General features: G+C 40.1%; 49 protein-coding genes. 27 read left to right on the top strand and 22 right to left on the bottom strand.

The window, feature by feature from the left end; all coding sequences use genetic code 11:
- Positions 1-143: 143 nt before the first annotated feature.
- The gene (locus tag RMY00_RS15195; protein WP_322648331.1) at positions 144-419 is read right to left on the bottom strand and encodes a hypothetical protein; all 276 of its coding nucleotides are present in this window, start codon (positions 417-419) and stop codon (positions 144-146) included.
- Positions 420-1,427: 1,008 nt separating this feature from the next.
- Between RMY00_RS15195 and RMY00_RS15190 the strand changes: the two genes are divergently transcribed.
- Complete coding sequence (locus RMY00_RS15190) at positions 1,428-2,594, top strand: choice-of-anchor tandem repeat GloVer-containing protein (protein ID WP_322648330.1); 1,167 nt, start codon at positions 1,428-1,430, stop codon at positions 2,592-2,594.
- Between the two features lie 124 nt (positions 2,595-2,718).
- Here the strand turns inward: RMY00_RS15190 and glpK are convergent, their stop codons facing one another.
- A complete protein-coding gene (gene glpK, locus RMY00_RS15185; protein ID WP_322648329.1) occupies positions 2,719-4,233 on the bottom strand; it encodes a glycerol kinase GlpK in 1,515 nt (504 codons plus the stop codon).
- 481 nt (positions 4,234-4,714) lie between these two features.
- Positions 4,715-5,884, bottom strand: a complete 1,170-nt coding sequence (locus tag RMY00_RS15180) for a PAS domain S-box protein (protein ID WP_322648328.1) — start codon at positions 5,882-5,884, stop codon at positions 4,715-4,717.
- Positions 5,885-7,676: 1,792 nt separating this feature from the next.
- Here RMY00_RS15180 and RMY00_RS15175 point away from each other — a divergent pair.
- A complete protein-coding gene (locus tag RMY00_RS15175) occupies positions 7,677-8,009 on the top strand; it encodes a hypothetical protein (RefSeq protein ID WP_322648327.1) in 333 nt (110 codons plus the stop codon).
- Between the two features lie 395 nt (positions 8,010-8,404).
- Here RMY00_RS15175 and egtD read toward each other — a convergent pair whose 3' ends face one another.
- A complete protein-coding gene (egtD, locus tag RMY00_RS15170) occupies positions 8,405-9,439 on the bottom strand; it encodes an L-histidine N(alpha)-methyltransferase (RefSeq protein ID WP_322648326.1) in 1,035 nt (344 codons plus the stop codon).
- 357 nt (positions 9,440-9,796) lie between these two features.
- Here egtD and RMY00_RS15165 point away from each other — a divergent pair, with 357 nt between their 5' ends.
- From RMY00_RS15165 to RMY00_RS15150, 4 genes are all read left to right on the top strand, one after another.
- Positions 9,797-10,012: a hypothetical protein gene (locus tag RMY00_RS15165; protein ID WP_322648325.1), complete on the top strand. Its 216-nt coding sequence runs from the start codon at positions 9,797-9,799 to the stop codon at positions 10,010-10,012.
- Entirely contained in the window at positions 10,012-10,371 is a 360-nt protein-coding gene (locus tag RMY00_RS15160; protein WP_322648324.1) for a PIN domain-containing protein, read from the top strand. Before RMY00_RS15165 ends, RMY00_RS15160 begins: the two co-directional genes overlap by 1 nt.
- A gap of 59 nt (positions 10,372-10,430) precedes the next feature.
- The gene (locus tag RMY00_RS15155; RefSeq protein ID WP_322648323.1) at positions 10,431-13,460 is read left to right on the top strand and encodes a UPF0182 family protein; all 3,030 of its coding nucleotides are present in this window, start codon (positions 10,431-10,433) and stop codon (positions 13,458-13,460) included.
- 622 nt (positions 13,461-14,082) lie between these two features.
- A complete protein-coding gene (locus RMY00_RS15150) occupies positions 14,083-14,259 on the top strand; it encodes a hypothetical protein (protein ID WP_322648322.1) in 177 nt (58 codons plus the stop codon).
- A 57-nt stretch (positions 14,260-14,316) separates the two neighbouring features.
- Here RMY00_RS15150 and RMY00_RS15145 read toward each other — a convergent pair whose 3' ends face one another.
- The 6 genes from RMY00_RS15145 to RMY00_RS15120 form a co-directional block, all read right to left on the bottom strand.
- Positions 14,317-14,784 (bottom strand): hypothetical protein, encoded by a 468-nt coding sequence (locus tag RMY00_RS15145; RefSeq protein WP_322648321.1) that lies wholly within the window; start codon positions 14,782-14,784, stop codon positions 14,317-14,319.
- A gap of 104 nt (positions 14,785-14,888) precedes the next feature.
- Positions 14,889-15,191, bottom strand: a complete 303-nt coding sequence (locus RMY00_RS15140; protein WP_322648320.1) for a hypothetical protein — start codon at positions 15,189-15,191, stop codon at positions 14,889-14,891.
- A 411-nt stretch (positions 15,192-15,602) separates the two neighbouring features.
- Positions 15,603-17,006 (bottom strand): glycoside hydrolase 100 family protein, encoded by a 1,404-nt coding sequence (locus tag RMY00_RS15135; protein WP_322648319.1) that lies wholly within the window; start codon positions 17,004-17,006, stop codon positions 15,603-15,605.
- A 147-nt stretch (positions 17,007-17,153) separates the two neighbouring features.
- Positions 17,154-17,963 carry an SDR family oxidoreductase gene (locus RMY00_RS15130; protein WP_322648318.1) on the bottom strand — a complete coding sequence of 270 codons (810 nt, stop codon included), beginning with the start codon at positions 17,961-17,963 and terminating at the stop codon, positions 17,154-17,156.
- A 172-nt stretch (positions 17,964-18,135) separates the two neighbouring features.
- Positions 18,136-18,378, bottom strand: a complete 243-nt coding sequence (locus tag RMY00_RS15125) for a hypothetical protein (protein ID WP_322648463.1) — start codon at positions 18,376-18,378, stop codon at positions 18,136-18,138.
- Positions 18,379-18,524: 146 nt separating this feature from the next.
- Complete coding sequence (locus RMY00_RS15120; RefSeq protein WP_322648317.1) at positions 18,525-18,953, bottom strand: hypothetical protein; 429 nt, start codon at positions 18,951-18,953, stop codon at positions 18,525-18,527.
- Between the two features lie 1,410 nt (positions 18,954-20,363).
- Between RMY00_RS15120 and RMY00_RS15115 the strand changes: the two genes are divergently transcribed.
- The 3 genes from RMY00_RS15115 (at position 20,364) to RMY00_RS15105 (ending at position 24,210) form a co-directional block, all read left to right on the top strand.
- Complete coding sequence (locus RMY00_RS15115) at positions 20,364-21,005, top strand: hypothetical protein (protein WP_322648316.1); 642 nt, start codon at positions 20,364-20,366, stop codon at positions 21,003-21,005.
- A 245-nt stretch (positions 21,006-21,250) separates the two neighbouring features.
- Positions 21,251-22,615, top strand: coding sequence for a hypothetical protein (locus RMY00_RS15110; RefSeq protein WP_322648315.1), 1,365 nt, complete (start codon positions 21,251-21,253; stop codon positions 22,613-22,615).
- Positions 22,616-23,820: 1,205 nt separating this feature from the next.
- Positions 23,821-24,210: a hypothetical protein gene (locus tag RMY00_RS15105; RefSeq protein ID WP_322648314.1), complete on the top strand. Its 390-nt coding sequence runs from the start codon at positions 23,821-23,823 to the stop codon at positions 24,208-24,210.
- Positions 24,211-24,437: 227 nt separating this feature from the next.
- Here the strand turns inward: RMY00_RS15105 and RMY00_RS15100 are convergent, their stop codons facing one another.
- The 4 genes from RMY00_RS15100 to RMY00_RS15085 form a co-directional block, all read right to left on the bottom strand.
- Positions 24,438-25,004 (bottom strand): 3'-5' exonuclease, encoded by a 567-nt coding sequence (locus tag RMY00_RS15100; protein ID WP_322648313.1) that lies wholly within the window; start codon positions 25,002-25,004, stop codon positions 24,438-24,440.
- 41 nt (positions 25,005-25,045) lie between these two features.
- Entirely contained in the window at positions 25,046-25,480 is a 435-nt protein-coding gene (locus RMY00_RS15095) for a hypothetical protein (RefSeq protein WP_322648456.1), read from the bottom strand.
- Between the two features lie 120 nt (positions 25,481-25,600).
- Positions 25,601-26,863: a response regulator gene (locus RMY00_RS15090; RefSeq protein ID WP_322648312.1), complete on the bottom strand. Its 1,263-nt coding sequence runs from the start codon at positions 26,861-26,863 to the stop codon at positions 25,601-25,603.
- A 263-nt stretch (positions 26,864-27,126) separates the two neighbouring features.
- Positions 27,127-29,016, bottom strand: coding sequence for an ATP-binding protein (locus RMY00_RS15085; protein WP_322648311.1), 1,890 nt, complete (start codon positions 29,014-29,016; stop codon positions 27,127-27,129).
- A 349-nt stretch (positions 29,017-29,365) separates the two neighbouring features.
- Between RMY00_RS15085 and petN the strand changes: the two genes are divergently transcribed.
- From petN to RMY00_RS15055, 6 genes are all read left to right on the top strand, one after another.
- Complete coding sequence (gene petN / locus RMY00_RS15080) at positions 29,366-29,455, top strand: cytochrome b6-f complex subunit PetN (protein WP_012408302.1); 90 nt, start codon at positions 29,366-29,368, stop codon at positions 29,453-29,455.
- Between the two features lie 7 nt (positions 29,456-29,462).
- Complete coding sequence (locus RMY00_RS15075; protein ID WP_322648310.1) at positions 29,463-29,624, top strand: hypothetical protein; 162 nt, start codon at positions 29,463-29,465, stop codon at positions 29,622-29,624.
- 154 nt (positions 29,625-29,778) lie between these two features.
- Positions 29,779-32,907 (top strand): GAF domain-containing protein, encoded by a 3,129-nt coding sequence (locus RMY00_RS15070; RefSeq protein ID WP_322648309.1) that lies wholly within the window; start codon positions 29,779-29,781, stop codon positions 32,905-32,907.
- 183 nt (positions 32,908-33,090) lie between these two features.
- Complete coding sequence (locus RMY00_RS15065; protein ID WP_322648308.1) at positions 33,091-33,546, top strand: DUF29 domain-containing protein; 456 nt, start codon at positions 33,091-33,093, stop codon at positions 33,544-33,546.
- Between the two features lie 215 nt (positions 33,547-33,761).
- A complete protein-coding gene (locus RMY00_RS15060; RefSeq protein WP_322648307.1) occupies positions 33,762-34,034 on the top strand; it encodes a hypothetical protein in 273 nt (90 codons plus the stop codon).
- A complete protein-coding gene (locus tag RMY00_RS15055) occupies positions 34,021-34,374 on the top strand; it encodes a type II toxin-antitoxin system PemK/MazF family toxin (RefSeq protein WP_322648306.1) in 354 nt (117 codons plus the stop codon). The genes RMY00_RS15060 and RMY00_RS15055 overlap by 14 nt, the downstream gene beginning before the upstream one ends.
- On the opposite strand, the gene RMY00_RS15050 is transcribed toward RMY00_RS15055, so the two are convergent.
- Positions 34,348-34,527 (bottom strand): hypothetical protein, encoded by a 180-nt coding sequence (locus RMY00_RS15050; RefSeq protein ID WP_322648305.1) that lies wholly within the window; start codon positions 34,525-34,527, stop codon positions 34,348-34,350. The two genes, RMY00_RS15055 and RMY00_RS15050, sit on opposite strands and share 27 nt — an antisense overlap.
- Positions 34,528-34,649: 122 nt before the next feature.
- On the opposite strand from RMY00_RS15050, the gene RMY00_RS15045 reads away from it, so the two are divergent.
- Positions 34,650-35,786 carry a hypothetical protein gene (locus RMY00_RS15045; RefSeq protein ID WP_322648304.1) on the top strand — a complete coding sequence of 379 codons (1,137 nt, stop codon included), beginning with the start codon at positions 34,650-34,652 and terminating at the stop codon, positions 35,784-35,786.
- Positions 35,783-37,273 carry a WD40 repeat domain-containing protein gene (locus tag RMY00_RS15040; protein ID WP_322648303.1) on the top strand — a complete coding sequence of 497 codons (1,491 nt, stop codon included), beginning with the start codon at positions 35,783-35,785 and terminating at the stop codon, positions 37,271-37,273. The genes RMY00_RS15045 and RMY00_RS15040 overlap by 4 nt, the downstream gene beginning before the upstream one ends.
- A gap of 134 nt (positions 37,274-37,407) precedes the next feature.
- Here the strand turns inward: RMY00_RS15040 and RMY00_RS15035 are convergent, their stop codons facing one another.
- The 3 genes from RMY00_RS15035 to RMY00_RS15025 form a co-directional block, all read right to left on the bottom strand.
- Complete coding sequence (locus RMY00_RS15035) at positions 37,408-38,814, bottom strand: NAD(P)(+) transhydrogenase (Re/Si-specific) subunit beta (RefSeq protein WP_322648302.1); 1,407 nt, start codon at positions 38,812-38,814, stop codon at positions 37,408-37,410.
- Positions 38,811-39,104, bottom strand: coding sequence for an NAD(P) transhydrogenase subunit alpha (locus tag RMY00_RS15030; protein WP_100900811.1), 294 nt, complete (start codon positions 39,102-39,104; stop codon positions 38,811-38,813). Before RMY00_RS15030 ends, RMY00_RS15035 begins: the two co-directional genes overlap by 4 nt.
- 149 nt (positions 39,105-39,253) lie before the next feature.
- A complete protein-coding gene (locus RMY00_RS15025; RefSeq protein ID WP_322648301.1) occupies positions 39,254-40,426 on the bottom strand; it encodes a Re/Si-specific NAD(P)(+) transhydrogenase subunit alpha in 1,173 nt (390 codons plus the stop codon).
- 761 nt (positions 40,427-41,187) lie between these two features.
- Between RMY00_RS15025 and RMY00_RS15020 the strand changes: the two genes are divergently transcribed.
- The 7 genes from RMY00_RS15020 (at position 41,188) to RMY00_RS14990 (ending at position 45,502) form a co-directional block, all read left to right on the top strand.
- Positions 41,188-41,700 carry a DUF2808 domain-containing protein gene (locus RMY00_RS15020; protein ID WP_322648300.1) on the top strand — a complete coding sequence of 171 codons (513 nt, stop codon included), beginning with the start codon at positions 41,188-41,190 and terminating at the stop codon, positions 41,698-41,700.
- A gap of 240 nt (positions 41,701-41,940) precedes the next feature.
- Positions 41,941-42,075, top strand: a complete 135-nt coding sequence (gene rpmH, locus RMY00_RS15015; protein WP_099102484.1) for a 50S ribosomal protein L34 — start codon at positions 41,941-41,943, stop codon at positions 42,073-42,075.
- Positions 42,076-42,101: 26 nt separating this feature from the next.
- Positions 42,102-42,524, top strand: a complete 423-nt coding sequence (rnpA, locus tag RMY00_RS15010; RefSeq protein ID WP_322648299.1) for a ribonuclease P protein component — start codon at positions 42,102-42,104, stop codon at positions 42,522-42,524.
- Positions 42,511-42,903: a PH domain-containing protein gene (locus RMY00_RS15005; protein WP_109009000.1), complete on the top strand. Its 393-nt coding sequence runs from the start codon at positions 42,511-42,513 to the stop codon at positions 42,901-42,903. The genes rnpA and RMY00_RS15005 overlap by 14 nt, the downstream gene beginning before the upstream one ends.
- Before the next feature lie 228 nt (positions 42,904-43,131).
- Positions 43,132-44,283: a membrane protein insertase YidC gene (yidC, locus tag RMY00_RS15000; protein ID WP_322648298.1), complete on the top strand. Its 1,152-nt coding sequence runs from the start codon at positions 43,132-43,134 to the stop codon at positions 44,281-44,283.
- Positions 44,280-44,807, top strand: coding sequence for a protein jag (locus tag RMY00_RS14995; protein WP_322648297.1), 528 nt, complete (start codon positions 44,280-44,282; stop codon positions 44,805-44,807). The genes yidC and RMY00_RS14995 overlap by 4 nt, the downstream gene beginning before the upstream one ends.
- 173 nt (positions 44,808-44,980) lie before the next feature.
- Positions 44,981-45,502 (top strand): DUF177 domain-containing protein, encoded by a 522-nt coding sequence (locus RMY00_RS14990; RefSeq protein WP_322648296.1) that lies wholly within the window; start codon positions 44,981-44,983, stop codon positions 45,500-45,502.
- Positions 45,503-45,580: 78 nt separating this feature from the next.
- On the opposite strand, the gene RMY00_RS14985 is transcribed toward RMY00_RS14990, so the two are convergent.
- Both RMY00_RS14985 and RMY00_RS14980 read right to left on the bottom strand, forming a co-directional pair.
- On the bottom strand, positions 45,581-47,713 hold the full coding sequence (locus tag RMY00_RS14985) for an NACHT domain-containing protein (RefSeq protein WP_322648295.1): 2,133 nt from the start codon (positions 47,711-47,713) through the stop codon (positions 45,581-45,583).
- A 9-nt stretch (positions 47,714-47,722) separates the two neighbouring features.
- Entirely contained in the window at positions 47,723-48,175 is a 453-nt protein-coding gene (locus RMY00_RS14980) for a hypothetical protein (protein WP_322648294.1), read from the bottom strand.
- A gap of 318 nt (positions 48,176-48,493) precedes the next feature.
- On the opposite strand from RMY00_RS14980, the gene RMY00_RS14975 reads away from it, so the two are divergent.
- Both RMY00_RS14975 and RMY00_RS14970 read left to right on the top strand, forming a co-directional pair.
- Positions 48,494-50,005: an AAA family ATPase gene (locus RMY00_RS14975; protein WP_322648293.1), complete on the top strand. Its 1,512-nt coding sequence runs from the start codon at positions 48,494-48,496 to the stop codon at positions 50,003-50,005.
- Positions 50,006-50,117: 112 nt separating this feature from the next.
- Complete coding sequence (locus tag RMY00_RS14970; protein ID WP_322648292.1) at positions 50,118-50,627, top strand: SH3 domain-containing protein; 510 nt, start codon at positions 50,118-50,120, stop codon at positions 50,625-50,627.
- A 116-nt stretch (positions 50,628-50,743) separates the two neighbouring features.
- On the opposite strand, the gene RMY00_RS14965 is transcribed toward RMY00_RS14970, so the two are convergent.
- Positions 50,744-52,507: an MHYT domain-containing protein gene (locus RMY00_RS14965; RefSeq protein WP_322648291.1), complete on the bottom strand. Its 1,764-nt coding sequence runs from the start codon at positions 52,505-52,507 to the stop codon at positions 50,744-50,746.
- Between the two features lie 269 nt (positions 52,508-52,776).
- On the opposite strand from RMY00_RS14965, the gene RMY00_RS14960 reads away from it, so the two are divergent.
- Positions 52,777-54,210, top strand: a complete 1,434-nt coding sequence (locus tag RMY00_RS14960; protein WP_322648290.1) for a peptidoglycan-binding protein — start codon at positions 52,777-52,779, stop codon at positions 54,208-54,210.
- 18 nt (positions 54,211-54,228) lie between these two features.
- On the opposite strand, the gene RMY00_RS14955 is transcribed toward RMY00_RS14960, so the two are convergent.
- Positions 54,229-57,255, bottom strand: a complete 3,027-nt coding sequence (locus tag RMY00_RS14955; protein WP_322648289.1) for an SMC family ATPase — start codon at positions 57,253-57,255, stop codon at positions 54,229-54,231.
- Positions 57,256-57,671 lie beyond the last annotated feature (416 nt).

The raw sequence follows: 57,671 nt of genomic DNA, 5'->3' as shown, positions 1-57,671 counted from the left end.
GTAATTTAGACGTGCTTATCCCGTAACTTGAGTAAAGCATTCCCTCTAATCATATTTGATTAGAAGGAATCATATTCTATGTTACTTCTTTAGCAAGCTTTAAAATGTAAAAAGAAGTATTTGGTTCAAAAGTGAAGAGTAATTTAATTTAAAAGATTTCTGCAATCATCTGGAATACTTATTTTTATTTGGTAAGCTCTTGAAGCTTCCTTAATAGATACAGGTTCTCCAGCCTTCATTCTTCTTATAGCTTCATTTCTCACTGCTTTAAGAGTTTCACAGTTTTTAATAGTCCGTGCTTTAAATTCTTGCTCTTCTTTATACTGTTGATAGTTATGCCATACAAAAGGGAGTATAATCATTGCAGTTATACATCCAATTGCAATTTTATAACTTTCTGTTAATTTACAGTTATCCATACTGTTATACTCATAGTTTAATTAAGTAATTTTTTAAGTTACTTTTTAAAGGTAACTTTTTAGATAATACCATTTTTTTGTGAAGCTGCCCTAAATCTATTAATTCCTTATTTATTTGCGTACTTGGCACTCTTGGAGGTTCGTTCTTTATTTTTTAGACTATAGGCGCATCTTCATACAGAATTGGTATTACCTAACTGCACATCTTGATGCCTAATTAAAATCTCCGTTATAAAATGTAATTGCTCTTTGATCTACGAGACGCCTTGCGAGCGTAGCGGGGCGTAGCAAGAGTGCAAATTACTTTAATAGCAAGGGTTTGAGGTTTAATAATTGAGTTATTTTTTCATCAATATCCTTATGTATACAGCAAGGTTACACAAACTACATGTGTTTATCCTGGCATTCTGCCTTAGTTTTTTCAAAAACCAAATAGAATTCCTATAGCAGAGGTAAAAGTTAAATTTAAATTTTTTGTGTTGCTCACGACATCTAAAAAATAATGAGTATGTTATGTTACTTAACGACATCATTAATTATCTCATTTTCAGCAATTAGTTTAAGTGTGAATACAGCTATTGTGGTATAGCCAGCTAGAGGATTTCAAAATTCTTCCTGGTCAAGACTATACCCAAATTCCTGATGATTTCTCACTAAAAGCTAGTCATGAATAACGAATTTATAGTACTTGATTTCACAACTAATTTATGAAATAAAGTACTACAAAATTTGTTAATTCAAGCCATCCAAGCTTTTTCAATTGTATGGAATAGATATCTCTTAAGGAGTGCAAAGTCTTGCACCCCATAGAAGATTGCATCCATACAAGAATTGTTATACCTAGTCTGAGGTATATCTATAAAAATAAATCTCCAGCCTGATTAAAAGGAATAAATGATTATGCCCACACTGAAATTATGTTCGGTAAAGCAGTTTTTGAACATTAGGCTGGAGATTTATTGCGGGTTAGCGTCTGAGCAAATTTTTGTAGGAGTGTAAGTGAACAAGATGAAACTGTACAAACAACGTCAAAGCAAAAATAGCGCATTAATTTTAACTTCTCTGGCTGTATTGGCGTCTCCATTAGTATTGCCCTTGCAACAAGCCTCTGCACAAACATTAACGACCGTTGTAAATTTCAACGGTACTAATGGAGCCAACCCAAAAGCAGGTGTGTTTGCAGGGAAGGATGGCAATCTTTATGGAACCACTTCCGCAGGTGGTTCGCAAGATAAAGGAACAGCATTCAAATTAACTGGTTCTAATTTTAGTACTCTGACTACACTAGTTAACTTCACTGGAACCAATGGAACTAATCCAATTGCTAGATTATTCCAGGCAAGTGATGACAATCTATATGGTGCAACCTCTACAGGTGGTACAAATAACCTCGGTACGTTGTTTAAGTTGGGAAAAACAACTTTTACAACCTTGACAACTCTTTTAAATTTCAATGGCACTAATGGAGTCAACCCAGCAGGTCGATTGATTTCAGATAGCGATGGCAATTTGGTGGGGATAACTTCTGCCGGTGGGGTCAATAATAAAGGAACTGTATTCAAGATTGCGCCGACTGGTGGTGTCCCCACTGTCGTAGTTAACTTCAACGGTACTAATGGAGCAACTCCATTAGCAAGGTTGCAATTAGCTAGTGACAAAAACTACTATGGCACCGCCTCAGCAGGTGGAGCAAGTAATAAGGGTGTGGCATTCAAGTTAACTCCCGCAGGAGTGATAACTTCATATAGCTTTAGTGGTGCTAATGGGCAAAGTCCTCAGTCTGGATTAATTGAATCTGATAAATTTATCTATGGCACGACTTCTCTGGGTGGAGCCAGTAATAAAGGAGCTATATTCAAGGTTCCCCTCGGTGGCGGTACACCAGTTGTAATTGCCAGTTTTAATGGCACCAATGGGGCCAACCCCACAGCTGCACTCACAAAAGGAAGCGACGGTAACTTCTACGGTACGACTTCTACAGGTGGTGCAAATAATAAAGGAGGCATCTATCGGTTGACATCTGGAGGAACCGTCACTTTGTTATTTAGTTTTAATGGCACGAATGGGGCAACGCCAGAGTCTACCCTAATTCAACTTGCTAATGGTGCATTTTACGGTACTACCTCTACTGGTGGTGTTTCGGGAAAAGGAACCGTGTTTCAATTTACACCATAGCTTCAAACACAATAGACCTTTTGTAAAAGTCTATCCCCTTTTCCACATCCCGTAAAAAGTCAGGTTGATCGCTCACATTTGCTTGTTGAGCGATCGCATTTACTTGTTGTGTTTATAATAAGGGCTACTCCTCCCAAGCAAGAGTGCGTTTCACTGCCTTTTGCCAAGTAGCAAAGTTGGACAATGGGGCATCGCTCCCCGGCTCAAACACACGTTCAATTTGCCGTTGTTCCACCAGTGCTTCATAGCTCTCCCAAAATCCTAAAGCTAAACCTGCTGCAAATGCTGCACCTTGAACAGTCGTATCGCGCATTACCGGACGTTCAACTGGAATACCTAATACATCAGCTTGAAACTGCATTAGAAAATTATTCTCGCAAGCACCACCATCTACGGTTAATCGCCCAACTGGAGTATTGCTAGAAGCATTAATCGCCTCTACTACTTCCAAAACTTGATAAGCGATCGCTTCCAACACGGCGCGAACTAGATGCTCTGGTTGTACACTGGCGGTAATGCCGAAAAAGGCTCCCCTAGCACTCATATCCCAATAAGGTGCGCCTAGCCCACTAAATGCAGGCACAAAGTAGACTCCGCCATTATCTGTTACCTGATTTGCCATCGCTTCACTTTCAGCAGCAGTTTTAATCAGCTTCAGGCAATCGCGTAACCATTGGATACAAGCTCCACTAGTGAACATACTACCTTCTAAGGCATAGCCAACATCTAAAGTTCCCTTCGGATTTACTTGTGTCCATGCCACCGTAGAGATAAGTTTGTGGTGCGAGCGCACAATTTGATCGCCTGTATGAGCAACTAAAAAGCTACCAGTCCCATAAGTACATTTCATCAAACCGGGGCGATCGCAGCCATGACCAAATAGAGCCGCTTGTTGATCCCCCAAAATCGCAGTAATGGGAATCTCAGCACCCAACAAAGTAGCATCAGTGACTCCAAATACTCCTAAACTCGGCTGAATCTGGGGCAAAATATGCGCCGGAATCTGAAATAGTTCAAGTAAGTTTTCATCCCACTCAAAGGTTTTGAGATTCATCAACATTGTCCGACTGGCGTTGCTGTGGTCAGTAGCATGAACTTTGCCACCTGTGAGGTTCCACAGCACCCAGGTATCAATAGTTCCTGCTAAGACATTGTTCAGGTCAATATCTGTAAACTTGTCTAATAGCCACCTGAACTTAGTCGCAGAAAAGTAGGCATCAATGATTAATCCGGTGTGATCGTAAATTTCTTGAGCGTAGCCTTGCTGTTGTAATTGGTGGCAAAGGGGGGCAGTGCGGCGATCTTGCCAGACGATCGCTCTATGGAGTGGTTTACCAGTAGTTTTGTCCCAAATCAAACAGGTTTCACGCTGTACAGTTAGCCCCAAGGCTGCGATCGCAGATGGAGCAATCTGGGCATTGCCAATTGCGGTTTGCATCACCCAACACGTATCCAGCCAGATTTGTTGAGGGTCATGTTCTAACCATCCGGGCTGAGGATAATACTGACTTAGTTCTTTATATGCCTGTCCAACAATCTTACCGTCTGCGTTAAACACAAAGGCGCGGTTGCCTGTCGTACCTAAGTCCAATGCTAAGATGTAGCCCAATGATTGAGTTATGTTGCCAAGTGTGTACATAGCTACTTTGACATGCTGCGTAGGCGATTTTAGCAATACATGTCAAATTAGATATACATTATTTTGGGTACATTTTGAATTCCCAGTCGGTATAGCATTACGCTTACTTTGCTGTGTCCGCCTCAAATCCCAGATCCTTCACAACGTTGCAAGACGCTGTGCATTTTAATTATGTATAAGTAAATTGACACAAAAAATCATGATATAGCGTTTCCTAATCATACAAGGTAGATCATAGCCCCCTCTCGAAGAGCGGGGAGGGGGTTGGAGGTGGAGTTCGTGTTCTTAGAGCGATTTGGTCATGGTGCTACTTAACTTATTGTTTAATCTGGCCTAGATACATCAGCCATATTTTTGCAGATATAATAATTTTCCTAATTGGCTGGTAACTTATTTTTGCTTAACAGAGATGTCACGTTGCTTCTTTGTAAGAGTACGCTCAAAATTCAAAATTTCAAGTCATCAATTTACAAGAAAGTAATTAATCAAATCCTCTTAATATCATGTGTTTTTTTAAGTCAAAACTGATTACACCTTCTTCTTGTAATTTGCCAATCAATCGTGTAATTGTTACTCTAGTAGTGCAGCAGGCGCTAGCAATATCTTCGTGAGTAAAGCGAACACTTAGGCGAGTTCCCTCCGGCACAGTTTCACCAACTTCCCGCTTCAAAAGTTGTAATAGATGGTGTAAGCGCTCTTGTACCCGTCGTCTTCCACAAATGACTAAAAAAGATTCTGTTTGGCGTAAGCGCTGATTAATTTTTGGTAAAAGGATATGGCTCAGGTTGGGGGAGGCTGCTATCTCTGCTGCATAAATTGACACCAACTCAACATCAGAGAGGGCTGTTGCTTGGTAAATGTTTAAAGATGTTAAACTAGAGCCAAAAACCATTTCTGCTGTTGCTAATCCTGTTAAAACTTCTTCACCCGTTTCACAGTAAGTACTAAGTTTGACCAAACCCTGACAAACATACAAAATTACTAATGGGTTAAGGGGAATAGTTTCTCCTTTAGAATATTTCTGTACAGGACGATCGTACAAGAGGTTGCTATCGTCTTTGATCACTGCTGATTCTACCCCTTTCCGTTCAGAAATATTACGTAACATCCAGCGTAAAGAAGTTGCCTTACTCTGTGGATTCCGGGCAACTGCCACTGTCAAAGCTGCATCAAATAACTCACCATGACGTTGTTGCAAGCGTATCAATAGCTCTTTAACTCTGTCTGATTTAGCTAGTTCAATAAGTTCGTTACGAAGGTGCTGACGTTCTTCTAGAGGGACAAAGCTAATCATTGGTTTGCCCACTAAAAATTGCTTTGAAACATTGAGCAATTTAGCTGCGGTGAAATTAGCTTCTTGAATGATTCCTTCTGTATTAGTCACTAAATAGGCGTCAGGCGCAAACTCGAATAATTCTTGATAGTGTTGGCGTTCTGTTTCTAAACAATTCCGTGATTGTATTAGTTCCTCATTTTGTTGATGGAGTTCCTCTGCGGCTAACTGTACTACCTTTGAGCTGTTATAGAGTTCTTTAAAAGCTTGCGGCAGCAGATCCGGTGAAATCCAAGGTAATACACTAGCAGTTTGGTATAAATCTGCTAAACGATTGTTCAATGTTTCTGAGCGCTGGATAAATTTTTCTATGTTCACCTTAAATTCTCGCTACTTACTTGCAGAGTTTAAGCAAAAAATCTACTAGGTAAATTGTTGGAAAAATTACAGTACTTCATATTATAAATTTAATTAGTTCTGAACTGCAATTATTATTCAATAGAATCTCTAAGAGTATTTCTATTCTAGGTTTTCAACAATTTATCTTTTTGGCACTACATGTGGTAGAATCTTGTAAATTGACATGTATTGCATTTAACCTAGATGAACAAAGCAAATTGAATCTAGGGAATTAGAGAGTGTCCATTAATAACTTTTGCACTCACATGCTTTTTTACAAAAAGCTTACAGTACTTTGCTAAGTATTATTTCTACCTTGAGTGGGAGATTTGGTAAACTTTGCTAAATACGAATGCAAAATCTGCTGACCCCAGATTATGCAGATTTGTAATTAAACTTATAACCCATTCACAATTATCACTAACTGATAAATTAGATAAAACATTGCAATTAGAAAATCCTGGCTCTCAACTTTTAGTTTTTATTTTTGTTTAACCCACTTTTTCATTTTTTTAATGGATAATTAATTGCTAATAATAATTATTTCTATGATTAAATAGAATAACTAATAATCTTTTCCGCAACTTCCATCACAAGTATCAAGCTACTACTACCAAAGATATATAGTTTAAGTTAAGTCTGTTTGTGATTATAAATACATTTTTTGCTCAAAAACCTTCCGACTCCTTACAAAAGTCAGAAATCTGAGCTTTTAGATTTTCACAAATCTATGAAGGAACTATCTGGAATAAGCAAAAGTAAAACTAAATAGATGTTAATAAGTTAAAAGTTTTTGTATAGTAAATCACATAACAACTTAACGACTATCCGCTTCTTTAGTTAGAGGAGAAATCAAGTAATAAGCTGGTGTAATTAAAAAATGCGTAACAGCTTATCAACGTGCAAGTTATTCAGGGTGATGGGTGAGGTGTAAATATCATAAAATCTCATCTCGTCACTTTTTTATTTATTTCAGTTTACAGCGCTTATCAAATAATTAAACTACACGGTTCCCAACTGACTACTCCCCGTCTCAGTCGTGGTTTAAATAACTGAAATGGTATAACACACCTTTTAAAATTTTTGCTAATTTAGGGCTAAGTAAGTCGGTGCGAATAAATAAGATTATATTAAGTAATATAAAATCATTGTCATCGAGTTCGTAGTAAGGACTTCAGTCCTTCTTTTGGGACTAAAGTTTTTACTACAAACCTTTAATTATTTAAGCCGTTTTACTTAAATATCCATAATTCACCCTACATATATATACTTAGGTTTTTTTAAGAATCAAATTTGATTGCTATAGACAGATTAGTATCCACCCCGGAACGCATATACGTACTTTTATAAAAGTCAGGTTTTATTAAAACTTTATATATTGTTGGTTGTAGTTCATTAAATATACGATTTATGAGCTAATTGACTGAAAATCGCGTTTTTCAAAAAATTCAGTAAAATTTCTATTTTAATAATAAAAAAATCCGATTAAATTATTAATAGTTAGGGCTGACTTAATTGATGAATAAACGTCAGTTATTTCAGGGTATCTATTTGCAGACTTTCTGTAAGATCAATTCCATAATTCTAGAATACCCTTCTCTTAAAAAAAGAGCAGAATTTAGCTTTCCCCTACCTTATATGAAAGGTAACAGAAGGGGTTAAGTTTTTGTGAATGAATCAATGTACTAAGCTGCGATTTATCTAGAAAAATCAGGGTCTTATTTCCAACTTAGAACAAATACAACTTTTTGAAACTTTTTGAAAAATCCCCATGCGACAATATCTTTTTAATCTGCTGATAGTGGTAATAGGAACAAGCTCGACTTTCATCATTACTCCATCTCAAGCTGAAACTCCGGTAAAATCCAACACCCAAAATACTGATAATATTACTTCTATATCTTCAAATTCACCTTCGGCTATTCAACTAAGTGATTTTGCCAATTCTACTAATAGCAAACCACCTATTCTCTCTGAGGCAGCCAATAAATCTTCTGATGCTAATGTCAATATAGCTGATAATGCTAATATAACTTCAACTAAGCCGAAGCTACGGGTTCCTATATTCAGCAGAATTTTTCCTACAGCTTCGATGCAGCAATAATTAGAGGCTAAATATTTAGTTGACTAGTTTGTGGTGGTAAAAGTATACAATTGTATGTATATTATATACAAGTTTAAATAGTGAAAACACTATTATAGTGAGAGATTTAGTTTTTCTCTCTCATTTGTGTAATATCATTTATAGCAATTCTCACTTGTATGCAACATACTTAGACCTCACTTCATTCCCCAACCCTATAAGGGTTGGGGGTGTTTTTGTTAGATATACATTGCAATACGCTTGAGTTAAAGATTTTTGGTATTGATTTTAGCTATGTAGAGACGTTGCATTGCAACGTCTCTACATAGGATTTGGAGCTTAATTGAAAATGTATTGGTCTATATTGGACTCACTGAGAACTGCTATTATCTATGTGAGGCATACTCTGATTTGCTTTATGCTTGCAGTTGACAGAGTAATAAACCAAACCATTGATTTGGATCTGTCCACACTTGGAGAGGTAATAAACCCTGTGCAGTGAGTTGCTGCTTGATAATATTGAGGTCAAATTTGCGGGAAATTTCGGTGAGGATAGTCTCACCTAGTGCAAAATTAACCTTGAGGTTAAGAGCGCGTAATTCTACATTTTGCGATCGCAGGCTGCGTAAATGCATTTCTATTTGATGCTCATTTTCATTGTAAAATGCCCAGTGTTCAAACTGAGTGGTGTCAAAATTGCCTTCAAACTGTTGATTTAAATGCTCCAGTATATTGAGGTTAAATGCTGCCGTCACTCCTTGGCTATCGTTATAAGCTGGTTCCAAAATCTGTTTCGGCTTTCGTAAATCTATCCCCAACAAGAAATATTCACCTACTTGTAGCGCTTCTGTAATTTGAGAAAAGAATACATCGCATTCATTAGGTGTAAGATTACCTAAACTGCTACCAATAAAACAAATCATCCTGCTGGGTAATTGCGTCGGTAGGAGTTTTGCAAGGGCTAATTCATAAGTTGCCGCTAAAGCATAAATTTGCAGTAAGGGATAATCTCTTAATAACTGCTTGGCGCTACTTTCCAATATCCCTGCACACACATCAATTGGTAAGTAGTGTAGGGGATAGTCTAGCTGCTGGTAGGCATCTAGTAAAATGCGGGTTTTGGTAGAATTGCCACTGCCAAGTTCTACTAATTCACAAGCGCCAGTTATCTTGGCAATTTCGCTAGCATACTGTTGTAAAATCGTTGTTTCTGTGCGTGTGAGATAATATTCTGGTAAATCACAGATTAACTCAAATAGCTCAGAACCACGGTCATCATAAAAGTAAGAGGGGGGTAGAGATTTAGATGTTTGAGTTAATCCCTTCACTACATCACTCCCAGTACTAGGTGCAAGTATTTGAGTTGCTCCTATCAAACACTGCATCTGCAAGCGTTTTTCAACGGTGTTTTGAGAAGTAACGTTCCTGTTGAGAGCTTTAGATATCGACATTAAACCTCCGTATGCTTGGCGTAATAGATTACCTGTGATGGCAAACCTTTACTCTAATTAGTGAAACACATAGCCATAGCTAATAAAATCATGCTTGAGCAATATTGCTCAAGCTTTAAAGGTATTTTTAGGGATTTCCTGATTCAAATGACAATATAGCGGTTCTCTTTTTTGTGAGGTACATCGGTAGGGGCATGGCAGTATCTGTGCTTCTATGTGGTGTTGTTGAGGCTTTGAACTTCAACTTCTATCCTCAGAGCTTGGAACTTCATGCTCACAACTATCTAAGCTTACCCTGAGAACTCGGATGTTCTAAACTGGAACTACATTTAAAAATTAAATAGGAGGTAAACAACAATGCTACGAACCATTGAAGGAATTTATAAAAATGGCAAAATTGAACTAGCTGAAACACCACAAGGTATTACTGAAAGCAGAGTCTTTGTTACTTTCTTAGAAACAAAAGCCACGACTTGGCCAGAAACGATTATGCAACATCAAGGTGTAGTAGAAAGTATTATTTTTAAATCTTACCGAGACGAACTGCTACCACCTAATGAAATCGAGTTGTAATGATGGGTTACTTACTCGATACGTGCGTAATTAGTGATTGTGTCAAGGGAGAAGAAAATACTCTCAAGCTATTAAAGTCTACTATTACCACTGATATTTTTATTTCCTCCTTAACAGTAATGGAGGTTAAGTATGGATTAGCAATTAATCCTCAACGTGCCTTAAAAATTCAATCATTGATTGAAGCATTATTAGGTTCAATGACAATTTTACCTTTTGGTATGGAAGAAGCAGAACAAGCTGCCAAAATTAGAAGTATTTTGAAAACAGCAGGTACTCCTATCGGTTCTTATGATGTTCTGATCGCAGCAACAGCACTAACTCACAATCATATTGTTGTAACATCTAATGTTCGATAATTTTAAAGAGTACCTAGCTTGCAAATAGAGAATTGGCGTTCTTATTAAATTACATATCAATGTATTGGAAATGGGGCTTTAGACTATTAATTGTATTTTTAGGGCTGTGGCTACTCGTGGATCTGGGTTCTCGCGTGGGAGCAGAGATTTTTTGGTTTCAGGAAGTCGGCTACCTTCAAGTATTTCTGTTGAGGGTGGTGACTCGTGGTGTTTTGTGGGTAGTCGTGGCTGGGGTAACTGCTACCTATCTATTGTTAAATCTGGCTCTAGCACAACGGCTAAAATATTCTCAGTCTCTGAAAATTGAGGAAGTTAGGCGTGAGGAAGCAGAACTCACTAGTGGATTAACAAATTTTCTCAATCCTCATTATCTAAGACGCAACGAAACCCAGACACTTACGCCGCAACGCTTAAAAAAAATGAGATTGCGCGGGTTATTACCCTTAACTCTAATACTGAGTTTCTTGATCGGGTTAATGCTGGCTCACTATGGTCAAATTGCTGTTTCTTACTGGCATTCTCCAGTTAACCAACGTATTTTACCAATTCCCGCCTTATTCCGACCAGAGACAATCTGGCAACTCTTGAGGCAGATTTTCTCTCAAGTCTCCTATCTCGGTTTAATTGTGGGAGTAGCGATCGCAATCTTAATTTATCCCCAATTTTTACTAACTGTGATCGCAGTTTTCTTTAGTCCCATTTTTGCCTTCATCATATTCCAACACTGGCCAAAGGTGCTGCAATATTTCCACCCCACCCTTTTTAACAGCACTGAGCCTTTATTTGGTCGAGATATCAGCTTTTACGTATTTTCTTTACCCGTTTGGGAACTGTTAGAACTCTGGCTGATGGGATTATGTTTATATGGATTCGTCGCCGTTACTCTCACTTATCTCCTATCGGCTGATAGTTTGAGTCAGGGAATTTTTCCTGGTTTTTCACCCCAGCAACAGCGTCATTTATTCGGTATGGGTGGCTTATTGATGCTGGTAGTGGCGCTGAGTTACTGGCAAAGTCGCTATGAACTCGTCTATTCTACCCGTGGAGTAAGTTATGGTGCCAGCTATACTGATGTAACAGCCCAGTTGCCAGCTTACACTGTCTTGTGCATCCTGGCAGTAGCGATCGCCTTTTACCTACTTTGGCGAACGCTTTTCTGGAAACCTAAATCTCAGTATCGTCCTTTGGTGTTTTACGGGTTAGGGCTTTATTTAGTATTAGTTGCAGCTGCTGACATTGTTCTACCTGGGGTGGTGCAATATTTAATTGTCCAACCTAATGAGTTACAACGAGAGCAACCCTACATTCAGCGTACTATTGCCTTGACTCGCCAAGCATTCGATCTAGAAGCGATAGATTCTAGAACCTTTAACCCGCAAGGAACATTAACTCAAGCTGATATTCAAAAGAATGACTTGACAATTCGGAATATTCGCTTGTGGGATGAGCGACCACTATTAGAAACCAACCGTCAACTGCAACAAATTCGACCTTACTATCGGTTTCCCGATGCCGATATTGACCGCTACACTCTCAAAACAGACGTAACTTCACGCCAACCATCTGCTCCCCAAAAGCCACCAGAATCTAAGCAGGAACCAGTTGAGGCAGCAGAACGGCGGCAGGTACTGATTGCCGCACGAGAATTAGACTACAATGCTGTACCACAGGAAGCTCAAACATGGGTTAACCGTCATCTAATTTATACTCACGGTTTCGGCTTTACTGTTAGCCCAGTTAATACAGTTGGGCCGGGTGGGCTACCAGAATATTTTGTCAAAGATATTAGCGGTAATAGTAGCGCCCTCACAACTTATAATGCAACCATTCGTGACAGTATTCCTATTGGGCAACCCCGGATTTATTATGGTGAAATAACTAATACCTACGTAATGACTGGCACAAAAGTTAGAGAGCTAGACTATCCTAGTGGTAGCGATAATGTTTACAATTCTTACGATGGTCTAGGCGGCGTTGAAATCGCTTCAGCATGGCGACGCTGGTTATTTGCTATGTATTTGAAAGATTGGCAGATGCTGCTGACGCGAGATTTTTTGCCTGAGACAAAGGTGCTACTGCGACGAAATGTGAAGCAAAGAATTCAAGCGATCGCACCCTTCCTCAAATTTGACAGCGACCCCTATTTAGTAGCTGCTGCTGCTAATCAAGATTTCCCAAGTAATCCCAGCTATCTTTATTGGATTGTTGATGCCTACACGACAAGCGATCGCTATCCTTACTCAGACACTGGTAGCGATGGTATCAACTACATTCGCAACTCAATCAAGGTAGTGATTGATGCCTATCACGGTACTGTTAACTTTTATATTGCCGATCCCAGCGATCCGATCATTGCCACTTGGTCAGCGATATTTCCCAACATGTTTAAACTGCTCAGTACAATGCCAGTAAATCTCCGCAGTCATACGCGGTATCCGGTGGACTTCTTCAAAATTCAATCTGAGCGGTTGATGACCTACCACATGACCGATCCTCAGGTATTTTACAATCGGGAAGACCAGTGGCAAATCCCCAACGAAATTTATGGCAGTGAACCCCGTCCAGTAGAGCCGTACTATTTGATTACTAGTCTTCCCACCGTGCCTTTTGTTGGCAAAGCCTCTCGTAGAGAAGAATTTATCCTATTTCTGCTCTATACTCCCAAACAACGGACTAATTTAATCGCTTGGTTAGCGGCGCGATCGGATGGCGAAAATTACGGTAAGCTATTTTTATATACTTTTCCCAAAGAAAGATTGATCTACGGGACGGAGCAAATCGAGGCGCGGATTAATCAAGACCCAGTAATTTCTCAGCAAATTTCTTTGTGGAATCGCCAGGGGTCGAGAGCTATTCAGGGCAATTTATTAGTCATTCCCATTGAGCAATCACTGCTGTATGTCGAGCCAATCTATCTAGAAGCCACACAGAATAGCTTGCCAACTTTAGTGCGGGTTGTCGTGGCTTACGAAAACCGCATTGTCATGGCACAAACCTTAGAACAAGCCTTGCAGGGAATTTTTAAACCAGAAGTTACACCAGCCCCTGCTATTATCCGTCCTTTTGAAGAAGCAATCCCACCTGGTTAAGGGACTTTTAAATAAAACAATATTCAATTATTTATTGTGGAGTGGCCGTCTCGCACCCCATATAAACTAGGCGCTCATATTATACCATTTAACGAAAAATTTGATGCAGATGTAAACCCTGAAAGCATTGCTGTATCTAAGTTTTTTAATTGAGAATTGCGTTAGCGCAGCGTTAGCGAGGAACGAGGGTCATTGCGACTTGCGTTAGCGTAGCGGGGCGTTCGCTTTTAGCGTCTCCAAGAGTTGCCCATTGTGAATTGGTATTAGCCACCCCATTAAGATTGGATAATTTATTCTTTGGAAGTCCCTAAGCGATTTTAAGGCTAAACAGTTACATAACAGGTGATAGCGAGCGTAGACGGGTAACGGCTTGTCGTAATACCATTTCTTTGTGAGGCTGCGCCAAACCCTCTTAAATTCTTTCTTTCTTTGTGTCCTACCCTGCGGGAAGCCACTTCGTGTCTATGCGTCCTTTGTGGTTCGTTTTTCTTCCTTGTACTTAAATATGGTTGAGCGCATCTTCATACAGAATTGGTATAAGACATCGCCATTAACAAAATTTATCGCAACAAAAATAGTTTAATAGTTCAATATATGTAATAGACACTAAAAGTTAATCGACATGCTACAAAATAAGCAACTAGAGATCCGCCACATTAGTCCTAAAGTAAGGCAGTTGATTAAAATGTACGCCGATGTTAATAACTGTACGCAATCTGAGATGTTGGAACGCATTATTTTAGAGTGGGACGCCCAACAAAGCGAGAGCGAAAGACCGCCAGGAAACCAAGATGAATAGCTTTCTTAAACAATCTTTAGTCAGCTTATAGCGAGAAAATTTCATTAATTTGGTTCTTTAGTTGTAGAAAAACTTTCTAGAGATTGGGTCTTGTTTGAGGGATTGAATAAAATCCCTCAAAGTCATCATGCTGCCTGTTAAGGTGAATTTAGGAGTGCCATTTTGAGCAACGATTCTTACTTCACCATCTTGGATCTGAATCTTATTTTTAATGCTATCCCATAGAGTCTCAAAGCTCTGATCATCGTTGCAACCATTGGCTTCAAGGAATCTCTGGCGTACTTCTGTTTTGAGTGCAAGTGCTTCTGCTGCTTGAGTCCGCGCCTCAAAGTGCTTAATTACATCTTCATAAGCACTCTCCCTTAGAGTTTTGTTTTCGGACTGAACTTGCTCTAGCTGAGTTTCTATGGCTTGCAGTTGGGACGCTAAAGCAGCTGATTTTTGGTATTCAACTTTTAAGGCTTGCTTTGCATTGGTTAACAAAGTTTTGTAATCTAGTTGATCTTGATTTTTTTCGGATTGCATTTTTATCTCTCGATCAATAGATTTTCAGTTATCAACTCTCGTCAGTTATATGATAAAAACTGGCGAGAGCTTAGTAAATATTCTATGTGTTATCTGAGTATTAGTTAGTTCACCAATAATGATGATTCAGAGCTAGGATTCTCTTGAATACTACTCAGACTAGAATTAATGTGGGAGCGGATAGCTCGTTCATAAACACTAGTCTGCTGAGTGCGTACCCCTACAGGTTGATATATTAAGTTAACATCTGGGAATTCAGACCAATACATTAAAAAAATGTCTTTAGCTGGAGTAATAATTTCATAATTATTCTCTTGTCTTTTCTTTCTAAGTTTACAATTATTTAGTTGTAGTTTTTGTCTGAATAGTTGTTCAAATTCTGAAATTAAATCTGAAGTAGTTTTCATGGGTTATCCACGTTAAAACGTGTTAGTTATGCAAAGACTATCTGGTGATATTATTAAGTATGACACTTCAGATACCTCTTACTATACAGTGTATCAGTTATCCGGTATTTGAAAATTTAAAGTTCACTTTTAGGTAATCTTTTGAGGATTTTGATACGTATAGCGTCTCCAGGAGTTACAGTGCTAGTACTGCAAGGCAAAAGTCAAAAGTTAACATTGAGGACTTGCTTTGAGCGCAGTCGAGAGGAATCGAAGTGTTAAAAGTCACGCATAATTTTATTCCAAGCTTCTTCTGCTATTTGAAATAGTATAGTTATTTCTGCGCCCGTTGTATTAGTTAGCAGAGGCATCCTGTATAAGTACAACGGCTAAGTTATGTTCTGGGTAGAAGCCCTGGGAGCCATTCGGTACCTACAGGCTACAGCCTGGGACTTCGAGACCCTCGGCAAAATTGATTAATTCCAAGTACTCTGGATTTTCTACGAACTTTTTGGCTGTTAGCAATCCGGCAATGCTCCAAGTTTGAAAAATTCTAGCTTCTTTGCCAATCAAACGGCCATTGTTGCCATCGTAGTATTCTGGGAATTTATCCTTAAATAAACGCCTTTCGGCAATGGCGATCGCTGCTTGGGCAAGTTCTGTTCGACCTGCTTTCAGTGCTGCTGCGGTAAATAACCACAGCAAAACGGGCCAGTTACCGCCGTTGTGATAAGACCAAGCCCTGTTTTTAGAATCACATCCTGTAACAATTCTCCACTCTAAACCTTCCATTGCTGGAAAGCAGATTTTAACAGGCATATAGCCGATCAAGTCTTGCCAACGTTGGGCAAATAAATTCATAATGCTTTGAGATTCTTTTTCACTGGCTAAGGAAGTTAAGATTGCCATCAGATTTCCCAGAGCAAAAAAGCGAAAATCTATCCGTCCCGGCCCCAAATTTCCCGCTAAATATCCTCCAGTTTCGGGCAACCACTCGGTTAACCAATTGGGGATTGATTCTGAGTTGATGTTGAATTTATTAACAATTTCTTTACCAAATTCGTTATCTTTGTAACGATAAATTTCCCCCAATCGCTTCAGGTCTAGCCAGTAATAGTTGCGGATATGATATTTCAAAGATCCCAATCGTCTATTGATTTTGCCAAGGTAGCTATCGCCATCCCCATCTGGTAAAAGCAATTCAGTAGCAGCCCTGAGAGACGCATAGAATAACACCTGAATTTCTAGAGGATGTTCGTAGACTCCCATGCGACGGTCAATCATAAACGCGCCATCGGGAACTAACATTGTTGGGTACATGGAAAAGCGATGTACCAAGCAAAGATCCAAAATTAACTTGATTCCTGCTTGAAAATCTGGCTGACGCGCTAGAGTCAAATCGCCTGTAGCTTTTTCATAGGCGCGTAGCAAGAGAATCCACCACATACAAGAATCAATTGGGGGAACGCGAGCGATCGCCAGTTCACCAAAATCAGCAACCAAAAATTCCTCATTCCCATTAGAATGTACTTTGAAACTTGCAGGCATTAATCCCGCTCCTGGTTCAAAGCAGTCTATCTGCTTTTCATGACTTTGTAATTTCAGTGTTTCTACTAAGAAGTTACGCACAATCTCTGCTTTGCCGTGCATGAGAAACACCAAGGCAGAAGGGACAAAATCGCGGAGGAAGCACTGGTCATAATTAAGAGCATCTGACTTCGCATCCTGGGCGGCTACAGTACCAATGGGTTTTCCCTGGTAATAAATTATCGACTCTTCCAACAATTCCCAGGCTTCTGCTTCGAGCAGACTGTTCTTATCGATCGCGCTAGTCATGGGCGTCTAGTTCCACTAATGGTATGTATCGGCTCAATTGTGGAAAGTACGCAAGCCTACCTCAACGAACAGGCAGGGGGAAGGAGCGGAATCGACCTTTCTGTTCTATTCCCCTTGCTCCCTGCTCCCTGCTCCCTTGCCTCTTTTTCAAGCTGACCAGCTTTCTCGAAAGTCAGCATACAGAGTCAATCCACCATCTATAAATAGGGTTTGTCCGGTGATGTAGGTGGCTTCATCCGAAGCTAAAAAAGCTACTGCGGCTGCCATCTCCTCTGAGGAGCCAGCACGCCCCATTGGGATGTGACTTTCCACAATCGCCTTTTTTTCGGGGTCATCTATCCAGGCTTGATTTATTGGCGTGACTGTTGCTCCGGGGGCAATGGCGTTGACACGAATACCTTGCTTGGCATATTCCAATGCTAAAGTTTTGGTTAGGTTTTCCATACCACCTTTGCTAATGGAATAACTGATATACATCGGTCGCGGAATAATTTCGTGAACGCTGGAAATATTAATAATCACCCCCGGACGATTAACAGACAGGAGGTGTTTAATAGTTTCACGGGCGCAAAGATAAGCACCCCGGAGATTGACTGCAATTACCCGGTCAAAGTCTGCTGTGGTAACTTCATGGGATGGACTTTCTGTTTGAATGCCAGCATTGTTAACTAGAATATCTAAACTGCCAAATTCTTTGACTACGGTGTTGACCATCTCAACAATGTCTGATTCTTGGGAGACATCTCCCTGAACCAGTAGCGACTTCACACCACAATTTTCGATATTTCCGCAGGCTTTTTGCAATGCCATCTCTTCCGTGTCTGCCGCAGCTTCGGGGTCTTTACGGTAATTGATGGCGATATTGCACCCTTCTTCGGCGAGTCTGATAGCGATCGCCTGACCAATACCTGAAGTTGCACCTGTAATTAAAGCATTCTTTCCTTTTAACCCTATCATATTTCCTGCCCTTACTTGAATTTCTACCAGTCAAAAAATTTTGGATTTTAGATTATGCTCTCAAGCTTTAAACTTGCTTTTGTCATCCCCCAATAGAAGTAATTTGAAAATGTAAAGATTCTTGATTGCATTAGAGTACATTTCATCCGCAGCTTCTCTTCTTGCCAAGGAGCTAAGGTGTAAACACAGAACCAAAATATCGGGGCGATATAATCCACCATTGTTTTAAAGGCTTTGCGGGTGAGCGTGCATAAAAAAAACTAGTGTTCAGGCGATCGTAGGTTAGCACAAACATCATCACCAGTCTCCACGTTCGTGATAATGCAGATTCTACAAGGACGACAGAACTACCAATGGCGGTAAGTCCGAGAATTACTACCAGCAACAAATCCAGAAATTTTGCAGCATTGAGCAAGTTTTGTGTCTATTTACTTAGCTGCAAACCGATGATATTCAAAGCAGTTAAAAGTGCGATCGCTTAAAACTTCAGATTAAAGAAGGGCACACATCTATGCACTCTTACTTAATAAATAACAAAAATCATTTTTCACCTTTATTCCTTTAGTATCTGCTACTGGGAAAAAGTAAAATATCTATCAATTCGCCAATCACCAAACCTAATATTGCTATGACTGTTAAAACCCAAAATGAATCTAGCTTGTCGAAGCCAGAAAAGCGCATTTCCAAATCAGCTAAAAGCGTAGTTGCTAGGGGTATGATAAAAAGCCTTAATAATAGCGACCAAGTTGCGACAAAAGCAATTGATATACTTAAAAATAATATAACAGCTAAAGTTTTAGACCCAAATTCAACTAAACGCTCTAACCAAAAAATACTTTTCCGCACTACAGCTATAACTATAACAGCTACAAAAGCTCCTACTAACCAAATAATATGATGAGCAGCAAGATACCATCCCAGCAAAGTGTAAGCCAGCCATAATAATACTAAAGGCATCAAAGGAATCCTGTTAAAAAATCCCACATTCATACTGCTAAGGCTTGTAAAAATACCAAGTTAATATAATAGGATTACTATTTTATTTTTGAACAAAATTAGGTATTGTAGAGTGTGTTAGAACGGAGTTCGTAACGCGCTACTATCACAGTTTTGATACGTTATGCTGTCGCTAACACATCCTACGTATATTTTCAGAAATCAAACCGGATTCCTATATCTTAATTGTAGTTAAGCTGGTTACCACTTAAATATCTAAATATATCAACTTTGCTCAGGACATTCCTCTATCTACAGGGTAAATTTAAGGACATACTCTTTCTTTGTGACAAATATATATAGGTCTACTTAATGTTTAGATTTAGAAATTTGAGCCTTAGACGCTTATAAGGTAGTACACTTGGGTTATACTATTTCACGAAAAGTTTGATACAGATGTAAATACTGAAAGCCTTGCTGCATCTAAGTTTTTTAATTGCGTACAGCCCTGCGGGCATGAAAACAGCGGAGCGGGGCGTTAGCCCATTGTGAATTGGTATTAGCGCCAGAAATCTTAAGTTGCGTAGGTTGGGTCAAATAATAAAACCCAGCAGTTCGGAGGCTACAATTTTTCATAAAGGCCAGCGTATTGGCTTACAAGGTTTATAGCAATAACAGTTTACTAAATAGTAAAGTTTGTACTTAGCAATTTAAAGTTTTATTTAAAACATAATTTTCTAGACTTAGAACAAAAGTACTATATTTTAAAATACTAGTAATATATAAGTAAATTGATTTTGATTCTCAGCTATTTGCTATGAAATTTAATCAAGAGGTAGTTACAATTCACTGTGTACAACTTTGACAACTGTCCACAATAGTGTTGCATGTCTCAAGCTCATGGTAATATTATTTTACTGTCAGGAGATATTATTTTATACATCAAGTTTAAAACATGCTGAAACAGTTAGTTAGGTGCGCTACCTCCAAAAAAGAAAAATTATTCAACCCACCAAGGAAATCCACAAAAGTGCCATTTTGCCAAGCACAGAGCTTTTAAAATTTCGCTTTATAAGGTACTAAATAGCTCACAAAGTCCTCTTTGATAAATCATTAAAGCTAGCTAAGAAGGTGTAAAACCCTCTTAAAATGGCAAAAAACTAGACAAGAGTAAATATAAAAGTTTTGACACTAAGTCAGTTGTTTTTCGTATAAGTAAAAATATCGAAAAGCCAAATTTGTCTTGTCAATAAGACATTAATATTGTGTGTTTCATTTAGATATTGATTTCTCTTTGTGAGTAGTTACCTATATAAAATGCCTATTTCATTGTCGAAAACTTAAGCTACTTCGACCCAATGAGACAAACACTTAAATCTAAAAAATGATTTAGGACTGCTAGATCAATCTTGATTTAGTAATGGCTCGATTCTTAACAACGTCAGCAAAAGTAACAGGAAAAACATGAATATTATTGTTCGTTTGGTTGGAGCGATCGCTCTCCAAATATCTGCGATCGCTACAATGTCTACTATGGCAATGGCTAATGACAAGACCCCACAAGTCTATAACCAGGAGACTCTTGCTGCTTCTCTACGGAAAACAACGCAGAGGATTTGCTCTTTAGATCCCATTGATAATTTATTACCTCCAGTACAGACAAAGGCAAGTAATTCTTTGCTTTCTTACCTTGCAGAACAAGGTTTTATACAAAATCAAGAGGGTTCTTGGGTCTGTTATGCGAACGATCCTAAAAAAGAAGGGCGTTACTTTACCCTATTTAAAGTTAAACAAGTTGATGGCAGGCTCATAGCAAGTTCTTTCCTAGATGAGGGCAGTCTGATTCAGGGACAGGAAAATCGTAGTTTAGATTTCTTTATGATGCTGATTAAGCGTCACATGAATACTAGTCTAGAGAACCGTCAAGGTATACGCAGGTATTTAGAAGCCTTTGTCTCCTTAGTAAAAGAAGGCAAGATCAAACCCACACGTCGTGGGTTTCTTTTCGACCAACCTAACCGGGGATTAGTCTTATATCACACACTCTCATCAGGAAATCTTAAAGGTACCGGAATCACGATCAACATTTCTTTACCTAAGAGTTAAATGAATTAGGGAATGGGGAGTGAAATAGGTATAGATGGGGATTCAAACCTCACTCAACTCGTAAAGAAATTTTCTCCCAATCCCTAATCGTAACTACCAAGGATAGGAATACTGTTTGCAGACTCGGTGAGTCTGCGGTATTGCTGCGACCGATTGGATTTATAGAGCTATTAATTTCAACCCCACGGACTGGAAGAGGGACGTGAACAACCAATGAAATTGCTGTCATTTAGTGGAGGTGCATCTTGCCTAAATCAATTGTTCAAAGAATTGCAATGCCGTACCCCTTCGTGGAAGCAAGCTACGCGCAGCGTCTGTCTAGGACACGCTCCGCGAACGTAGAGAAAGGGGTTCGGTTTGCAACTATCGTATTCTCATCTGTTGCAGTAGTACTCACTACGTTTCAATCTGCTTTTGCACAGCTCAATATTGGACGCTATGGTATCCAACAAGGACTGGAGTATGAGTATCTCCAGTACCAAATCAATAACCAGAATCTGAGCCAGATGCGAGTCATTCCTGGATGTGATGTGGGATTTGGTCTGACTTGCAATAAAACTGGATCGGTAATCCAGCGATTATTGGATTTAAACGACGGAACTAACTATCAAAACCTTTTGATACGAGCAGCTGGTGGAGAAGAAAACTTCCAGAATTTTGCTAGCTTTTACGGTAACAATCCCAATCTCTCTGAAGTGCCTTACGCCTCATTTTGGAGAAACCAATCCCCCACAATCATGGATGGTTCTCAATACCTTCTTGGACAACCTGTTGGTCGGAATCCAGTAGAAGGACTCGGACTTGTAACCAAGCAGTTTTACTGGTCACCATATTCAGGAACCAATAACTCAGTTAGCCTCCGTAATGGATTAATAGACTTGAAGTTGTCATACGGACGACTACTCTTTGAGGAAGCCTCAAAAATCCCTAACATTAAGGAGCAGATTCAGTCTTTAGGTCTGTCGCCAGAGATGACGAATTTCTATTTCAATAAAATCTCTACAGGCTTGAATGCGTTGAATTCTGGAAATTCAAACCAACTCCAACAGAGGATTTTTGAAGTACTATCCTTTCCATACTCTGAAAATGGTGGGGAACTCGGACGTCCCATTAACGCGATTCCACAGGAATTTAGTCAGCTCTTGGGAGAAGATATCCCAGGAGATATATTGCTGAGTGATAATCCACTAGCGTTGGATGGAGAAGTAATGGGCCTCGATACTTCCCCTGCCTCTGTGGGAGATGTTTTGGTACAAGACAGTCCTGATTCCTTTCCACTCTGGCCAATATTTGGAATTGGGGGTCTTGCTTTAATTCTGCTTCTACTACTGAATGGCGATAGTTCCTCAGCTCAAGCATCTGTTTCATCTATTTCTTCAAAAAATACACCTTTGTCTCTCACCAGCACAGGCGAATGCGATCTGACTCCCAGTGGTAATGGTTCTGATCACACACAGATCATTGAGGTTCCGTGTAATGTTACTCCTAAAACCCCTACCGAAGTGAAGAAGGTAGTGGAGCCATCAATGATCAAAGCGCTTTTATTGCTAATTGTTCTACTATGCATAGTCGGTTACAAACACCGCTCTTTAAAAATCCGTAATTCATAATTCTTACAGCAGCTTTAATTTCTGTAAGGGTACAGTAATGCTCATTGGTGTCAAATTAAGGTAAAAGTCATGTCTTGCACAAAACTAAAGTTCCATGCGGGTGAAGGAGCCAATAGTAAGCTATTTCTAGGCTTTTGTTAACACGTATGAGTAATACTGTGCCCTACAGTACAAGTCTATTTACCTGGCGATCGCTTGTAAAAGTTTTCAGGACTTACGTAACTGGCAATACTGCGTAGGTTTTGCCTAAAAAATAACTCTAATGTAGGTTAGATTGAAAAACGTAGACCCTTTCGCGGAGCGTCTGGTAGAGTCGTCTTTAGATAACTTTCACTATTAGATTGGTGAATTCGTTCTGAGGCGGGTTAGATAACAGCTAGATGACAAACAATGAAATACCCCTAACATTAGTTGTCAAGTAATTTGAGCAAAAATACTCAAGAAAATAGAATTAATCACTGCCAATGCATGGGACTATTTACACGCACTCCAAAAGCTTCATCTTCAGCGAAAACCCTCTACTAGAGAAGCTACCAATGCAAAAACCATTACACTCAATACTTTTGTAATAAATCTAACTTACAAAATCGGATGATTTTAATATTTATAAACTTTTAAAGTATTTTTGCGTATATTTTAACATAAAAACATCTAGTTATAAAGCTCATAATCTAATTTCTCCCCTTGGGTATATAACTGAAAAATATAAGCAAAACTCTTGGCAGATATGGCTAAAGTTTTATTTTGCTAAACCTATAATTAAACCCTTATAAACATTAGAACTTGATCTACTAAAAAATGTGTAGTGATTTGTTTATTAAAAAACAGATCAATAAACTTAAACCCTAAATATCGTTATCTTCCAAAGTTTTTTGATATTTCTATCAATATGGAAGATTTATAACTTTGCCATGATTTAGGAAAATCAAGTTTTGTTTATAAAATTATGCGGAATCTTGTAAAAAATGACTATATATTCCTAAAAAACAGTGTCATCAATTTAATTTTGATGACACAATAATAGTCAGGATATATTTTCAAATAACTAGCTAGTACCGCAGGGCGGAAGTCAAAAGTCAAAAGTCAACATGAATACAGGGTAATAGTTTCGTTGATTTGGAATGGGTGGTTTATTTATGCCGTGCTGTACTAGTGATGGCTAGTAAAAATCAAGAAACCAAAGACATATAGTAAAGGTAAATAATATGTATCATTCTCAAATGTTGCCGACAAATGTAGCAACCAATAGTAAGTTACATCAAGTAATCGTGAGTGAAGCAACAAAAGATAAAGCACAAACGCATGAATTAACTATTACTGATATAGCGATATCTTTATCTCCTGTTGGCTTTGTAATTAGTTGGATGGTTTTTTTTCTAATATTGCGAAAAATCCGGACACTTTTAGATTATAAAATTGTGTTTCCTGCCAAAACTTTACACAAACTTCCCTGTAAAAACTGTAGTTTTTATTCTAATAATCATTATCTAAAATGTGCGGTAAATCCTTCTATTGTTCTCACTGAAGAAGCAAAGAATTGCTCTGAATACTCACCAAATAAGAAACATTCTTCCTCCAAAAATCCTTTTGTATAGATATAATAGTTATTAATCTGATACCGTATGAGTAACAGAAGCTACATATTAAATAAGTTCTTTAGCTGGTAACGCCTTGGTTTGGATAGCGGCGATCGCCTGTCTTTTTCCGTCACGTTTATCTAACTGTACCCTGATTAAGTTGAATTACTAACCAAGTGAGATAAATACCGAAAGCCCTATATCTTCGCAATGCACCGCAACAGTTGAAGATAGTAAGTTACTACTTACCCATTATTCATCTTAGTTTTAATCTGTCTGTAGATAGCTGCAATATTGCGAGCATCATCAATGCCACGATGGTGTGTACCTTTTAATTGTATCCCCAACTCATTGAGAGCCTGTGCCATGCCAAATTTTTTAGACACACCAAGATATTCTGAAAATTCCTCTTTGATATTGATGTGTTCAGAACTAAAAGGATAAGGGAAATTATGAAACATGCAATCTTGAATAAATTGCTTTTTATCGTAATTGCCCCAAGAACAAAAAATATGATTGGGAAATGAATAAATCCATTCTTTGAAGCGAGAAATTGCCTCTATAAATTTTGGTGCTTTGTCAACATCTTGCTGACGAATACTAGTCAATTCGGTGCAAAAACCTGTTAGTTGCGGATGTCTCACAGGTTGAATGAATTGCTGAAACTCGGAATCAATTTCCCAAGTTGTTCGATTGAGCATCACTGCGCCAATTTCGATAATTTCCATTTCATGGCGGGGAATACTCCCACTGTCAGAGCATGTAGCCTCTAGATCGACTATCAGATAATAGTGAGATATTTTAATATCCATATTAGTAATAATTTATATTTTTATTTAGGGACATAGGGAGTTTAGATTGATGAAAAAGGTTTAATCCAACGAAGTTGAATAGCGACATTAACAGCGATCGCAGGCAACGCAAACCACAACACACTTTCTCCCGCCAACACCAAAAAAGGCCAAATTGTGCTATTAGAATTCCAGCCAAGTTCTATCTGAGTTAATCCCCGCACTAAGCCAAAAGCCAGTACACCACCAGCTTTGAGTTGGGGATTTTTATCTGAGCGGATGATATAACGGTAGGTAACACCAAATAATAAGCCAGTAAAAGTTGCAACTGCACCACTTAGCCACAAGTGCCAGTCAAGATCATTTTGCAGACATGCGAGTGTCTGAAAATACTTTGCCAGTACGAAAGTATTCAACAAACTAGAAAGAGCAAAAGCAAAACACACAGATAAACCCCCAATTATTCCAGCTTTCAGGGATTCTAGGCGTTCTGCCATCAGTTGAGCATCTAAAATTGAGTTCACTCTATATAGAAATTAGGAATTAGGTATTGGGATTTTCCTTACTCTTCAGTATGATAAATGCTAAAGCAGCGTTGTAATTAATTAAATGCTGCCTTATGCGGGAATTTTGATAATAAACTCGCTTCCCATACCTGGTTGAGAATTCACTTCTAATACACCTTTGTGTTTCTCTACAACTATTTGATATGCGATCGACAAGCCAAGTCCAGTACCTTTACCAACGGTTTTTGTGGTAAACAACGGCTCAAATAAGCGCTTTTTAAACTGTTCAGGAATACCAATCCCATTGTCAGCAATCCGAATTATAACTAATTGTTCAGAATCTATTTCTGTTACAATTTTAATCTGAGGAATTAGATTGATTATTTTACCTAGAATTATAGCTTCATCAAGGGCATCAATTGCATTTGCCAAAATGTTCATAAATACTTGATTCATCTGCCCAATATAGCAGTTTACTTCTGGTAATACTCCATAATTTTTAATAACCTTGATGCCGGGACGCTCGCCATTAGCTTTGAGGCGGTGTTGCAAAATTATTAATGTACTATCTAGACCTTGGTGCAAATCAGCAGATATTTTAGTATCACTATCCGAGCGAGAAAAGTTGCGGAGTGAATTAGAAAGGTTCTGAATTCGTTCGCTTCCTACTTCGAGAGAGTTCAAAATTTTTACCATGTCTTCAAGAATGAAATTAATATCCAAATCCTTAATAGCAGTGGTAATTTTGGCTGTTGGGTTTGGATACTCTTGTTCATATAGTAAAAGCAACTTCGTTACTCCTGAAATGTATTCTTGCAAGGGTGGAATATTGCTGGAAATAAAGTTAATGGGGTTATTGATTTCATGGCCAATACCAGCGATTAACTCTCCGAGTGTTGATAGTTTCTCTTGCTGCACTAGTTGGACTTGAGCTTGTTGCAAAGCCTTGGTGCGATCGCTAACTTGTTGTTCCAAAGATTCAGTCAATTGTTTGAGTTGTAAATGTACGCGCACTCTAGCAATGACTTCCTCATGTGCAAACGGTTTAGGGATATAATCTACTGCACCAAGGGAAAATCCCTTAGTTTTGCTTTCCGTATCCGCTAAGGCAGTGGTGAAAATAATTGGAATATTTTGGGTAACAGGATTGGCTTTAAGGCGGCGACAAGTTTCAAAACCATCAATACCGGGCATTTGTACATCCAGCAAAATCAACTCTGGTTGATTGCGTTCGGCTTGAGCGATCGCAGTTTCTCCATCGACTGCAACACGGAAACGAAAACCCTCACTATTGAGTGCTTCACACAGGACAGATAAATTTGTCGGATTATCATCCACAATCAAAATAAATCCGTTATTTGCAGTTTTACCCATGATGAATTTTAAATTGAAATTTAACTCAAATTAATTGATGTATTCTTGAATAAAAGAATTTAGGAGCCAGAAGTCATAATAGGTTAAACGCCCCGCTACTGCTAACAGAATAGAATCAGCATAGTAAGTTAATAACTTATTAACTTAATGAACCTATTGATTGGGAAATTTATATACTAATAAAAAAAACTAATGCGCTTTCTGCTAAACTATCAAGTATTGAAATATTTTTGCAGATTGTCTTATTTATTCTGACTTCTGAATTATGACTCTTGAATACTTACAAGAAAAGTTTCCAGACGTTTGAGTTGGAAATTACTAGCAAGTTGGATAATATGCTGGGTAAAAATGCTTAAATGATTATCAGATGCAGAAAGTTTTTCAGCAAGTTCTAAAACTTTTTGAATATCGCCGTCTTGTGTCAGATCGAGCAACTCTTGTAAAACCTTTTTAGCAGGATAAATCATCTCATCTGATTGATTTAAACCACCTGTATAGGTTTTTTTGATTGCGTCTACCTTAACGTCAAAAATCCATTCCAGTTGCAAAAATTGTCGTAGTATTTCCAGCAGCGTTTCAGCTTCTATAGGCTTTGGTAGAAATGCATCTGCACCGATATCAATACTCTTGTGCTGGTCGATAGCAAATACACTGGCTGACGAAGCGATGACAGCAATCTCTTTAAATGGCCCAGACTGGCGCAAACGTTCAATCAACTCAAATCCATTCAATACAGGCATCACTAGATCAGTGATAATTATATCTGGTTTGTAGACTAGAGCCTGTTCCCATGCTTCCTCACCCTGGCTAGCTTCTACAACAGTAAACCCAACAGGCTCTAGTAAATTTACAATTACTGATCGGTTTTCCCATTTGTCATCTGCAATCAAAATGGTGCGCCTTTCTCCTTGATAACCAATAATGCTTCCCTGCTCAATCACTCTAGAAACTTTTGCCCAGTCTTTAGATTCTGGCAATTTTGCCTCAAACCAAAAAGTGCTACCTTTACCTAAGATACTTTGCACCTGAATTTGACTACCCATCAACAAAACAATTTGTTGGCTAATTGCTAATCCCAAGCCTGTACCTTCAGATTGTCGTTTCTGATTTCCCACTTGCTCAAAAGGCTGAAAGATTTTTTCGGCTTGTTCAGGGATTATACCCGTGCCGGTATCTATTACCTGAAAGCGAATTTTATAATCAGTTTTTCCATTGGCGTTTGACTCTTGATCAATGACCTGAACTTTGAAGGTGACACTACCTTGATTAGTAAATTTTATTGCATTACTAAGCAAGTTAATCAGTACTTGCCGCAAGCGTTTTTCATCAGCATGAATGCCTATTGGCAAATCAGGATCGAGTTCGACATGAAATGCGATAACCTTTTGTTCTGCCCGGATGCGGCAAATTTCAGTCACGCTATCTATAAAGGCAGGTAGGTAGAAATCTACAGGATACAATTCTAGTTTTCGGGCTTCTATTTTAGAGAGATCCAGGACATCATTAATTAGGGTTAAAAGATGAGAACCACATTGATAAATAATGCCAACTCCTTTGCGTCCTTTCTCACTTAAAGATTCTGTGCGTTGGAGAATTTGTGTATAGCCCAGAATACCGTTAAGAGGTGTGCGTAGCTCATGACTCATATTAGCGAGAAATTCACTCTTGGCTTGGCTAGAGTTTTGAGTGACTTCTTGTGCAACGCGTAGTTCTTTTTCGATGTGCTTGCGTTCTACAATTTCAGTTGAAAGTACTCGATTGATAACTTCTAACTGCGCTGGGCTAGGTAGTGTTAGAGCCTGAGGCATGAGATGAAATAATGCAAATGCCGTATATATTGAAATAATGGCAGTTAAAGCTTTTAAACCACCTGCAATCCAATAGTCTGGATGCCAAAGCGTCCAAATATCCATCAAGTGTCCAGTACCGCAGGCAATGATAAAAGCACCAAATAACATAAAGACTCCATTGAAAGGAACGTCTTTGCGTTTGGAAATAAAGTAAATCAGTAGGAAGGGAATGGAATAATAGGCTAGAGCGATCGTGGCATCAGATATAATGTGGAGCCAAACTAATCCAGTTTTCCAGAGATAACAATGTCCGTGGGCAACAAAACCATTAGAGTGGAAGGGATAGTTGAAAAACGTCGGCATGATACTAGGGGTGGCTAGATTTGAAATATATACGCACAACCCTAGTATTCCCAAACTATCAAGTGGGAAAGCGCGATCGCTAATTTTTTACATTTGTCTTTATTAATGCCTGAAGTAGCAGCGTACCAATAAAAATGGTGTATCATTTGCAACATCTAATAGCCCCCACTATCTTTAGGAGACGCTGCGCGTAGCTTGCTTCCACGTTCGCGTAGCGATGGCAAGGTCAGTGACCATCGTAGACATCACACGTCCAACTTATAATCTCATTTATAAACAAATCTCAGCCTGCCCAATCCCTGTATGATAAATATTAGAAACCTTTTGTAATTATTTGAAAAGCGGGACTATGGAGATTTTGACACTAGGTTGGGTATCACTGTTAGTTGTGTTTACTTGGTCAATTGCAATGGTAGTTTGGGGACGTAACGGACTGTAGAGGCATCGTGGAAAGTCCATTTTTGAGTATTTTGACAATAGTAGCCGTAGTGCTACTCGTAGTAGTCACTGGTGGTATTGGTTATTTAACCGTGGCAGATTGGCGCGATCGCCGTCGCCGAGATGATGACAAACGTACCAGCCGCAGCGCCACTCCTAAGCGGCGATAATTTTCTCGTGGTTGAGAAATGTTTTTGTAGGGACACGATAATATCGTGTCCCTAAACTATTTTTTATGGCATTCCCTGAAAAGAACTGTTACCTTTGCGATCGCAACGGGAATCATGAGATAGAAGACTTCTAATATTTAAAGTCCCACTGGGAATGGAAAACTCCTCTACAACTCAACCCATAGAAGCAAATTCACAACAGCAAGAATCTCATTCAGATGTGACATCCTCCTTACATCAGAATGAGCAACAAAAAGCCTTATCTGGAGTTATTGCCCGCATCCGCGAGTCTCTAGATATAGAAACCATCTTCAAAATTACAGTTACTGAAGTCCGCCAGCTTCTGAAAAGCGATCGGGTTGGCGTGTTTCTTTTCTATCCTGATTTGGCATGGGAAGGGGAATTTATCTATGAAGATGTGGCAACAGAATGGGATTCGGCACTAGCAGCCAAATTGCGCGACCACTGCTTTAGTGAGGAGTTCGCAGGGCTATATCAGCAAGGTCGGATTAGAGCAATAGCTGATATTTATCAAGTTAATGCTAGTGATTGTTACATCCAGATTTTAGAAAGATTCCAAGTACGTGCTAGTATAATTGCCCCCTTGATCAAAGGTAAAGATTTATGGGGATTGTTGTGTATTCATCAGTGTAGTAGCCCTCGGCAATGGGAAACATCAGAAATTGAGTTTGTGCAATTAATCGCCGGACATCTGGGAGTTGCTTTACAGCAAGCAGATTACCTAGAACAAGTAAAACTACAATCAGCAGAACTAGCACAAGCAAAAGCCAGAGAAAAAGCAGCCCAATGGCAAAGAACCATCGCCATAACCGTTGAGAAAATTCGTCAGTCTCTAGACTTAGAAAACATTTTCCACACAACCACTGGAGAACTTAGGCAGCTGCTAAATGCTGACCGTGTGGCTATTTATCGCTTCAATCCCGATTGGAGTGGTGAATTCGTGTTTGAATCAGTGGCAGAGGGTTGGATTTCCCTCATAGATGAGCAATTTCACCGGCCAGAAGTGAGTGAAAACGTCAGTGAATGTAGCGCCAAAGATTTAGCTAAACCTCCAGTCGCTGACACTTATTTACAAGATACAGAGGGTGGTAGCTTCAGTCGCTGTGAGGTGTACCGTGTTTGTAATGATATTTACAATTCAGGCTTTAGTAACTGCTACATTAAAATTTTAGAGATATATCAGGCAAGAGCTTATGTGATCATTGCCATTTACCACGGTCAGAAGCTGTGGGGCTTGCTAGCAGTTTATCAAAATGCCAGAACCCGTGATTGGCAAAAAGATGAGGTTTACTTGCTTACTCAAGTAGGCACACAACTAGGTGTAGCTTTGCAGCAAGCAGAATTTATCCAACAAATGCAAACCCAAGCAGCAGAGATCAGCAAAGCTGCCCAAAGACAAAGAGCGTTAGCGAACACCGTAGAAAAAATTCGTCAGTCTCTTGATATTGAAGCTATTTTTAAAACCACAACTCAAGAAGTCCGTCGGTTATTACAAGTAGAACGAGTAGCAATTTATCGCTTCTATCCTGATTGGAGTGGCGAATTTGTCGCTGATTCTATTGTTGATGGTTGGACACCAATGGTTAAGCCGCAGCCTGTGACAGCAGAAGGCGTTTTTCTACAAGGAAAGCAAGCGGGTAAGTATGCACGAAATGAAGTTTTTGTCCCAATTTCTCAGGGCGAGAAGTTGTGGGGATTGCTAGTAGCTTATCAAAATTCCCAACCTCGTTATTGGCAAGATGAGGAAATCAATTTATTAGCACAAGTTGGCGCTCAATTGGGGGTAGCACTACAGCAAGCTGAGTCTTTGAAACAGATGCAGGTGCAAACCCAAAAACTGGCTCAAGCTGCTGCACGAGAACGGAAAGCAGCCGAAAGAGAAAAGGCATTAGCCACAACAGTAGAGAAAATTCGCCAGTCTCTTGATATTCATACCATCTTTGCCACCAGTACAGAAGAAGTCCGGCGGCTATTGGAAGTTGATCGAGTGACAATCTATCGATTCGGGGCTGATTGGAGTGGCGAATTTGTTGCTGAGTCTTTAGCTCAAGGTTGGACACCAATAAGGGAAATTGTACCTGTAGTTGCAGATGATTATTTACAAGAAACGCAAGGCGGAAGGTTTGCTAATGCCAAAAGTTGTGCCATTAAAGACATTTACAGCGCCAATTATTCTATTTGTCATATTGCTCTGCTTGAGCTAATGCAGGTTAGGGCATATATAATTGTGCCGATTTTTCAGGGTGAGAAACTTTGGGGATTACTAGCAGCTTATCAAAATATCAAGCCCCGTGATTGGCAAGAGGATGAGGTAGATTTGCTGATGCAAATTGGTACTCAGTTGGGGGTAGGACTTCAACAAGCGGAATTACTCGAACAAACTCAACGTCAAAAAGAAGAAATTACCCAGACTCTTAAAGAATTACAGCACACTCAGAGCCAGTTGATTCAAAGTGAAAAAATGGCAGGTTTAGGGCAGTTAGTTGCTGGTGTAGCACATGAAATTAACAACCCGATTAGTTTCATCTATGGCAACATCACTTATGTTACTGAACATGCCGAAAATTTATTAAAATTACTGCGCCTCTATCAAAAACAGTATCCTAAGACAACAGGAGAAATTCAAAAGCAAGCAGCAGCACTGGATTTAGATTTCATTAGTGATGACTTGCCTAAAATCCTGACTTCAATGAAGATAGGGGCAGATCGAATTTCTCAGCTAGTCTTATCATTGCGAAGTTTTTCTCGACTTGACGAAACAGGAATGAAGCCCGTTGATATTCATGAAGGCATCGACAGTACTTTGTTGATTTTACAGCATCGATTGCAACCAGAGACTAATTCTTTTGTTATTGAGGTAGTTAAACAATATGGTGAATTACCTCCATTAGTCTGCTATGGGGCCCAGATGAATCAGGTATTTATGAATATTCTCAACAATGCGATCGATGCATTAGAAAACTCAGAAAAAGCTGCAAAAATAATTGACAATCCTAAAATTTGGATTCGTACAGAAGTTATCGAAGGGAATAGTATTCTAATTTGGATTGCTGACAATGGTTGTGGAATTCCAGAGATTAAGCGATCGCGCATTTTTGAACCTTTCTTTACCACCAAACAACCTGGACAAGGTACTGGCTTAGGGTTATCTATTAGCTACCAAATTATTGTGGAAAAACACGGCGGTAATATCAAGTGTGTTTCTGAACCTGGCAAAGGCTGTGAGTTCTGGATAGAAATCCCGATAAAACGGACAATTTAGGCGTTAGCGATGCTTGCGGTAGCCTTTTCTAGGTAACACTACGCGTATCTTTACGCTTTTTTTGTCTGATACGGAGGCGCAAAAAAAGAATAAAAAATGCAATACCTGCCGTAAGCTACGCTAACACACACTCTGAAATAAAAGAAGTAATGTTAAAATTATATATCCATAAAGGAGAAGATTATGAGCAATCAATCTGTTCCTAAAACCAATAGTCTCTATGCACAAGATTATCATTTGTGGTTAGAACACACTGTTAATTTATTAAAAAACAAAAAATTTTTAGAATTAGATTTAGAAAATTTAATTGAAGAAATTGAAAGTATGGGAAGGAGTGATAAAAATGCTTTAAGGAGTAATCTTAGAGTGCTTTTAATGCACCTTCTCAAATACAAATTTCAACCCCAGAACCGATCCAATAGCTGGTTATATACAATTTATGAACATCGTCAAAGATTACAAGAAGCATTTGTAGATAGTCCTAGCTTAAAATACTATTACACGGAAGTTTTTGACAATTGTTACCAACACGCTCGAAAAGAGGCATCTATTGAAACAGGGCTTCCTCTATCTATTTTTCCTAAAGACTATCCTTTTTCTATTGATGAAACCTTAGATTCTGACTTCTTCCTAAATTAATCATAATCGCAGAGTAGAGATTTTTCAGGTGGTGCCTTTTCTACGAGAAACTACGCCACTACGCCAATGCCTACGCCTTTTTTAACAAACCACAGAGGCGCAAAGGACACAGAGAAATCAGAGAAGAGGCGATACCCGCGGTAAGCTACGCTAAGGCATACTGTAAACGCCATATTTTGATTAGGATTAATAATAGATCGACTCTATAAACTTATATGCAAATCAAAGAAATTCTGCAAGCACTTCCAAGTTTGAGTATAAGCGATCGCCTAAAGATAGCTGAATCAGCCCTGCAATTGGTTCTTCAAGAAAAACACTCACTCACCAAAGATCAGCAAAAATGCCAATTAACATTAGCGGCTGTGACAGCTATTGCAGACTATGCATCTGGTAGTGAATTAGATATATTTTCTGACTTAGAAGGAGAAGACTTTTGCGACTATCCAGATGAAGACTTACACAACTCAGTAAATTATGTACAGAGGTGAAGTCTGGTTGATTAATTTAGATCCAACAGTCGGGACAGAAATTAGCAAAAAACGTCCTTGTATCATAGTCAATGATGATGCCATTGGAATTTTACCTTTGAAGGTTATTGTCCCAGTTACAGATTGGAAAGAAAGATATGCTGTTAGACTTTGGATGGTGCGGCTGGAACCAAGCACAGAGAATAGTTTAGCTAAAGTTTCTGGTGTAGATACTTTTCAAATACGTTCAGTTTCAGAAACAAGATTAGTTAGAAAACTAGGTAAACTCTCCGACTCAGAAATGCAACTTATTTCTCAAGCATTAGCTGTTGTCTTAAATATTTCTCATCCAATGTCTTAGCGATCGCTTTTTTAACGAACCACAGAGACGTAGAGGACACAGAGGGAAGAAGAGAGCGATGGCACCGTGGAGTTTTGGCGATCGCTCTTTTCTAGTCACATAAGATTTAGTATTGTTACACTCCATTATTACTAAGTAAAATTGCTGAGGCATTTTGTCCTTGTCTAACCCAAAATGGTTCATGGCTGACAATAATATCTTTATTTAGCTACTAAGTAAAGCTTCGAGATTATTTTGTCAATCAATAAAAAGCACTTATATAACTGGAGATAGTCTTGAATACTTACACAGTAATTATGCTAGGCCCATCTGGATCTGGCAAGACCGTTTTTTTGGCGAGTATGTATAAGAAGCTATCCACGCAGGGAGAGCATGGCTTCTTTTTAGAAGTTGATGGAGCAGAAAAAAGAAAGCGGCTGAACAACATCTATACACAAATTGCAGTTGATGAGAAATGGCCAAAAGGGACAACATATAGCGAAATATCAGAATGGACTTTCACTTGTCGTGTTCAGACAGAAAACCTGCCAATTTACTCAGCTTGCAAATTTGCCTATTTGGATTATGCTGGTGGCAGGCTAACAGATGAAATGGAAGAAGAAGACGCTGCATTTGAGAGCAAGCTTAAAGAAGCGGAAACTATGCTGGGATTGTTAGACGGTCAAAGGCTTTCTGCATTAATGCGTAATGAAAAGCTAGGAAAACTTTGGGCTATAAACGATTTACCCAATATGCTTCATGTAATGCAGAATAGTAACAAACCAATTCACTTTGTTATTAGTAAGTGGGATATTATACAAGGAAACTTTACATTAGATCAAATACGTGATCGGTTGCTACAAATTGAAGAATTTAGAAATCTTGTAAAAGTGCGTAACAAAGCGGGTACACCAGTGCGCTTAATTCCAGTAAGTGCAGTAGGTATGGGTTTTGCTAAATTGCAACCAGATGGCAGTATGGCAAAAACTGGGGAGTTACCGCAACCATTTCATGTAGAAGTACCCTTGGCTTGTGTTTTGCCAGATATGATACAAAGCCAGCTAGAGGAACTTATGAGAAAGAAGCAAGAACAACTTAGTATACCAATTGAAGTTAAACCAAACTTGAGTTTTTGGGACAGGTTAGGTCAAGCTTTTGGCAGTGGTCTAAAAATTGTGCAGCAAATTTTACCTAAAAAGTATCAATTTGCTGAAGATATCCTACAAAAATTGATTGAGTATGCTGAAGAACCAGCACAGAAGAAACAAGAAGCAGCAGTTAGAAGAACTGATGAGCTTCGTCGTGAACAGGCTGCATCACTCAAGGTAGTTGTCGATGAAGAAACCGCGCTCAAGCACGTAATCAATTGCTTCTTATCTATTAGAAATAAACTTGATTACACATTTCCAGAATCGGATATTACTTTGCTATGAAAAGTATTCAGGCTTGGGGGTTCTTAGTAAGCCGTAATCAATACCTTGATTACAGGACAGTTGTAGCTCCTAACTTCATGTGTCAAGCTGGTGCATCTAGTATACTTGCTAAGGCAGCAGAAGGAGATTTGACTGAAAAAGGTTCTGCCTTATATCGTGAAATTCATAATTCTAAGGTTGGGAATCTTACTTTAATTTTCCGCGTTATCGAAGCGACTGCGGGAGACACAGGTGTTTCAGGAAATGGAGTTCTAAAAGATTCATTTGGGAGAGAAATCTATTTGATAGAAGGTATTGTTTTAAAAGACATAATGCCAGATATTGTAACTACTCAAGAAAATATTGAAGAAATTCACAATCGGCTTGTAGAGCATTATCGTAATTTTTGGGACTGTAGTACATTAAATTCTGCTATATCCTCAGATTCTTTTACTTTGCAAGCGGACAAAAATTTAGATGATTGTTTGGACTATCATAAATTAAAGGAATATATCGTAGGTGTTCAATCTAACGCACCTTCTGGAAAAACCAATTTAGAAGAAGTAAGTAATATAGAACAAATTCACTCATGGCGTTGTATATTTATCGGAGAACGTAAAAGTGAAATTCACTCAGTTGCTTTTTTTCCTGACGCAGATTTGCTTGCTATTCGATACGATCTACATCACCAAAAAATTATTGTTTGGAATTGGCGTGAAAATAAGCTAATTTTTAAGTTTAGAGGTGAATATATACGAATAGGTAGCTACCCTACTCCAGCAGCTATCAGTAACGATGGAAAATTTATTGCTAGTGCAGTGATAGAGTCTTGGGATCAAAATGTAGTTAAGTTATGGAATCTTAGCACAAATGAAGAAAAAAGCCTTTATGGGCATGGTATTTCCGGTTTGAGAAGAGTTTATACAATAGCTTTCAGCCCTGACAACAAAATTATTGCTAGTGCAGGCCAAGATTACAAGATTAAGCTATGGGATGTTAAAGAAGGATTGGAAATTGATACTTTAGATGGCCATTCAAGTGCAATAAAATCTATAGTTATTAGTCCAAATGGAGAAACGCTTGCTAGTAGCGATGGGCATGGACTAATTAAGTTTTGGAATTTGAAAACCAGGAGAGAAATTCGCAGTATAGAAGCTAGTAAATTACCCATAAATTCACTAGCTTTTAGCCCAGACAATCAGATACTTGTTAGTGGTGGTGATGACTATAGGCTTAAGCTTTGGAATGCAAAGACAGGAAGAGAAGTTTGTACACTTGGACAGCACTCAGCCCCAGTAAACTCAGTTGCTTTTAGTCCTGATGGTAAAATAGTTTCCAGTGGGAGTGATGACTGTAAAATCAAAATTTGGCAATTAAAAAGTAAACCTGCTATTTGTGTTCTTTCTGGACACACTAACGCAGTCACATCAGTAGCTTTTAGTCCTGATGGTCAAACTATTGTTAGTGGTAGTAAGGATTGTACAATTAGACTGTGGCAGCATATCTAAAGCGTCGTTCGTTTTTGTAAAAACCTATCGGGAACATTTGGTTTAATCCACTAATAAAAAAACTTGCCTCAGAAGCATCACACCCCCAAGGCAAGCCAGTTATCTAAATTCTTCCTTCGCGCCTTCGCGGTTCGTTAAAGTTGCTTCACTTCCGAAACCAACTTCGCCACCATATCCTTCGCGCTACCAAAAAGCATCGTCGTTTTATCCTTGTAGAACAACTCATTATCTACACCAGCAAAACCCGTACTCATCCCGCGCTTAATCACAATCGTCTGCTTTGCCCGATCTACTTCCAAAATTGGCATACCATAAATCGGGCTATTTTTATCACTCCGCGCCGCCGGATTTACCACATCATTTGCCCCAATTATTAAAGCCACATCTGCTTGTTCAAACTGGGGATTAATATCATCCATATCGTACAACTGCGTATAAGGCACATTTGCCTCTGCCAGCAACACATTCATGTGCCCCGGCATTCTGCCAGCAACGGGGTGAATGGCATACTTGACATCAACGCCCATACGTTCTAGCTGATCTGATAATTCCCGGACGCTGTGTTGCGCTTGAGCTACTGCCATACCATAACCGGGCACAATTACCACAGAACGGGCATAACCCAACATCATCGCCCCTTCTTCAGGATCAATACTGCGGACGGTTTGATCAGTTGCACCACCACTAGCAGCACCACCGCTAGAACTAGAACCTGTACCAAAAGCGCTGAACAGCACACTGAAGAGAGAGCGGTTCATCGCCTTACACATAATCTCGGTGAGGATTAAGCCAGATGCTCCTACTAAAGCACCAGCGATGATTAACATATTGTTCATCACCACAAATCCAGCCGCCGCCGCCGCCACACCTGACAAGGAGTTCAACAGCGAGATTACTACTGGCATATCGCCGCCACCAATGGGGATGACGAACATCACACCCAACACTAAGGAAACAGCTACCACTCCCAAGAATATGGGTAAGCTATCTGGCGTGATGATTAAATAGGCACTACCTAATAAATAAGCACCCAAAAGCAAGAGGTTAAATGGTTGCTGGAATGGAAATGTAATCGGGGAACCGCTAATTAAACCTTGCAATTTGGCAAAGGCTAAAAAGCTACCCGTGAAGGTAACACCGCCGATTAACACGTCCAACAGCATGGAAATGTTCACATCTAGGGGTATCGGCTGAGAACTATCTAATAACCGCCAGAATTCGGCAACGGCTACTAATGCCGAAGCCGCACCCCCCAAACCATTGAGTAAACCCACCATTTGGGGCATTTCGGTCATTTGGACTTTGTAGGCAACGATCGCACCAATTCCCGAGCCAATTGCCAAGCCCAACAATATCATCTCGTAGTTCAACACATGCTGATCCAGCATTGTTGCCACGATCGCCAGTAGCATCCCCACAGCCGCTACGATATTACCGTTCCTCGCTGTAGCAGGTGATCCCAGCTTTTTCAAGCCCAGAATGAATAACGATGCAGCGACTAAGTACGTCAGCTGAATGCCAGTTGGTAAAAAGTCGCTCACGCTTTAATCTCCTTCTTCTTGAACATTTGCAACATTCTGTCTGTCACTAAAAAACCACCCACAACGTTGACTGTTGCCAATACCACAGCAATCAAACCGAGAATTACTGACACACTTGTGTCTCTCGCACCAGCAGCAACTATTGCTCCCAGTACCGCAATCCCAGAAATCGCGTTTGAGCCTGACATTAAGGGCGTGTGTAAAGTCGGTGGGATTTTATTGATGACTTCAAAGCCAATAAAAGATGCCAATACAAATACAAACAAAGCAGCAAGTAATGCCTCTGTCATGAAATCAAAACTCCTTTTAGGAATGGGTATTGGTACTGGGTATTGGGTACTGGGGATTGGGTATTGGTGTATTGGGTACTGAGAAAGTATTGCTAAGTATCTATTTCCTAGTCCCCAGTCACTAGTCCCTAGTCCCTAATTCCCAGTCCCTAATTAACCGCCGGTTGTTGAGTATTCAAAGCTTGTAGCGCATCCCGCACTCGTTGATTGCGAATTTCACCTGCGTGGGTAACGCAAGCTGCATCAACGATGTCGTCGCCAAAGTCCACCTGCAAAGCTTTGTCTTTAATTAGCAATTGCATCAACGATGTTACGTTCTTGGCATACAATTGGCTGGCGTGAATTGGCATCGATGATGGAAGATTGATGGGGCCGATAATTGTCACACCGTTCCAGACAATATCTTTACCTGGTTCGGTACAAGCGCAGTTACCACCCTGTTCAGCAGCCAAATCTACAATCACTGAACCTGGTTTCATTTGTGCCACCATTTCTTCTGTAACTAGCCGTGGTGCTTGTCTCCCAGGAACTTGAGCAGTGGTAATCACCACATCAGAATTTTTGATGTGTTCAGCGACAACTTCTTGGGTACGTTGTTTGCTAGCTTCAGAGATTTCCTTGGCATAACCGCCAGCAGCAACGGTTTCTTCGTCTAATTTGACTTCAACGAATTTTGCTCCTAAGCTTTGCACTTCTTCTTTGACGGCGGGACGGATATCAAAGGCTTCTACCACTGCTCCCAAACGTCTAGCGGTAGCGATCGCTTGCAATCCCGCTACACCAGCGCCCATAATAAATACTTTCGCTGGAGCGATCGTACCTGCGGCTGTGGTTAACATCGGAAAATATTTTGGTAATGCAGCTGCGGCAATTAATACAGCCTTGTAACCTGCTAATGAAGCTTGCGAGGACAAAGCATCCATACTTTGCGCCCTAGTAGTACGGGGAATCATCTCCATACTCAAGGCTGTAACTTTACGATTTGCTAGTTGCTGTGCTACAACGGGGTTTCCCAAGGGATTGAGGAAACTGAGTAAAACAGCCCCTTCCTTTAACAAGTCAATTTCTGAGCGTCCATCTTCTCGCTCTTGTGGTGGGCTAACTTTCAACAGAATATCTGTTTCACCCCATAATTTGGCAGTATCGCTGATTATTGTGGCTCCTACCGCTTCATAGTCAGAATCGCCAAAAAATGATCGTTCTCCTGCACCTGTTTCTACCCAAACTTCCAAACCTTGTTTTACCAATCGAGCAACGGTGTCAGGAATTAATGCTACACGACGTTCACAAACTTCAATTTCTTTAGCAACTGCTATTCTCATGAAATCTCCTGAAGATAAATACCTAATCTCTGCCAAGTAAGCGATTGTCTAGATGAGGCGTGTCCCGCACTCATAGTACTTAGGCAGGAACATCATCCATGAATTTTACTTGTAGATTGAACCTTGAAACTTTCCTCTCCCACTCTTAGCTATCCAGGCAAAGCCTGACTTTGCCGCTCGCAGATGTCATATTTTCAGATAGTTGCAAACAGGGTTACGTATTGCACATCCTAAATTGATTCCCAAATTTTGCATCTTTATCTTTAGCTTATTTTCGGGATTGAGAAATTTTGGTATTCCTTTCTTATAGAGTAATATTGACCAAATTTTGAAAGCTTTATAATTTCCAAATCAAATTTTAATAATTACGACTCTGATTCCAACTTATTTTAATCAATTTAGCCCAACTTAACTGGCGATCGCTGATGATACGCCTCAATTTTTGTAACAAAATTCTCAAATTTAGATACACTTGTACATATTTGGAAACACAATCCAATGGCAACTGTGTTTGTACTGAGTTGAAAATTTGACCAACATAACCATCAAATCATCACTCTGTAAGGGTGATGAGGTAAGTCGATTACATAGTAAATTTATCACTAAGCAATTTTGCTGTGGCCTAAACCTCAGTGAGGATGGCACTTATTTTTATTATTAAACGTCAATTGTCAGGAAGTCAGTAGTAAAGTTTAGTAACGAATACTAACACACAGTTATTTTAGATAACAGATTTATATTTTGGTAGAGGAAGCCTGATTATGCGACGTTTACTTTCTGCTTTAGCCGTGACGAGCTTTTTGGTTACTGGATTACCAGCGTTGACTTGGGCACAAAGTTTACCTGGATTTACCCTATTTAGCGGCGTCAAACAAGAAAATCAGCTGCCCTTTAGGTTAGATTTTGGTGGACAAGCCAATGGTTGGGATCGATACATATTAAGGATTCCAGCCCAAAAAATGAAATTGGCTGTTGGTCAATTTGCGATTACCTACCCTGATTATTACAAAGGAACTTTCGACCAGAAAAAAATTGAAGTCCGAGTCAAAGGTAAAGCAGTTCCGCTTTCTGAGGTGAAGTGGGACAAAGAAGGTAAGCTGATTAATATTTTTCCCCAAGATCCAGTACCAGCAGGTAATCCAGTTGAAGTAGTCTTATCTAACGTGAAAAACCCAGCCTTCGGCGGAGTTTACTATTTTCGCTGTCAAGTTCTCTCCCCTGGCGATGTGCCACTATTGCGCTACATGGGAACATGGATTGTAAGCATCAATTAATAAGTTTGGGGAGTAGGGAGTGGGGAGTGGGGAAATAAGGGAGATGAGGGAGCAGAAGGGGCAGGGGAGCAGAGGAGACAAGGTAGACAAAAGTTTAGAACTTCCAACAAGTCTTTCCCCTTGTCCCCTATTCTCCTTGTCCCCAAGTCCTCTTTCACATGCCCTATTCCCTATTCCCTTATAACGTAATACAATTAGAGATTGTGAGTTTTTATAAAAATCACCTAAGAGGAGAAAAGTATGAAAAGAACATTAGGCGGCACTAGCCGTAAGAGAAAAAGAACCTCTGGTTTTCGCGCTAGGATGCGGACACCAGACGGTAGGAACGTGATTAGCGCCAGGAGAAAAAAGGGACGTCACCGTCTAAGCGTTTAGGGCGTATCTAAGCTAAAAGAGCATCTGTGGCTTTGCCTAAAGCAAATCGGCTAAAATCCCGCAAGGATTTCCAGGCAGTTTTCCGGGAAGGGATTCGGCGTCATGGCTCTTATTTAACATTGAGAGCCTTAAAGCCTTTATATTTAACAAAACCTTCTTTGGACACTGCCACCCAGACTACACAAGTAACAGACTCAGCACATCTTGCCAGTACACGGATTGGCATTTCCATAAGCACAAAAGTAAGCAAAAGGGCAGTAGTTCGCAACCGAATCAAACGGCAAATTACTTCTGCTTTACATAGTTTGCTGCCCAAATTATCACCAGGATGGCGGCTAGTGTTCATTGTCAAACCCACAACAGTAGAATCTAAGTGCGTAAGCCCACAATTTCTGCAAGAATTAGAGCAGTTGTTGGCACAAGCTGAGGTGTTTGATGGGAATTCGTGAAGATGTTTATTATGAAGGTGGCCCCCATATTGGGGATTTAATTGTCAACCTGTTGATTGGGCTAACCATTGTCGGGATACCATTAACAGTTGGGGCGATTGTCAGAGCATTATGGCTGCGTTTCCGCATCACCGATCGCCGGATTACCGTGACAGGAGGTTGGCAGGGACGCGATCGCACTGACATAATTTACTCAGAAATTGTCAAAGTCGTTACAGTTCCCCGTGGCATTGGCTTATGGGGAGATATGGTACTAACCCTAAGAAACGGCAGTCGTCTCGAATTGCGGGCAATTCCCAAGTTTCGAGAAGTCTATGACTACATCAACGAAAGAATTGCTGCGAAAAATCCCGAATATAGCGCTGCTGCTAATAAGTGATGGGAGTAGGGAGTAGGGAGTAGGGAGATAGGGAATGCAAAATTTACTCAGATAAAATCTAAAGTTAAGAACTTCCCACTTACCAAAAATTACATACCACTCCCAATTCCCCACTCCCACTCCCTTTTTTTGGATGTGCGGCTATCCGTAGCGAAGGGTAGTCGCACATAATTTATGATTTAGATAAATTAGATTCAGTTTACAGTACCTCAGGTTGAATTCAGAATAATGGATTTTGGTATCGGCTTTCTCTCGAACAACGTGATGCTGCCAATCATAGATTTCTTCTATGGTATTGTGCCTAGCTACGGATTGGCGATCGTTGCTTTGACCCTGATAGTCCGCTTCGCGCTCTATCCCCTGAGTGCTGGCTCAATTCGCAACATGCGAAAGATGCGAATAGTGCAACCTCTGATGCAGAAGCGGATGGCAGAAATCAAAGAGCGCTATAAGGATGAACCGCAAAAGCAGCAAGAGGAAATGGTCAATGTTCAAAAAGAATTTGGCAATCCTTTGGCAGGCTGTTTTCCATTACTAGTGCAAATGCCGGTCTTATTAGCGCTGTTTGCCACTTTGCGGGGTTCGCCTTTTGCAAGTGCCAACTACAGCGTTAACCTGCAAATCTTTCCCGCAGAACAAATCGAACAAATTCAACCGCAAGCCTTTGCCACTGCTCCTCAAAATATTTACATTGCTGATGGAGAACACGTTAAAGTAGCTGCTATCCTTCCTAGTGGTAACAAACTAGCGGTGGGAGAACAAACTAAGATCCAATATCAGACCGTTGAGGGCAAACCATTTCAGGTACTCTTAGGAGAACACCCAGAAAATAAGCTCATTCCTGATTGGAAAGTTACCAAAGGTGAAGATAAGGTAAAAATTGATGCCCAAGGCAATGTAGAAGCATTGCAACCCGGAGAAGTTACTATTCAAGGAACAATTCCTGGACTAGCAGCAGACAAAGGCTTTCTATTTATTGATGCTTTAGGCAGGGTTGGCGCAACTGATCCAGATGGCACAATCCACTGGGATATCGTCGCCATGATCGTCTCCTTTGGAATCAGTCTTTATGTTAGCCAAATGCTTTCTGGGCAAAATTCCAGTGGTGGCAATCCGCAGCAAGATACAGTTAATAAAATCACTCCAGTTATTTTTTCTGGGATGTTTTTGTTCTTCCCCTTACCAGCAGGGGTGCTGATGTATATGGTGATTGGTAATATTTTCCAAACTGCTCAAACTTATCTTTTATCGCGCGAACCTCTACCAGAAGAACTGCAAAAAATCGTAGCAACCCAAGAGAAAGAAGCAGTAGTAGCAGAACAAAAGGCATTGCCATTTGAACCAAAAAGTGCCAAGAAAAAGGCAACAGGGGGATCATGAGCGATATTTCCATGCAGCGAGGTCAGCAGTGGTTAAAAACACTGCTGGAACTCACTGGAATACCTGCTGAAATTCAGGGTCATTTAGAAACTGCCAAATCTCTTGACGGCGATTCCCCAGAACCAGATAATTACTGGTTAACAATTGACCAAACTAATTTGACGACAGAACAAATCCAGGTATTAATTGGTGCTGATGGTTCTGTGTTAGATGCGATTCAGTATCTAGCAAATTCGGTTTTAAACCTAAGTCAACCCCCGGAAGAACAAGCTTCTTATACCATTGAGTTAAATGGCTACCGGGTTAAAAGAGAAGCCGAAATTCGCGCATTAGCAGAAGCAGCAGCCGATGAAGTGCGCTTTTCTGGTAGAGAAGTGGAAATCAAATCTCTCAGTTCTGCTGAACGGCGACAAATCCATACCTTCTTGAAGGAGTTTGGAGATTTAGAAACCTTCAGTCGCGGTAAAGAGCCGCATCGTAATCTAGTTGTCCGTCCAGCTACGTTGGAAGGAGTTGGGAGTTAGTAGAGGCGCGATTAATCGCGTCTGTACAAGAGTTTGGAGTTAATTGAAAACTCCTAACAATATAATTTCTTTCAAAATTTCTCTTGTTCTTAAGAGATAAAATTAAAGATGTAGTATCAGTATTATTGCTGATAATGAAGATAAATTTTTAGTGAGGATGGCTCACAAATCCTATGGACGCAATTTTTATTCCGCAGCTAACTAGAGCATCGGAGCGGACAGAGGAAGTTCAGGTTCAGGAATTTCTGCCTGGTCTGGAAACGTTGACACCAGTTCGCGGTCATGTGCGCGTTGAGCATCATGGCAATTACCTGGAAGTGTCCGCTCAGGCAGAAACAATTATAACTTGTACCTGCAATCGCTGTTTGCAGCAATACAATCGACGTTTAGGGCTTAATACGAAAGAAATCATCTGGTTAGATGAAACTGCAAATCAGGTAAATGATTTACCCTTAGAACGGGAAGTGACTATGGAAGATTTGCAGGAAACCCTACCGCCCGATGGTTATTTTTATCCCAACGAATGGTTGTATGAGCAGATGTGTTTGGCAATTCCCCAACGCCAGCTGTGCGATCGCAATTGTCCAGGTATTCCTATAAGTAGTACAGTCGATAATTCTGATAATATTCCTGAAACTCCAGTTGATAACCGTTGGGCTTCTTTAGAAGCACTGAAAAAGCAACTTCTGGGATAGATAAATCACTTTCAACTTCGTTAACGCGCTATTAGTAGCGCGTTTATTTTAATTAGTTGATTTATGACTATACTTAATTTAGCCTCGACTAAGGGGTTGATTTAATCGTGTCCCACACTTGGTACAGAAGTTGAAATTCGCCGGATTAGTGCGACTACAATTGGTACATACTATATTTTTTTCAACTTGAGTTTGAGATGGAGTGCCTCTCTTAAAATTATTGGTTGAATTAACTTCAGTGAGTGCATTATTCCTATCAGTAGACTGATGAATTAGTTGTGAACTTGGTTGAATAAATACTGGCTCCATTTGGGCAAAATGCTCCAGCAGCATTCGATGGATAAAAATGTAACTGCCTCCAACTTTTTGCACAAAGATGTGTTCAGTCGCATAATCAAGAAAGCGGACATAGTTTCGAGGTATGCAATTCTTAGTATAAAGAATGAGGCGTAAAGTAAAGTGTTGTAGGCTGGCTTGACCACCACCAAATACAAGCCCAAATACCAGCCCAAACACTAAACCCAATTGCAGCCATCCTGATTTTGCGAAGATTTGTCCACCAATTAATCCACCAATCAATCCGAGGAATCCACTAATCAATCCCATTATTCCGGCATTCCTAGCTGAGTTCCAAATCCCTTGGTTAGGAATTGTTCTTATGTTTATCTCTGGGCCTCTCAGTCCACCTAACAACCCTAAAATCAGTCCACCAATTAGCCCATATACTAACCCTAATCCCAGCCCAGTTTGGAGATCAAATCGAGCGGTAACTAGCTTAAAAACCAGCCCTACAATCAGCCCCAAAGGTAATCCTCGTAGTAGTCCATCCTTCAGAAACTTTCTGGCTTCTTGCCAAGACCATCTCAAGGTTTCAACTGGTTTTATTTCTGTAGTACTCAAACATGCTGTTACTAAACCAGTGATTACACCAAGATACACTCCATTTATTGATTTACTTATAAAATTGCCGATTAACCCACTAATTATTACTATAAATAGGTTATTGAGAAATTGATAAAGTATTTTTTGGAATCCATTTGACAACCAGGTAGGCTGTATTCTTTCAATAAGAAAAACCGTTTGAGACTTATGAAACATCTGCTGTGCTAGCCAAATTAGCCAGCGCATTGCTTCCACTTTGGAATATTTTGGCTCATATTTCCGACGCTTAAACATCCGTTCAATATAAGCATCAAACAGGTGCTTTCGGCGTTCTTCTTTAGAACCTGCGTTAGGTAAATCTTCTAGTTTCTTACCTTTATAAGCCAGAGTCATGACGCTTAAAGTCAGGGGAGACTTGGCTAACTCTTGCAATGTAGTGTCTTCTTGAAGCAATGTTTTTACTGCTTCCAGTTGTTCACCAGCCCTGTCTAAATATTGTTTAACTTGCTGAAATGTTAAAGATTGGATGCAGATAGCACCTTGCAATTCTAAACGAGTAGAGAGAGCTTCATAATCTCGAATACGGCTTGTCACCACAATTTCAATCAGCCCATGTTCTTGCATAAATTGGTTGATGGCTTGAATGCAGCTTTCCCGACGCTCAATTTTCACCTCATCTAAACCATCTAGCAGCAGTAATAGTTGTTGATCTTCAATCCAGACTTTAGCAAGTGCTTTAGAAACTTGATATGTACTATTCAATTCCTCAATTAGCCAATCAGTAATTGTTTGCTGTTTATTTCCCCAAGAAGATAAGTTCAGCACTACTGGAATAGGTTGGCTCAAATCTTTTTCGGTACGAGCAATTAATTCTTGTGCCAGCTTCAGGAGAGTGATCGTTTTACCCGCGCCGGGTTCTCCTAAAATCAATAAGGTTCGTCCTTTTCCCATCTGATTGAAGACTTCAGAGATACTTTTCCCTTCAGGTAAGATTTGCCCAGACTCATTAGTAATTTCTTGGACAATACTAGATGGGCGCTTTACTGCGTCTAATCGTTCTTCCAGCCCCAGATCAATTAGACTTTTGGTATACAAAGATTTTTCTAGTACGCCTTTAATCCAATACTGTTTGACTTTATTAAGTAAAACTTCTCGGAAACGGTACTCCTGTTTCCCTGAAGGAGGTTTTACCTTCCTGTTACCGATTAGTTTAGCTAGGCTGAAGCTTTCATTCACAGTTAGGTACTGAATCTGGTGCAAGTCGCGTCCAGCCTGTCCAATCTGAGCTTCCCGAATCAAAGCACCATCAATATTAAGATTTTGATTCATAATCTTTTTTTATGTAAAAAGTAAAAGACTTTTAGCTGCAACTCCTAACCAAGGAGCTAATTGTGTGGCAATTGGCTCTAACTTTTGCCAAATCCCTTGGCCTGCATTAAACGTTTCGTTAGTTTCTTTGAGGACTTTACTAGCTTTTTGCAAACTTGTTGCCGCAGTGTTTTTGTCTGGTTCTTTTTCCTTAACTGCGTCGTTTGCATAATCCAGATGTTTCAGTGCTTGTTTCTTTTGGTCTTCTGGTAAATCGGAATTACGAAATATGAATTCAATTTGTGCCATTAATTCTGCAACCTCAGGTAAGGTCAATTCTTTCTCAGCCCCACCTTGAGTATTTTGCTGATTTTGGGTCATGTCGCCAGCAGCTTGTCCAACTTGAACACCTGAAAATTGACCGCCGCCAATGTTGAGGGACATTCCTCCGGGATTTTTGGGCTGTGAGTTATTTTCTGTCATTTTATTTGCTTGATAAGAACATAACTTTATTTAAGCTCTAATCCAGATTAAGCAGATAACTTTCCCAAATATTAAAAAAATTTCCGTATATAGTAAGCCAATTACTACATTCACAGATGGTAAGCAAATTCACTTATTTCCAGTTTCCACCCGTAGCTGCGAGCTTTGCGGCAACTTTTATCTAAAGAGCTTCTTCAAGTTTCATTGCCTGATAGAGCTAGATAAGGAGATATATATTCGTTTTTAGTTTCGTTTTTAGTTGTGAGACACAATACAAAGAAAGAACAATGAGAGAAGAACTAATAACGATAGCCAAATATGAACTTCCGTGAAGAGTTTAAACTGCTGCTACGCGCCCGCTACCCATTAATTTATATTCCTACTTATGAAGAGGAACGGGTAGAAGCAGCTATCCGGGAAGAAGCAAGCAACCAAGGTAATCGCCCAGTGTATACTTGGGATTTTGTCGATGGCTACCAAGGAAACCCTAATGATGTTGGGTTTGGGCGACGTAACCCGTTGCAAGCTTTAGAATTTATCGAAAAATTACCAGCTTCCGCACCTGCGGTATTGATTCTCCGAGATTATCATCGCTTTTTAGATGATGTTGCGATCGCTCGCAAACTCCGTAATCTGTCCAGACTTCTTAAGTCGCAACCAAAAAATATTGTCCTATTATCACCGCGCATCGCTATTCCTGACGATTTAACCGAAGTGTTGACAGTCGTCGAGTTTCCCTTACCCGCCGCCCAAGAAATTAGAACTGAGGTAGAACGCTTACTACAAAGTACTGGTAACTCACTTTCTGGCAAAGTTTTAGATGATTTGGTGCTATCTTGTCAAGGGCTTTCGATGGAACGGATTCGCCGGGTTTTGGCAAAGGCGATCGCTACCCACGGAGAATTGCGACCAGAAGATGTGGATCTCGTTTTGGAAGAAAAACGCCAAACTATCCGCCAAACCCAAATATTGGACTTCTACCCCGCCACTGAGCAAATTTCTGATATTGGCGGATTGGATAACTTGAAAGACTGGCTGATTCGCCGGGGAGGTTCATTTACCGATAAGGCGCGACAGTACGGATTACCGCACCCCCGTGGTTTAATGTTGGTGGGTATTCAAGGAACTGGTAAATCGTTAACAGCAAAAGCGATCGCTCATCACTGGCATTTACCCTTGTTACGTCTAGATGTAGGAAGGTTATTTGGTGGTTTGGTGGGTGAATCAGAATCTCGAACTCGGCAAATGATCCAAGTAGCTGAAGCTCTTGCTCCCTGTATTTTGTGGATTGATGAAATAGATAAAGCCTTTGCCGGACTTGGTAGCAAAGGTGATGCCGGAACAGCCAGCCGTGTATTTGGTACTTTTATTACCTGGCTAGCTGAAAAAAGCTCACCCGTTTTTGTCGTCGCCACCGCCAACGACATCCAAGCCTTACCGCCAGAAATGCTGCGTAAGGGGCGATTTGATGAAATTTTCTTTGTGGGATTGCCCACCCAAGAAGAGAGAAAAGCAATTTATGATGTTCATTTATCCCGATTGCGCCCCCATAACTTAAAAAGTTATGACATCGAAAGGTTAGCTTATGAAACGCCGGATTTTTCTGGGGCAGAAATTGAGCAAACTTTAATTGAAGCGATGCACATTGGATTTAGCCAAAACCGCGACTTTGCTACTGATGATATTTTAGAAGCAGCCAGTCAGATCATCCCCTTGGCGCGAACTGCTGTAGAGCAAATTCAGCAACTCCAAGAATGGGCTGCTGCTGGGAGAGCGCGTTTAGCATCTAAACACAATCCTTTAAGCGAACGCCTCCGGCGCACTACGTGAATTCATTCAGCAGTAGCTACAATAATTGCTTAGTTAATAATTGTTAGTCAATAGTCAACAGTTAATCATGAATTACTATTGACTATTGACCACTGGTGATCAGGTTTTAAATATGTTGTCTGGCTTCATAAAGTTTATACTTGGGTTTTTCTTAGCGATCGCTGTGCTAATAGGTGGTGGCGTTGCAATTGGACTCTATTTCATGAATCGCACCGGCATACCCCCTGCCAAACCCGTTTTTTCTAATGATAGTCCCTCGGTGAAAGCCCAAGCTCCCAAAGCAACTGAGCCTGGAGGAGCTAAACCCACTCCTAAATCTGGGACAAAGGCTGAATCGTCTCCAAGTCCAAACTCCACTCCCACAGAATCACCAAAGCCTACCCCATCACCAAAACCATTGCCATCGGGAGCTTACCGAGGGCGTGTTAGTTGGCGTGAAGGCTTGAGTTTGCGATCGCAACCAAATCAAGAAGCTGAAAAGATTGGTGGGGTTGCTTTTAATCAAAAAATTATTATCTTGGAAGAAAGCCAAGATAAATCCTGGCAAAAGATTCGTTTGGAAGGTAGCGAACAAGAAGGTTGGGTAAAAGCAGGTAATACTGAAAAAGTTGATCAACAATAGCTTAAAAAATCAGAAAATCAGATGTATATCAATAGCCTTGGTGATTAAGACATCAATAGATGATAAAACCTAGACACAAAAAGGCTTTCCACCTAGTCCCCAGTCCCCAGCTATATCTACTCAATAACATCTGGAGCTACTTCAGATTGCTTTCCTAGAAAACAGGAAGTATCTATCAATCTATCAATTGGAAGCTCAATTTGAAAAGTAGCTCCTTGCCCCTTGGCAGAAATACAGTTGAGCTTACCACCATGTGTTTTAACGACAATCTGATAGCTAATTGATAACCCCAATCCACTTCCTTGTCCAACTTGTTTAGTTGTGAAAAAGGGATCATAGATTTTGTTTTGTACATCTTTACTAATGCCAAAACCATTATCGAAAATCTGAATGTTGATCCAACCGATTTGAGAAACGGTTGTTTTAATCCGAATTAAAGGTGTAAAACTGGAGTTTGATTTTAAGCTACTCAGCTTTTCTTCTAATACATCAATAGCATTGGTAATGATATTGAAAAACACTTGATTTAACTGTCCGGCATAGCAATTTACTAGGGGTAAATTACCATATTCTTTCATGACAATAATTTCTGGGCGATTGTTCAGTGGATAACTAATACGGTTTTGAAGAATGAGTAGTGTGGAATTAAGTCCTTCGTGGATGTCCACAGCCTTTAATTGTGCCTCGTCTAGACGAGAAAAGTTACGCAGGGATTCCACAATATATTTAATACGATTGGCTCCGGCTTGCATTGATTTGAGTAGTTTAGGTAAATCTTCTAGCAAAAATGGTAGATCAATAGACTCTACTTGAGCTTGAACCGCAAGCACTGGAGTTGGATAATATTGCTGATAGATATTGATTAATTCTAAAAGTTGTCGCAGATAAATTTCCGTATGAAACAGGTTTCCATAAATGAAGTTAGCAGGATTGTTAATCTCATGAGCAACTCCCGCTACCATTTGTCCTAAAGAAGACATTTTTTCTGCTTGAATAAATTGCAATTGAGCTTGCTGAAGTGCCAACATAGCTGTCTCTAATTTTTCAGACCGAGACTTAGATAGAGCAGCTAGTGCTTCTTGGTTTTGTAAGGCTTGTTTGAGACGTTCTTCGTTTTCTTTAAGATCAGCTGTTTTAACTAGTTGAACACTCAATTGTTCGTTGAAAAAAGATGTGATCAGCGTCCATCCTAGAAGGAGTAATGTGAATAAGCCAATAATCGCAGCCATCCAATAGGTTGCAGTAGTATCAACTTCTGAAAACTCGACTGATTCGACGACTGAAAAATGGGTAGCCATCATCCCTGTGTAGTGCATTGACGGAATGGCAGCACCCATGAGAATTGCACTGCCAATCCTCAAAAAGCGTCCTGTTACTGTACTATTAGCTCTGAGGTTAAATCCCACCCAGAGGGCAACCAATGAGATGAGAATGGCGATCGCAATGGAGAGTGCAACCACACTCAAGTCATAAGACATTTTAGCTGGTAAACGAATCGCAGCCATACCGATGTAGTGCATTGCACTAATCCCTGCGCCCATCAGGATGCTACCACCGAATAACCGCAAAATACCAAATTCTGGTTGACTAACAAGGTACAGGGCTAATCCAGAGGCGAAAATTGCAGGTAGTACCGAGATTAAAACTGTTAACCAGTCATAGTTAATCGGAATCGGCAGACTGAACGCCAGCATAGCAATAAAATGCATTGCCCAAATGCCGATTCCCATAGCGATCGCTCCCCCTACCAGCCACCGCCACTTTTGGTGTGATTTAGCGTCTGTCACTCTGATCGCTAGATCAAGTGTGGTGTAAGCCGTAAGCATGGCGATCGCAACGGAGAATAAAGTTAAGCGAATATCGTAGATCCCGTGGAGCATTAGGTTGAATATTATCCGCAATTCGATAGAAGACTAGACCCACTATTTGTCTGCGTTGCTCATGCTCTAAACCCAAATAGGTATAGCAAAAATTCTGTCAGGCAAATAGAAAACAAGCCTCCAAAGCTTTACATTGCTTATTATTCCCGCTACAAAAGCTTGTGTATCATATCAGCGTGGGGAATTTTTTTGTAAATAATCATACTAAATAAAAATATAATACAGAGAAAGTGGTATGATCCTCCATAGCCGTAACTTGAAAAAAACAAGTGGAAACAGGGGTAGATAGCTATTTAACCAAGCTTGCCTCAGTCTACGAGGCAGCCGAAAGCGTCAAGGTTGTTCCTAGCGTAGCTAATTTCAAATTCAAGAATTTGGAAAAGTTATATAGTGGTGCAGCGATGCGTCTTTTATCCGTGGCATTGATTACGGGGTTTCTGAGTATTGCTGGACAAGCTTTAGCACTTCAGAAAATAGGAAGTAATGGCCCTGAAGTTAGCAGTAGTCAGAGATGTTTAAAAAAGTTAGGCTACTTTAACGGCCCGGTGAGTGGCAAGTTTGCTAGCTTGACTCAGAATGCTGTGATCAAATTCCAGCAAGCCAATAGAATCCCTGCTGATGGTGTTGTGGGTGCTAGTACTCAAAGAGCCTTACAAGAAGCATGTCAAAGTAGAACTTCTAGCAGGAATACCAGTAGTGGCCAATACCCTGTCCTATCTCAAGGTAAAACTGGTACAGCCGTCATAAGGTTACAACAGCGTTTGCGGCAGTTAGGCTACTTGAATGCTAATCCCACTGGGAATTTTGGCCCAATGACTAGAAATGCTGTAATTGCATTCCAGCGAAATTATCGCATATCTGCTAACGGGATTGTGAATCAACAAACTTGGAATGCGCTACTAGGTTCCTCTGGGATTCCAGGCAGATCAAAGCTCTCTACTCAACAAGTGAAAGAATTACAAGTGCGTTTGCGGCAGCTAGGTTATTTTAATACTGCTGCCACTGGGAATATTGGCCCACTTACCAGAGAAGCTGTCACCCGATTCCAACAAAATTACCGCCTACCTGTTGATGGCATGGCCAATGCTCAAGTTTTAGAGGCAGTACGTAGAGCCTCCACTGGTGGATATACTACTCAACAACCAGGCAGAAGTTATCTGACTGTAGGCGATCAAGGAGATAATGTCAGATTAGTTCAAGAGCGTTTATCGCAATTGGGTTTCTCTAATACCAATCCTGATGGTTTTTTCAGCGATTACACCAGACAATCTGTGATTGCATTTCAGCAATCATCTCGACTGAATTCTACTGGAAATGTAGATTGGCAAACTTGGGAAGCATTAGGGTTGAATAACTCGAATGCGAGCAATTATACTGAGACAAATGGTTATGTATTTTCTAGTAACAATGACTATGTAGCACCTCAGACTAATCGCTATGCATTACCTCCTACTAATGGCTACGTTGTACCTGTGAGTAATGGCAACACATTAGTTGCTAATAATCCCTACAGAGTAATAGTGCCAATTTCCAATAAAGATACTCTGATTAAAGTGCAACAATATATACCTGATGCTGTCACGGAACAATCCCATCTAGGGGATTATGTGAATGCTGGGGCATTTAGCGATCGCGCCCAAGCAGAAACACTAACGAAAAAGCTCCGCTCATTAGGTATTGATGCACGGGTAAAATACAATTAACTAATTCGTAATTCGTAATTAAATTGACAAACTCAATTGGGAACCTTCTTGAGTTTTATTCACCTCAATCCTGGCTTGGAAAGCTTCTTTTAGGTGGGGCATGTGGGTGACAGTAAGAATGCAGGCGAAATCAGAAGCGATCGCATTAATCGCTGCAATCAAGCGATCGCATCCTTCAGCATCTTGTGTACCGAAACCTTCATCTACAATCAACAATTGCAACGCCGCCCCCGCCCGTTGCGCTAATAATTTCGCCAAAGCCAAACGGATGGCAAAGTTAATTCTAAAAGCTTCTCCACCAGAGTAAGTTTCATAAGCTCGTGTTCCTCTAGAATCGGCGATTAAAATATCTAAGGTGTCTATCAGCTTGGCGTTTTTCTTGGTTGATTTAGCACTACGTCCAGCTTTTTGAGTAATAAATTGTACATGAAACTGATTCCCACTCAGCCGCGAAAGTAGCTGATTTGTCTCAGCTTCCAGTTGCGGTAACACATTCTCAATCATCAGTGCTTGGATACCATTTTTACCGAAAGCTTGCGCTAATTCCTGATAAACACGGCATTCCTGTTTGCAAGATTGTAATTGCTGCTGCTGTTGTTCGTACTGAATTTGCAGCGTTTCTAGTTGATGCGCCAACTGCTCTAAACGCCCTAATTTGGCAATTTGTTCATCAAGTTGCCGTCTGCGGATTGCTAATTGCTGCTCTAAAGCTTGAATTTGGGCAGATGGGTTAGCTGTTGCTTGTAATTGCTGGATAATGCTTTCAATTTGTCCGCCAAGTTTTTGCCGTTCTGTTACTCTGGCGCTTCTAGAGTCCTCTAACTCTTGCAATCTCGTCTGGAGTTGCGGATATTGCTGCTGGGCTGACAGCAATTGTTGATACCGCAAATGCCAAGATTGAGCTTGGCGGACAGCTATACGTAGATTGTTGTGCTGCTCGGAACTGTAGCCAATTTCGGTAATGTGACGCTCAAGAGCCGCGATTTGTTTAGCACATTCAGAATCAATCTGATCCTGTTGGATTTTGGCTTGTAATTGAGCAATTTGGGATTGTAATTCTGGTTTTCGGGCTAATAGTTGCGCTTGTCGCTTAGTCGCATCCTTAATCTGCCCTTGTTTAATTTCTGCCCAACGCCAGCGCTCAACTTCACTCCGGGCGAGGGCGTGGTCTTGTTCATTATAATTAACCTGTTGCAAATATTGGTCTAGCTGCCGGAGTTCGGCTTGTTTATCAGGAGCGTAATCACCAGCTTGGAGCGATCGCTCTAAATGTTGTTTTTCAGCAGCAATTTGTTGTAACTGTTGTTGGACATCAGTTGTAGCTTCTAACTGGGCTGCTAACTGTCCCCGTTGTTCGCGTAAACCATCGTAGCCTGCCAATTGTTGGGAAATTTCCCGATATTCTTGCCTAAGTACCTGAATTTCTCTGTCTGATACAGCCATTTGTTCTCGCACTACCCAAAACTGCCCTTGAGTATCCTCTAACTCAGCCTGGGTTTTTTCCACCACCCGACTCCAGTGATGTTCATCTAAAGGACGTTCGCATAATGGACAAAGAGCTTCAGGATTTTGCAGCATTTGCAATTTCTGCTCTAATTCTCCCAGCAGTTTTTCATAATCCCGTTGATGAGCTTGCAGACGTTCGATAAAGTGCCGCCTTTCTTGCCCTTTTTCTTGCACTCGTTGTAGATAAACCCGCTTTTTCTCCAGTTCTTCAATCTGGATTGCTACATCCATCACCGCTTGTTGCAGTTGTGGTTGGCGGCGGTGCTGGCGTTGCAATTGGTTCTCAGTACTTTGGAGTTGTTCGAGTCGCGCTACTAAACCAGCATGAGTGCGATCGAGTTGGCTTTGTAAAGTTGCTCGTTGTTGCAACAAGGGAGTAACTTGCATTTGCAGTTGATCTAAACGAGCGACATGGTGACGGGCTGCGGTTAGTTGTGACAAAGCAGCTTCTACTTCACCTGATTTAGTCAGAGTTTGCTGAATATCTCGCTCTTGTTGCTGCAAAGCTTCTAACTGCGCTTGAGCTTGTTGCAGTTGTCGTTCGATTTCGTGAATTTGTTTGGTAAGCTGTTGTTGCTTTTGTTGGCGAGTCTGCCCAGCGCGGGTATATTCTTCAAATTTGGTAGCAAAAGCTTCTTCTTGAGATTGGAGACTTTGATATTGGGCGTATCCAGCTTTAATTTCAGCTTCTTGGTGTAATATTTTTTCTAAATCTGATAATTGAGAACCAATAGCTGATTGTTCTTGTTGGAGGCGATCGCAATCTTGGCTAAGATTTTGGTATTGCTGCTTTATAAAGCTGAGTTGCTGTTCCCAATTCTGGCGCTGGTGCTGGACAACTTGCAAACTTTGTAATTGAATATTATCAAAAGCTTGTACCTGTTGCAGTTGGTTGAGTTCGGCTTCTAACTCGACTCTTTGCGCTTCGGTTGTCTGGCGTTGTTGCAACTGAATTTTAATCGATTCCAAAGAACGCTCTAACTCTACTGCCCTTGCTTTGAACTGACGAGAAGATTCCTTTGCCCGTTCTTCCAAATCATCATACTGATTGAGTTTCAACAACTCTGCTAAAATTTCTTTGCGTTCTGTGGGGCGTTTGAGCATGAACTCATCTGCACGCCCTTGACGTAAATAAGCAGAATTAATAAATGTATCGTAATCGAGCTTGATGTGTTCTAATATCAAATCTTGGGTTGCTCTTACCCCTTTGCCAGTGAGTGAGCGAAAGCCAGATGGTATTTCTATTTGAAATTCAAGAACGCTAGTACCTCCCCGAATTCGGGTACGAATCACCCGATATTTTTGCTGGTTGCTTTTGAAAGTAAAATCAACTCTAACTTCTTTTGCGCCAGAATAGATCACATCATCTTCAGCAGTGGCGCGGCTTTCACCCCAAATTGCCCAAGTGATTGCTTCCAAAAGTGAAGATTTACCCGCACCATTGGAACCCGAAATACAAGCCGTATGCAAACCACGAAAATCTAAAGTTGCATCACGGTAACTAAGAAAGTTTTTGAGGATAAGTTGTACTGGGATCATTCACGCTATAGCGCCACATCTACTTTTAATAGTTAACAGTACAGATGCACTGTTTGTTAGTTTAGCTATCTAGATATCAGGTTTCTAGTCTTGAAGACATCAATTTTACAAAATTTAACAATAAAATCAACAAATTTTTCTTGTTGCATGAAAAACTTTTGTTGTCTTTGAAGAAAAATAAAACTTCTGTGGAGGTTTGTTGTTATTTCTGCTTGTTATCTGAGAGAAAAACATTTATAGAAGAGTGGCAATACTGCGTAGGTTTTGCCTAAAGAATCACTCTGGTGTCGATGTAGGTTGGGTTGAGGAACGAAACCCAACAGTACTCCAAAGTCGTTTTGAAGTACTCCAAAGTCGTTTTGAAGTACTCCAAAGTCGTTTTGAAGTACTCCAAAGTCGTTTTGAGGTACTCCAAA

It is taken from the genome of Nostoc sp. ChiVER01 (genome assembly GCF_034531155.1).
Lineage (GTDB): Bacteria > Cyanobacteriota > Cyanobacteriia > Cyanobacteriales > Nostocaceae > Nostoc.
The sequence above is the reverse complement of the archived record's forward strand: the minus strand, read 5'-3'. Positions and strand labels throughout refer to the sequence as shown.

Excerpts from the sequence above, each read along its gene's own strand:
- RMY00_RS15195 (WP_322648331.1), bottom strand. The coding sequence starts at position 419 with ATGGATAACTGTAAATTAACAGAAAGTTATAAAATTGCAATTGGATGT.
- RMY00_RS15190 (WP_322648330.1), top strand. The coding sequence starts at position 1,428 with ATGAAACTGTACAAACAACGTCAAAGCAAAAATAGCGCATTAATTTTA.
- glpK (WP_322648329.1), bottom strand. The coding sequence starts at position 4,233 with ATGTACACACTTGGCAACATAACTCAATCATTGGGCTACATCTTAGCA.
- RMY00_RS15175 (WP_322648327.1), top strand. The coding sequence starts at position 7,677 with ATGCGACAATATCTTTTTAATCTGCTGATAGTGGTAATAGGAACAAGC.
- egtD (WP_322648326.1), bottom strand. The coding sequence starts at position 9,439 with ATGTCGATATCTAAAGCTCTCAACAGGAACGTTACTTCTCAAAACACC.
- RMY00_RS15165 (WP_322648325.1), top strand. The coding sequence starts at position 9,797 with ATGCTACGAACCATTGAAGGAATTTATAAAAATGGCAAAATTGAACTA.
- RMY00_RS15160 (WP_322648324.1), top strand. The coding sequence starts at position 10,012 with ATGATGGGTTACTTACTCGATACGTGCGTAATTAGTGATTGTGTCAAG.
- RMY00_RS15155 (WP_322648323.1), top strand. The coding sequence starts at position 10,431 with ATGTATTGGAAATGGGGCTTTAGACTATTAATTGTATTTTTAGGGCTG.
- RMY00_RS15150 (WP_322648322.1), top strand. The coding sequence starts at position 14,083 with ATGCTACAAAATAAGCAACTAGAGATCCGCCACATTAGTCCTAAAGTA.
- RMY00_RS15145 (WP_322648321.1), bottom strand. The coding sequence starts at position 14,784 with ATGCAATCCGAAAAAAATCAAGATCAACTAGATTACAAAACTTTGTTA.
- RMY00_RS15140 (WP_322648320.1), bottom strand. The coding sequence starts at position 15,191 with ATGAAAACTACTTCAGATTTAATTTCAGAATTTGAACAACTATTCAGA.
- RMY00_RS15135 (WP_322648319.1), bottom strand. The coding sequence starts at position 17,006 with ATGACTAGCGCGATCGATAAGAACAGTCTGCTCGAAGCAGAAGCCTGG.
- RMY00_RS15130 (WP_322648318.1), bottom strand. The coding sequence starts at position 17,963 with ATGATAGGGTTAAAAGGAAAGAATGCTTTAATTACAGGTGCAACTTCA.
- RMY00_RS15120 (WP_322648317.1), bottom strand. The coding sequence starts at position 18,953 with ATGAATGTGGGATTTTTTAACAGGATTCCTTTGATGCCTTTAGTATTA.
- RMY00_RS15115 (WP_322648316.1), top strand. The coding sequence starts at position 20,364 with ATGAATATTATTGTTCGTTTGGTTGGAGCGATCGCTCTCCAAATATCT.
- RMY00_RS15105 (WP_322648314.1), top strand. The coding sequence starts at position 23,821 with ATGTATCATTCTCAAATGTTGCCGACAAATGTAGCAACCAATAGTAAG.
- RMY00_RS15100 (WP_322648313.1), bottom strand. The coding sequence starts at position 25,004 with ATGGATATTAAAATATCTCACTATTATCTGATAGTCGATCTAGAGGCT.
- RMY00_RS15095 (WP_322648456.1), bottom strand. The coding sequence starts at position 25,480 with ATGGCAGAACGCCTAGAATCCCTGAAAGCTGGAATAATTGGGGGTTTA.
- RMY00_RS15090 (WP_322648312.1), bottom strand. The coding sequence starts at position 26,863 with ATGGGTAAAACTGCAAATAACGGATTTATTTTGATTGTGGATGATAAT.
- RMY00_RS15085 (WP_322648311.1), bottom strand. The coding sequence starts at position 29,016 with ATGCCGACGTTTTTCAACTATCCCTTCCACTCTAATGGTTTTGTTGCC.
- petN (WP_012408302.1), top strand. The coding sequence starts at position 29,366 with ATGGAGATTTTGACACTAGGTTGGGTATCACTGTTAGTTGTGTTTACT.
- RMY00_RS15070 (WP_322648309.1), top strand. The coding sequence starts at position 29,779 with ATGGAAAACTCCTCTACAACTCAACCCATAGAAGCAAATTCACAACAG.
- RMY00_RS15065 (WP_322648308.1), top strand. The coding sequence starts at position 33,091 with ATGAGCAATCAATCTGTTCCTAAAACCAATAGTCTCTATGCACAAGAT.
- RMY00_RS15060 (WP_322648307.1), top strand. The coding sequence starts at position 33,762 with ATGCAAATCAAAGAAATTCTGCAAGCACTTCCAAGTTTGAGTATAAGC.
- RMY00_RS15055 (WP_322648306.1), top strand. The coding sequence starts at position 34,021 with ATGTACAGAGGTGAAGTCTGGTTGATTAATTTAGATCCAACAGTCGGG.
- RMY00_RS15050 (WP_322648305.1), bottom strand. The coding sequence starts at position 34,527 with ATGCCTCAGCAATTTTACTTAGTAATAATGGAGTGTAACAATACTAAA.
- RMY00_RS15040 (WP_322648303.1), top strand. The coding sequence starts at position 35,783 with ATGAAAAGTATTCAGGCTTGGGGGTTCTTAGTAAGCCGTAATCAATAC.
- RMY00_RS15030 (WP_100900811.1), bottom strand. The coding sequence starts at position 39,104 with ATGACAGAGGCATTACTTGCTGCTTTGTTTGTATTTGTATTGGCATCT.
- RMY00_RS15025 (WP_322648301.1), bottom strand. The coding sequence starts at position 40,426 with ATGAGAATAGCAGTTGCTAAAGAAATTGAAGTTTGTGAACGTCGTGTA.
- RMY00_RS15020 (WP_322648300.1), top strand. The coding sequence starts at position 41,188 with ATGCGACGTTTACTTTCTGCTTTAGCCGTGACGAGCTTTTTGGTTACT.
- rpmH (WP_099102484.1), top strand. The coding sequence starts at position 41,941 with ATGAAAAGAACATTAGGCGGCACTAGCCGTAAGAGAAAAAGAACCTCT.
- RMY00_RS15005 (WP_109009000.1), top strand. The coding sequence starts at position 42,511 with ATGGGAATTCGTGAAGATGTTTATTATGAAGGTGGCCCCCATATTGGG.
- yidC (WP_322648298.1), top strand. The coding sequence starts at position 43,132 with ATGGATTTTGGTATCGGCTTTCTCTCGAACAACGTGATGCTGCCAATC.
- RMY00_RS14995 (WP_322648297.1), top strand. The coding sequence starts at position 44,280 with ATGAGCGATATTTCCATGCAGCGAGGTCAGCAGTGGTTAAAAACACTG.
- RMY00_RS14990 (WP_322648296.1), top strand. The coding sequence starts at position 44,981 with ATGGACGCAATTTTTATTCCGCAGCTAACTAGAGCATCGGAGCGGACA.
- RMY00_RS14985 (WP_322648295.1), bottom strand. The coding sequence starts at position 47,713 with ATGAATCAAAATCTTAATATTGATGGTGCTTTGATTCGGGAAGCTCAG.
- RMY00_RS14980 (WP_322648294.1), bottom strand. The coding sequence starts at position 48,175 with ATGACAGAAAATAACTCACAGCCCAAAAATCCCGGAGGAATGTCCCTC.
- RMY00_RS14975 (WP_322648293.1), top strand. The coding sequence starts at position 48,494 with ATGAACTTCCGTGAAGAGTTTAAACTGCTGCTACGCGCCCGCTACCCA.
- RMY00_RS14970 (WP_322648292.1), top strand. The coding sequence starts at position 50,118 with ATGTTGTCTGGCTTCATAAAGTTTATACTTGGGTTTTTCTTAGCGATC.
- RMY00_RS14965 (WP_322648291.1), bottom strand. The coding sequence starts at position 52,507 with ATGCTCCACGGGATCTACGATATTCGCTTAACTTTATTCTCCGTTGCG.
- RMY00_RS14955 (WP_322648289.1), bottom strand. The coding sequence starts at position 57,255 with ATGATCCCAGTACAACTTATCCTCAAAAACTTTCTTAGTTACCGTGAT.